This is a genomic window from Collimonas humicola (assembly GCF_018304945.1).
GTDB lineage: Bacteria > Pseudomonadota > Gammaproteobacteria > Burkholderiales > Burkholderiaceae_D > Collimonas > Collimonas humicola.
Map to the genome: position 1 here is coordinate 1 of NZ_JAGQEE010000008.1, position 57,671 is coordinate 57,671.

Annotated in this window: 44 protein-coding genes (1 of these 44 running past the window's edge); 16 read left to right on the forward strand and 28 right to left on the reverse strand. The window is 61.0% G+C overall.

Annotated features, from left to right (window positions below; genetic code table 11):
- Nucleotides 1-308 precede the first annotated feature (308 nt).
- Both KHU30_RS20735 and KHU30_RS20740 read right to left on the reverse strand, forming a co-directional pair.
- Nucleotides 309-1,658: an ATP-binding protein gene (locus KHU30_RS20735; RefSeq protein WP_211444514.1), complete on the reverse strand. Its 1,350-nt coding sequence runs from the start codon at nucleotides 1,656-1,658 to the stop codon at nucleotides 309-311.
- A gap of 55 nt (nucleotides 1,659-1,713) precedes the next feature.
- The gene (locus KHU30_RS20740) at nucleotides 1,714-2,436 is read right to left on the reverse strand and encodes a response regulator (RefSeq protein ID WP_211444515.1); all 723 of its coding nucleotides are present in this window, start codon (nucleotides 2,434-2,436) and stop codon (nucleotides 1,714-1,716) included.
- A 366-nt stretch (nucleotides 2,437-2,802) separates the two neighbouring features.
- On the opposite strand from KHU30_RS20740, the gene KHU30_RS20745 reads away from it, so the two are divergent.
- The 6 genes from KHU30_RS20745 (at nucleotide 2,803) to KHU30_RS20770 (ending at nucleotide 13,491) form a co-directional block, all read left to right on the forward strand.
- The gene (locus tag KHU30_RS20745) at nucleotides 2,803-3,309 is read left to right on the forward strand and encodes a Spy/CpxP family protein refolding chaperone (protein WP_211444516.1); all 507 of its coding nucleotides are present in this window, start codon (nucleotides 2,803-2,805) and stop codon (nucleotides 3,307-3,309) included.
- A gap of 322 nt (nucleotides 3,310-3,631) precedes the next feature.
- Nucleotides 3,632-5,047, forward strand: coding sequence for an MdtA/MuxA family multidrug efflux RND transporter periplasmic adaptor subunit (locus KHU30_RS20750; RefSeq protein WP_211444517.1), 1,416 nt, complete (start codon nucleotides 3,632-3,634; stop codon nucleotides 5,045-5,047).
- 22 nt (nucleotides 5,048-5,069) lie between these two features.
- The gene (locus KHU30_RS20755) at nucleotides 5,070-8,225 is read left to right on the forward strand and encodes an MdtB/MuxB family multidrug efflux RND transporter permease subunit (RefSeq protein WP_211444518.1); all 3,156 of its coding nucleotides are present in this window, start codon (nucleotides 5,070-5,072) and stop codon (nucleotides 8,223-8,225) included.
- Nucleotides 8,226-8,232: 7 nt separating this feature from the next.
- Nucleotides 8,233-11,454, forward strand: coding sequence for an efflux RND transporter permease subunit (locus tag KHU30_RS20760; RefSeq protein WP_211444519.1), 3,222 nt, complete (start codon nucleotides 8,233-8,235; stop codon nucleotides 11,452-11,454).
- Between the two features lie 47 nt (nucleotides 11,455-11,501).
- Nucleotides 11,502-13,001, forward strand: a complete 1,500-nt coding sequence (locus KHU30_RS20765; RefSeq protein ID WP_211444520.1) for an efflux transporter outer membrane subunit — start codon at nucleotides 11,502-11,504, stop codon at nucleotides 12,999-13,001.
- A 58-nt stretch (nucleotides 13,002-13,059) separates the two neighbouring features.
- Nucleotides 13,060-13,491 carry an EamA family transporter gene (locus KHU30_RS20770; RefSeq protein ID WP_098493508.1) on the forward strand — a complete coding sequence of 144 codons (432 nt, stop codon included), beginning with the start codon at nucleotides 13,060-13,062 and terminating at the stop codon, nucleotides 13,489-13,491.
- Nucleotides 13,492-13,499: 8 nt separating this feature from the next.
- On the opposite strand, the gene pabB is transcribed toward KHU30_RS20770, so the two are convergent.
- On the reverse strand, nucleotides 13,500-15,380 hold the full coding sequence (pabB, locus tag KHU30_RS20775) for an aminodeoxychorismate synthase component I (protein ID WP_211444521.1): 1,881 nt from the start codon (nucleotides 15,378-15,380) through the stop codon (nucleotides 13,500-13,502).
- A 179-nt stretch (nucleotides 15,381-15,559) separates the two neighbouring features.
- Between pabB and KHU30_RS20780 the strand changes: the two genes are divergently transcribed.
- Nucleotides 15,560-16,954, forward strand: coding sequence for an MFS transporter (locus KHU30_RS20780; protein WP_211444522.1), 1,395 nt, complete (start codon nucleotides 15,560-15,562; stop codon nucleotides 16,952-16,954).
- A gap of 15 nt (nucleotides 16,955-16,969) precedes the next feature.
- Here KHU30_RS20780 and KHU30_RS20785 read toward each other — a convergent pair whose 3' ends face one another.
- From KHU30_RS20785 to rpsP, 11 genes are all read right to left on the reverse strand, one after another.
- On the reverse strand, nucleotides 16,970-20,992 hold the full coding sequence (locus tag KHU30_RS20785; protein WP_230427507.1) for a translocation/assembly module TamB domain-containing protein: 4,023 nt from the start codon (nucleotides 20,990-20,992) through the stop codon (nucleotides 16,970-16,972).
- 25 nt (nucleotides 20,993-21,017) lie between these two features.
- Complete coding sequence (locus KHU30_RS20790; RefSeq protein ID WP_211444745.1) at nucleotides 21,018-22,745, reverse strand: autotransporter assembly complex protein TamA; 1,728 nt, start codon at nucleotides 22,743-22,745, stop codon at nucleotides 21,018-21,020.
- A 307-nt stretch (nucleotides 22,746-23,052) separates the two neighbouring features.
- Complete coding sequence (gene fumC / locus KHU30_RS20795; RefSeq protein ID WP_211444523.1) at nucleotides 23,053-24,444, reverse strand: class II fumarate hydratase; 1,392 nt, start codon at nucleotides 24,442-24,444, stop codon at nucleotides 23,053-23,055.
- A 61-nt stretch (nucleotides 24,445-24,505) separates the two neighbouring features.
- Complete coding sequence (locus KHU30_RS20800) at nucleotides 24,506-27,289, reverse strand: bifunctional diguanylate cyclase/phosphodiesterase (RefSeq protein WP_329956499.1); 2,784 nt, start codon at nucleotides 27,287-27,289, stop codon at nucleotides 24,506-24,508.
- A gap of 205 nt (nucleotides 27,290-27,494) precedes the next feature.
- On the reverse strand, nucleotides 27,495-27,842 hold the full coding sequence (locus KHU30_RS20805; RefSeq protein ID WP_211444525.1) for a DUF3579 domain-containing protein: 348 nt from the start codon (nucleotides 27,840-27,842) through the stop codon (nucleotides 27,495-27,497).
- A gap of 197 nt (nucleotides 27,843-28,039) precedes the next feature.
- Nucleotides 28,040-28,996, reverse strand: a complete 957-nt coding sequence (locus KHU30_RS20810) for a CobD/CbiB family protein (protein WP_211444526.1) — start codon at nucleotides 28,994-28,996, stop codon at nucleotides 28,040-28,042.
- A 219-nt stretch (nucleotides 28,997-29,215) separates the two neighbouring features.
- Nucleotides 29,216-29,890 carry a CoA pyrophosphatase gene (locus tag KHU30_RS20815; RefSeq protein ID WP_211444527.1) on the reverse strand — a complete coding sequence of 225 codons (675 nt, stop codon included), beginning with the start codon at nucleotides 29,888-29,890 and terminating at the stop codon, nucleotides 29,216-29,218.
- 207 nt (nucleotides 29,891-30,097) lie between these two features.
- Nucleotides 30,098-30,490: a 50S ribosomal protein L19 gene (gene rplS / locus KHU30_RS20820; RefSeq protein ID WP_211444528.1), complete on the reverse strand. Its 393-nt coding sequence runs from the start codon at nucleotides 30,488-30,490 to the stop codon at nucleotides 30,098-30,100.
- 162 nt (nucleotides 30,491-30,652) lie between these two features.
- Nucleotides 30,653-31,402 carry a tRNA (guanosine(37)-N1)-methyltransferase TrmD gene (trmD, locus tag KHU30_RS20825; RefSeq protein ID WP_211444529.1) on the reverse strand — a complete coding sequence of 250 codons (750 nt, stop codon included), beginning with the start codon at nucleotides 31,400-31,402 and terminating at the stop codon, nucleotides 30,653-30,655.
- Between the two features lie 68 nt (nucleotides 31,403-31,470).
- Nucleotides 31,471-32,034, reverse strand: a complete 564-nt coding sequence (gene rimM / locus KHU30_RS20830; RefSeq protein WP_211444530.1) for a ribosome maturation factor RimM — start codon at nucleotides 32,032-32,034, stop codon at nucleotides 31,471-31,473.
- 47 nt (nucleotides 32,035-32,081) lie between these two features.
- Nucleotides 32,082-32,336: a 30S ribosomal protein S16 gene (gene rpsP, locus KHU30_RS20835; protein ID WP_038491540.1), complete on the reverse strand. Its 255-nt coding sequence runs from the start codon at nucleotides 32,334-32,336 to the stop codon at nucleotides 32,082-32,084.
- 369 nt (nucleotides 32,337-32,705) lie between these two features.
- On the opposite strand from rpsP, the gene KHU30_RS20840 reads away from it, so the two are divergent.
- Nucleotides 32,706-33,125: a TM2 domain-containing protein gene (locus tag KHU30_RS20840; protein WP_211444531.1), complete on the forward strand. Its 420-nt coding sequence runs from the start codon at nucleotides 32,706-32,708 to the stop codon at nucleotides 33,123-33,125.
- A gap of 45 nt (nucleotides 33,126-33,170) precedes the next feature.
- Here KHU30_RS20840 and KHU30_RS20845 read toward each other — a convergent pair whose 3' ends face one another.
- The 5 genes from KHU30_RS20845 to KHU30_RS20865 all read right to left on the reverse strand — a co-directional run bounded on the left by KHU30_RS20845 (nucleotide 33,171) and on the right by KHU30_RS20865 (nucleotide 38,939).
- Nucleotides 33,171-34,496: an IS4 family transposase gene (locus KHU30_RS20845; protein ID WP_211444532.1), complete on the reverse strand. Its 1,326-nt coding sequence runs from the start codon at nucleotides 34,494-34,496 to the stop codon at nucleotides 33,171-33,173.
- Nucleotides 34,497-34,611: 115 nt separating this feature from the next.
- On the reverse strand, nucleotides 34,612-36,402 hold the full coding sequence (locus tag KHU30_RS20850) for an acyl-CoA dehydrogenase (protein WP_211444533.1): 1,791 nt from the start codon (nucleotides 36,400-36,402) through the stop codon (nucleotides 34,612-34,614).
- Nucleotides 36,403-36,538: 136 nt separating this feature from the next.
- Nucleotides 36,539-37,468, reverse strand: a complete 930-nt coding sequence (locus KHU30_RS20855) for an electron transfer flavoprotein subunit alpha/FixB family protein (protein WP_211444534.1) — start codon at nucleotides 37,466-37,468, stop codon at nucleotides 36,539-36,541.
- Between the two features lie 90 nt (nucleotides 37,469-37,558).
- Nucleotides 37,559-38,311: an electron transfer flavoprotein subunit beta/FixA family protein gene (locus tag KHU30_RS20860; protein ID WP_014005149.1), complete on the reverse strand. Its 753-nt coding sequence runs from the start codon at nucleotides 38,309-38,311 to the stop codon at nucleotides 37,559-37,561.
- 400 nt (nucleotides 38,312-38,711) lie between these two features.
- A complete protein-coding gene (locus tag KHU30_RS20865) occupies nucleotides 38,712-38,939 on the reverse strand; it encodes a sulfurtransferase TusA family protein (RefSeq protein ID WP_038491550.1) in 228 nt (75 codons plus the stop codon).
- Between the two features lie 266 nt (nucleotides 38,940-39,205).
- Between KHU30_RS20865 and KHU30_RS20870 the strand changes: the two genes are divergently transcribed.
- The gene (locus tag KHU30_RS20870; protein ID WP_211444535.1) at nucleotides 39,206-40,555 is read left to right on the forward strand and encodes a DUF4013 domain-containing protein; all 1,350 of its coding nucleotides are present in this window, start codon (nucleotides 39,206-39,208) and stop codon (nucleotides 40,553-40,555) included.
- A 7-nt stretch (nucleotides 40,556-40,562) separates the two neighbouring features.
- On the opposite strand, the gene KHU30_RS20875 is transcribed toward KHU30_RS20870, so the two are convergent.
- From KHU30_RS20875 to ugpQ, 6 genes are all read right to left on the reverse strand, one after another.
- Nucleotides 40,563-42,152: a rhomboid family intramembrane serine protease gene (locus KHU30_RS20875; protein WP_211444536.1), complete on the reverse strand. Its 1,590-nt coding sequence runs from the start codon at nucleotides 42,150-42,152 to the stop codon at nucleotides 40,563-40,565.
- Nucleotides 42,153-42,267: 115 nt separating this feature from the next.
- Entirely contained in the window at nucleotides 42,268-42,822 is a 555-nt protein-coding gene (locus KHU30_RS20880) for an NUDIX domain-containing protein (RefSeq protein ID WP_211444537.1), read from the reverse strand.
- 122 nt (nucleotides 42,823-42,944) lie between these two features.
- Nucleotides 42,945-45,569 (reverse strand): alanine--tRNA ligase, encoded by a 2,625-nt coding sequence (alaS, locus tag KHU30_RS20885; protein WP_211444538.1) that lies wholly within the window; start codon nucleotides 45,567-45,569, stop codon nucleotides 42,945-42,947.
- 274 nt (nucleotides 45,570-45,843) lie between these two features.
- A complete protein-coding gene (locus KHU30_RS20890; RefSeq protein ID WP_211444762.1) occupies nucleotides 45,844-46,074 on the reverse strand; it encodes a hypothetical protein in 231 nt (76 codons plus the stop codon).
- 62 nt (nucleotides 46,075-46,136) lie between these two features.
- Nucleotides 46,137-46,724, reverse strand: coding sequence for a hypothetical protein (locus KHU30_RS20895; RefSeq protein WP_211444539.1), 588 nt, complete (start codon nucleotides 46,722-46,724; stop codon nucleotides 46,137-46,139).
- Between the two features lie 137 nt (nucleotides 46,725-46,861).
- On the reverse strand, nucleotides 46,862-47,638 hold the full coding sequence (ugpQ, locus tag KHU30_RS20900) for a glycerophosphodiester phosphodiesterase (RefSeq protein WP_211444540.1): 777 nt from the start codon (nucleotides 47,636-47,638) through the stop codon (nucleotides 46,862-46,864).
- A 229-nt stretch (nucleotides 47,639-47,867) separates the two neighbouring features.
- Here ugpQ and KHU30_RS20905 point away from each other — a divergent pair, with 229 nt between their 5' ends.
- The 6 genes from KHU30_RS20905 to KHU30_RS20930 all read left to right on the forward strand — a co-directional run bounded on the left by KHU30_RS20905 (nucleotide 47,868) and on the right by KHU30_RS20930 (nucleotide 53,407).
- Nucleotides 47,868-48,152, forward strand: coding sequence for a 2TM domain-containing protein (locus tag KHU30_RS20905; RefSeq protein ID WP_230427508.1), 285 nt, complete (start codon nucleotides 47,868-47,870; stop codon nucleotides 48,150-48,152).
- Nucleotides 48,149-49,261: a sensor histidine kinase gene (locus KHU30_RS20910; RefSeq protein ID WP_211444542.1), complete on the forward strand. Its 1,113-nt coding sequence runs from the start codon at nucleotides 48,149-48,151 to the stop codon at nucleotides 49,259-49,261. The genes KHU30_RS20905 and KHU30_RS20910 overlap by 4 nt, the downstream gene beginning before the upstream one ends.
- The gene (locus tag KHU30_RS20915) at nucleotides 49,258-50,052 is read left to right on the forward strand and encodes a LytR/AlgR family response regulator transcription factor (protein WP_211444543.1); all 795 of its coding nucleotides are present in this window, start codon (nucleotides 49,258-49,260) and stop codon (nucleotides 50,050-50,052) included. Before KHU30_RS20910 ends, KHU30_RS20915 begins: the two co-directional genes overlap by 4 nt.
- A 192-nt stretch (nucleotides 50,053-50,244) precedes the next feature.
- Nucleotides 50,245-52,020, forward strand: a complete 1,776-nt coding sequence (locus tag KHU30_RS20920; RefSeq protein WP_211444544.1) for a glutamine--tRNA ligase/YqeY domain fusion protein — start codon at nucleotides 50,245-50,247, stop codon at nucleotides 52,018-52,020.
- Between the two features lie 199 nt (nucleotides 52,021-52,219).
- Entirely contained in the window at nucleotides 52,220-52,804 is a 585-nt protein-coding gene (locus KHU30_RS20925) for a DUF4429 domain-containing protein (protein ID WP_211444545.1), read from the forward strand.
- A gap of 93 nt (nucleotides 52,805-52,897) precedes the next feature.
- The gene (locus KHU30_RS20930) at nucleotides 52,898-53,407 is read left to right on the forward strand and encodes a DUF1993 domain-containing protein (RefSeq protein ID WP_211444546.1); all 510 of its coding nucleotides are present in this window, start codon (nucleotides 52,898-52,900) and stop codon (nucleotides 53,405-53,407) included.
- An 84-nt stretch (nucleotides 53,408-53,491) separates the two neighbouring features.
- Here the strand turns inward: KHU30_RS20930 and KHU30_RS20935 are convergent, their stop codons facing one another.
- Nucleotides 53,492-54,406 (reverse strand): LysR family transcriptional regulator, encoded by a 915-nt coding sequence (locus KHU30_RS20935; protein ID WP_211444547.1) that lies wholly within the window; start codon nucleotides 54,404-54,406, stop codon nucleotides 53,492-53,494.
- Between the two features lie 137 nt (nucleotides 54,407-54,543).
- On the opposite strand from KHU30_RS20935, the gene KHU30_RS20940 reads away from it, so the two are divergent.
- Nucleotides 54,544-55,803 carry an MFS transporter gene (locus KHU30_RS20940; RefSeq protein WP_211444548.1) on the forward strand — a complete coding sequence of 420 codons (1,260 nt, stop codon included), beginning with the start codon at nucleotides 54,544-54,546 and terminating at the stop codon, nucleotides 55,801-55,803.
- Nucleotides 55,804-55,846: 43 nt separating this feature from the next.
- On the opposite strand, the gene betA is transcribed toward KHU30_RS20940, so the two are convergent.
- Nucleotides 55,847-57,517, reverse strand: a complete 1,671-nt coding sequence (gene betA / locus KHU30_RS20945) for a choline dehydrogenase (protein ID WP_211444549.1) — start codon at nucleotides 57,515-57,517, stop codon at nucleotides 55,847-55,849.
- A 59-nt stretch (nucleotides 57,518-57,576) separates the two neighbouring features.
- Nucleotides 57,577-57,671: the 3' portion of a betaine-aldehyde dehydrogenase gene (gene betB, locus KHU30_RS20950; protein ID WP_211444550.1), read on the reverse strand. It continues 1,378 nt past the right edge of the window; 95 of the gene's 1,473 nt are visible here — the last part of the coding sequence; the start codon falls outside the window, past its right edge; its stop codon occupies nucleotides 57,577-57,579.

The window sequence follows — 57,671 nt, forward strand, 5'->3', positions numbered from 1 at the left end:
CCGAAGGCGAGTTTTGCCCCTCACCCGGCTGGCGCGCGCCGGATTTGGGGACCCGACCGAAGGGAGGGCAACGGCTTTGCGGTCGCCTTTTCTTTGCTTACTTTCTTTTGGCGAAGCAAAAGAAAGTGAGCGGCTGCCGGGCCGCCCCCGGCTTGCATCCACGGAGCAGCAACCGTTTTAGCAACCCTCAGACCGTTCTTAGCTTGCCAAGACCTGCACTCCGTAGAACGTCAAATGGGGTCAGAGTAATTTTCGCAAAAACCGCGAAAAAAAAACTCTGACCCCATTTGACTGCGTCGCGGGTGAATTTAGCTTAAGGCAGGCAAACGCAAGGTCACTTCCAGGCCGCCCGCAGGGTGGTTTCGCAACTGCAAAGTAGCGCGGTGATTCTCCGCGATATTGCGCGCAATCGTCAGCCCAAGCCCGGTGCCGCCAGTATCCCGCGACCGCGAAGTCTCCAGCCGGAAGAACGGATCAAACACCGTCTCCAGCAATTCCGCAGGAATCCCCGCCCCGCCATCCCGAATCCGGATCACGATATCCGCCCCCTCCCGCCCCAGCTGCAAACGCGCATAACGCCCGTACTTGGTCGCGTTATCCACCAGGTTAGTCAGGCAACGCCGCAAAGCATTAGGCTGCGCCACGATCGAAGCCCGGGTGCGCCCCTCCAGCGTGACATCCTGCCGCGCATCCACCGCATCGGCACAGACGCTGTCAAGCAGGGAATCGATATCCAGCTTCTGCATCGCCTCCGCCGAATCCATGCTGCGCGCCAGATCCAGCCCCTCGCGCACCATGCTCTGCATGACCGCCAGGTCCTCCAGCAATTTCTGGCGCAACTCGCCGTCGCCCACTTTTTCCAGGCGCAGGCGCAAACGCGTCAAAGGCGTCTGCAAATCATGCGTGATCGCTGCCAGCATGTGAGTGCGATGCTGGATCTGCCGCTTGATGCGCGCCTGCATGGCATTGAAAGCGGTCGCAGCCTGCCGCACTTCGGTAGGCCCGCTTTCATCCAGCGGCGGCCGGTCGATATCGCTGCCCAGTTCGCCGGCGGCATTCGCCAGCAGCTGGATCGGCCGCGCCGTCATCTTGGCGACGATAAACGCCAGCACCGCGATCAGCACCATGAACAAGGCAAAATACAGCGAAGGAAAGGGCATGCCGGGTGGACGGCCGCCGGGCGCGCCGGGCTCGCGCATCACGCGCAGCTTGACCTTCAGCACGGCGCCGTCCTTGAGGGCGACATACACCGCCTGGCATTCATCGAAATGCCGTGGATCCTGGCCCCTGCGTTCACGCAGCTTGCAATCCTTCTGCTTGACGACGGTCACGCGGCGTTCGCTGCCCAGCTTGGATTTTATCGCGCTCGTCAGCGAAGGGTTGTCGTTGACCGTCGGTTCGGTTTCGTTGACCAGGCTCGATTCGAGGCCGAATTTTTCACTGGTCTGCAGCACGATGCTGCGCGTATCGGGACCGACATTGTCGATTGAAATGACGATCTGTTCGATGCGGTCGGCAATCCGCGATTCGTACCATTCCTTGAAGTTCTTGCGCCGCTCGCTATCCGCCAGCCAGCCGGTGCTGCCGACCGCAACCAGGATCCCAGCCAGCAGAATCAGGAATACCCGGTTCGCCACCGAGCCAAAGAAATTTCTCACTGACAGTAGTCCTTTTTCTACCACGCGGCCGTCGCGATTGGATCATGCAGCCGCATCACGACTCTACTGTCACGGCGGTGGCCAGCACATAGCCTTCGTTGCGCACGGTCTTGATGATCACCGGCGTGCGGGCATCGTCGCCCAGCTTCTGGCGCAGGCGGCTGATCTGGATGTCGACCGAACGGTCGAAAGGATCGGATTCGCGGCCCTGGGTCAGCTCCAGCAGCTGGTCGCGGTTCAGCACCCGGTTCGGATGATCGAGGAACACCTTGAGAATGCGATATTCCGCGCCCGACAGAGCCACCACCAGGCCGTCATGGTTGACCAGATGACGCGCGATCAGGTCCAGCGTCCAGTGGCCGAACTGGATCTGCTGGGCTTCCGGCGACACCATATTCGGCGGCAAGGCTTGAGTGCGGCGCAACACGCTGCGGATGCGGGCAAACAGTTCGCGCGGCTCGAACGGCTTCGACAGATAGTCGTCGGCGCCCATTTCCAGGCCCAGGATGCGGTCCAGCGGCTCGCCGCGCGCGGTCAGCATGATCACCGGGATATTCGAATCGGCGCGCAGGTTGCGGCACAGCGTCAGGCCGTCTTCGCCGGGCAAGGTGAGATCCAGCACCACCAGGTCGACCCGTGTTTCCGCCAGCACTTTGCGCATGTCGCTGCCGTTGGTCGCCATCAGGGTGCGGAAGCCGTTGGCATCCAGGTATTCGGCCAGCAAAGTCCGGATTTCGTGGTCGTCGTCGACCACCAATATATGAGCAGCGGTTTCCATATGCTTGATTATCCTAGTAGCTGCAGTAAGACCGGAAGTACGGCCAATCCAAAATTCAGGCTATCCATGCCGGCCATCGCCGTTGATAACGATGCTGGCAAGACAAACTATAACCGATACATAACGACTGCAAATCGACAACAAGTATTTGCCGTTTTCAGGATTATGGCAAGCCGGCGCAAGAAAGACGATAGTAATTTGTATATTGGCATATCCGCCTCGCATCCCGACACTTTAGGATACAAAGCAAACTTGAGGCCATACAAGCAGATACAAAGCTTGGACTCTATGAAAAACCGGCGACACACCAGCGCGTTCCAATGCGAACTGTGCAGATTGCACTCACATTCATAGAAGGACTCCACCATGTTCAAGCTTCGCAAACAATTACTGATCGGCGTGACCGCATTGAGCATCGCCGCCATGGGCCTGAGCGCCCACGCCCAGACCGACGGCGCCAGGAAGGGCCCGCCGACACCGGAACAGCAAGCCAAATTTGCCGACCACATGGCAAAAATGCAGGCCAAATGGCATGACGACCTGAAGATCACCGCAGCGCAGGAATCCGCCTGGCAAACCTTCATCGGCAAGATCAAGCCGGTCAGGCCGGCCGAGCCGCCAAAGCGTCCAAGCAAGGAGGAGTGGGACAAACTGACAGCGCCGGAACGCCTGGACCACCGGATGGAATTCCTGAAACGTGCTGAAACCCGCCTGGCCGAGCATACCGCCGCAGTCAAGGAATTCTATGCCGTCCTGACGCCGGTGCAGCAAAAGGTCTTTGACGAGCACTTCAAGCAGCTGGAAAAACGCCGCTTCGGCCATCACGGCTCCCACCGCGGCGGCCCTGACAGCGCTCCGGAAGGCCGCCCATAACGCGTGAGCCGGACCCCGCCTGCCGGGCATATGGCGAAGCCGTAGACGTTGCGCGCATCACAAGCGCGCAACCCTGCGGCTTCATCATTTACTGCCCTGCAATTGGCGCGCGGCAGCGCCAATTGCCGTTGGCATTGCATGCCGATACACTGCCAGAAGCCGTTCATTAAATTGAAACAATTTCTAATAAATACACACGGCGGTAAAATTTACTCGCTAAACTCATGTAATTACACTTCAACAATCTGCTGATTCCTGATTTCTGGTTCCAGCGGATCCATGCATTGCATCCGACCACACTCTGACCGACCTCCTGCCTGCGATGACTACTACACCGACTCCAAAAATCGACCAACCTAGCCAGCTCCGGCCTGCCCGGCTTCCCAACCAGCGCCAGGGCGGATTTCAGCGCAGCTGGCTGTGGCTGGTTGCTGTCGCGGTGCTGGCCGTGGCAGCCTACCTGATCTGGGGCCGTACCCATCCGGCCGCAGACGCCGCCGCAGGAAAACAGGACCAGGCGGGGCAGGCCGCAAACGGCGGCGCCAAAGGCGGCGGCAAGGGCGGCAAGCGCGGCGCCTTCGCCGGCGCCGGCGGACCATTACCGGTCGGCGTTGCGGCCGCCAAGAGCGGCGATATCAATATCTATATTTCGGGACTGGGCAGCGTCACTCCCGAAGCCACGGCCGTGGTCAAGAGCCGGGTCGACGGCCAATTGATGAAATTGCATTTCCAGGAGGGCCAGGTGGTGAAAGCCGGCGCCTTGCTGGCCGAACTGGATCCGCGCCCTTACCAGGTGGCCGTGATGCAGGCCGAAGGCCAGCTGGCCAAGGACACCGCCTTGCTGAAGGCAGCGCAAATCGACCTGCAGCGCTACCGCACCTTGCTGGCCCAGGATTCTATCGCCAGCCAGCAGGTCGACACCCAGGCGGCGCTGGTCAAGCAGTATGAAGGCACGGTCAAGTCGGACCAGGGTTCACTCGAAAGCGCCCGCCTGCAGCTGACCTACTCGCGCGTCACCGCGCCGATCGGCGGCCGCCTCGGCCTGCGCCAGGTCGACCTTGGCAACGTGGTGCACTCCAGCGACGCCAACGGCATCGTCATCATCACCCAGCTGCAGCCGATCACGACCGTGTTCAGCATCCCGGAAGATAATATTCCCAGCGTCATGAAGCAGATCCAGGCCGGCAAGAAACTGCCGACCGACGTCTGGGACCGCGACCAGAAGAACAAGCTCGACAGCGGCCACCTGCTGACCATCGACAACCAGGTCGACAGCACGACCGGCACCGTCAAGCTCAAGGCGGAAACGCCGAACGCCGACTACGCCCTGTTTCCCAGCCAGTTCGTCAATGCCCGCATGCTGCTCGATACCCGCAAGGACGCCATCGTGATTCCGAACGCCGCCATCCAGCGCGGCGCCAAAGGTACTTTCGTGTATGTCGTCAAGCCCGACCATAGCGTCACCATCCGCCAGGTAACGGCCGGTCCGACCGAAGGCGAATCGACCGCCATCGAGCAAGGCATCTCCATCGGCGAAACCGTGGTCATCGACGGCATCGACAAACTCAAGGAAGGCGCCAAAGTGGAACCTGTGGTGCGCGGCGGTCCGGCCGCGGCGACAGCCTCTGCCGACGGCTCCAGCGCTGGCGCGCACAAGGGCGGCCACCGCCGTCGCCAGGACGCCGCTGGCGATGCGCCTGCCGCGCCCGCCGCAGCCAACAAGAGCAACAGCCAATAACCGGCCGTAAAGAACGGAACGCATGAATCCCTCACGCCAGTTTATTCTCCGGCCGGTCGCCACATCCCTGTTGATGCTGGCGATTTTCCTGGCCGGTATCGTCGCCTACAAGCAGCTACCGCTTTCGGCCCTGCCGGAAGTGGACTACCCGACCATCCAGGTGGTGACGCTGTATCCCGGCGCCAGCCCTGACGTCATGACATCGTCGGTGACGGCGCCGCTGGAGCGGCAGTTCGGCCAGATGCCGGGCCTTAACCAGATGTCGTCGACCAGTTCCGGCGGCGCTTCGGTCATCACGCTGCAGTTCAGCCTGGACCTGAGCCTTGATATCGCCGAACAGGAAGTGCAGGCGGCCATCAACGCCGGCGGCAACCTGCTGCCGTCCGACCTGCCGACGCCGCCGATCTACAACAAGGTCAATCCGGCCGACACCCCTATCCTGTCGCTGGCGATCACCTCTAAGACCCTGCCGCTGCCGAAGGTCCAGGATCTGATCGACACCCGCCTGGCGCAAAAGATTTCGCAAGTGCCGGGCGTGGGCCTGGTCAGCCTGTCGGGCGGCCAGCGGCCTGCCGTGCGGCTGCAGCTGAATCCGCGCGCGATAGCCGCGCTGGGCCTGAATCTTGACGATGTCCGCACCGCCATCGGCAATGCCAACGTCAACCAGGCCAAGGGCAGTTTCGACGGCCCCTCGCGCGCCTCGACCATCGACGCCAACGACCAGCTGCGCTCAGCCGACGAATACCGCAACCTGATCATTGCCTACAAGAGCGGCGCGCCGATCCGCGTCTCCGATATCGCCGATGTCGTCGACGATGCCGAAAACGTGCGGCTGGCTGCCTGGGCCAACCAGTCGCCGGCGATCATCCTGAACATCCAGCGGCAACCGGGCGCCAACGTCATCGGCGTGGTCGACAGCATCAAGAAGATCCTGCCGAAACTGCAGGACACCCTGCCCGGCGCCATCGATGTCCAGATCCTGACCGACCGCACTACCACCATCCGCGCTTCGGTGTCAGATGTGCAGTTCGAACTGCTGCTGTCGATCGCGCTGGTGGTGATGGTGATTTTCCTGTTCCTGCGCAGCGTCCCCGCCACCATCATTCCCAGCGTGGCGGTGCCGCTGTCGCTGATCGGCACCTTCGGCGTCATGTACCTGACCGGATTTTCAGTCAACAACCTGACCCTGATGGCGCTCACCATCGCCACCGGCTTCGTGGTCGACGACGCGATCGTAATGATCGAGAATATCTCGCGCTATATCGAAGAAGGCATGAAGCCGCTGCAGGCGGCCTTGAAAGGCGCCGAGCAGATCGGTTTCACTATTATTTCCCTGACGTTTTCCTTGATTGCGGTGCTGATTCCGCTGCTGTTCATGGGCGACGTGGTAGGACGCCTGTTCCGCGAATTCGCCATCACGCTGGCGGTGGCGATCCTCATCTCGGCCGTGATTTCGCTGACGCTGACGCCGATGATGTGCGCCAGGCTGCTGCATCACATTCCGGAAGAAAAGCAAAGCTGGTTCTACCGCAAGAGCGGCGATTTCCTCGACAAGATCATCGCCCGCTACGGCGTCGCCCTGGAATGGGTGCTGCGCCATCAGTTCTCCACCCTGATCGTCGCCATCGGCACGCTGGTGCTGACCGCGGTGCTGTACATTTTCATACCGAAAGGCTTTTTCCCGGTGCAGGACACCGGCGTCATCCAGGGCATTTCGGAAGCCAGCCAATCGGTTTCCTTCTCCGCCATGGCGGAACGGCAGCAGGCGCTGGCGGCAGTGGTGCTGAAGGATCCGGCAGTCGAAAGCCTGTCTTCCTTCATCGGCATCGACGGCACCAACGCCACGCTCAACAGCGGCCGCATGCTGATCAACCTGAAGCCGCGCGACCAGCGCAACATGAGCGCCAGCGACATCATCCGCCGCCTGCAGCCGGAACTGGACCGCCAGGTCGGCGGCATCACGCTGTACATGCAGCCGGTGCAAGACTTGACCATCGAGGACAGCGTCAGCCGTACCCAGTATCAGTTCAGCGTCGAGGATGCCAATCCCGACGAACTCAGCATCTGGGTGCCCAAGCTGATCGAACGCCTGCGCCAGATTCCACAGCTGGCCGATATCGCCAGCAACCAGCAGGATCTCGGCCTGCAAGCTTATATCGCCATCGATCGCGATGCCGCTTCGCGCCTCGGCATCACCACCGCCGCGATCGACAATGCCTTGTACAACGCCTTCGGCCAGCGCCTGATCTCGACTATTTATACCCAGTCGAACCAGTACCGGGTGGTGATGGAAGTGAAGCCGGAATTCCAGAAAGGTCCGGCGGCGCTGAACAGCATCTACCTGGTGTCGGGCAATGGCAACCAGGTGCCTTTGTCCAGCATCGCCACCATCGAAGAACGCACCTCGCCGCTGGTGATCAATCATATCGGCCAGTTCCCCGCCACCACGATTTCCTTCAACCTGGCGGCGGGAGCCTCGCTGGGCGACGCGGTCAAGGCGATCCATGCGGCGGAACTGGAAATCGGCTTGCCGGACAGTATCCAGACCAATTTCCAGGGCGCGGCGCTGGCGTTCCAAGCCTCGCTCAGCAATACCCTGATCCTGATCCTGGCGGCGATCATCACCATGTATATCGTGCTCGGCGTGCTGTATGAAAGCTATATCCACCCGATCACCATCCTGTCGACGCTGCCGTCGGCCGGCGTCGGCGCCTTGCTGTCGCTGATGATCGCCGGCAGCGATCTCGGCATCATCGGCATCATCGGGATTATCCTGCTGATCGGCATCGTCAAGAAAAACGCCATCATGATGATCGACTTCGCCCTGGATGCCGAGCGCAACGAAGGCAAGAGCCCGCGCGAGGCGATCTACCAGGCTTGCCTGCTGCGCTTCCGTCCTATCCTGATGACCACCATGGCGGCGCTGCTGGGCGCCCTGCCGCTGATGCTGGGCAGCGGCGTCGGCTCGGAACTGCGGCAGCCGCTGGGGATCACCATGGTCGGCGGCCTGCTGGTATCGCAGGTGCTGACCTTGTTCACCACGCCGGTCATCTACCTGGCCTTCGACAACCTGGCGCGCCGCATGCGCGAACGCTTCGGCAACAAGGACGCCGGCAGCGACGAGGACCAGCATAATGACGAGGACGACGGCACCACAGCGGAGCCGGTCAAGCCGTGATGACAGCATGAATATATCGCGTCCCTTTATCCAGCGGCCGATCGCCACCACCCTGCTGACCATCGGCGTGGCGCTGGCCGGCATGGTGGCGTTCCGGCTGTTGCCGGTGTCGCCCTTGCCGCAGGTCGATTTCCCAACCATCTCGATCTCGGCCGGCTTGCCTGGCGCCAGTCCGGAAACCATGGCAGCCACTGTAGCGACGCCGCTGGAGCGCGCGCTCGGCTCGATTGCCGGCGTCACCGAAATGACTTCCTCAAGCTCGCTCAGTTCGACCCGCATCACCATGCAGTTCGATCTCAGCCGCGACATCGACGGCGCCGCGCGCGATGTCCAGGCGGCGCTCAACGCTGCCCGCAACCTGCTGCCGACCGGCCTGCCCAGCAATCCGAGCTATCGCAAGGTGAACCCGGCCGATGCGCCGATCATGATCCTGTCGCTGACCTCGGACAGCATGACGCAAGGCCAGATGTACGACGCCGCCGACACCATCCTGGCGCAGAAACTGTCGCAGGTGAGCGGCATCGGCCAGGTCAGCGTCGGCGGCAGCTCGCAGCCGGCGGTACGGGTCGAGCTGAATCCGACCGCGCTCAACAAGTACGGCATCGGCAGCGCCGATGTGCGCACCGCGATTGCCGCCACCAACGCCAACCGCCCCAAGGGCGTGCTGGAAGACGGCGACAAGAACTGGCAGATCTACGCTAACGACCAGGCCAAGACCGCCGCCGAGTATATGCCGCTGATCGTCGCCTATCGCAACGGCGCGGCAGTACGGGTCAGCGATGTCGCCACGGTGGTCGATTCGGTCGCCAACGTGCGCAACGCCGGTTCCGCCAACGGCAAGCCTTCCGTCCTGGTCATCCTGAACCGCCAGCCGGGCGCCAACATCATCGAGACCGTCGACGAAGTACGCGCCCTGCTGCCGCAGCTGCGCGCCTCGATTCCGGCCGCCATCAACCTCGACGTCGTGCTGGACCGCACGCCGACCATCCGCGCTTCCCTGCGCGAAACAGAACGCACCCTGCTGATGTCGATCGGCCTGGTGATCATGGTGGTGTTCCTGTTCCTGCGCAACGGCCGCGCCACGCTGATTCCGGCGGTGGCGGTGCCGGTTTCGCTGATCGGCACTTTCGGCGTCATGTACCTGCTCGGCTACAGCCTCGACAACCTGTCGCTGATGGCGCTGACGATTGCCACCGGCTTCGTGGTGGATGATGCGATCGTGGTGCTGGAAAACGTCTCGCGTCATATCGAACAAGGCAAGAAGCCGTTTGCCGCGGCCATGCTGGGGGCCAAGGAAGTCGGCTTCACGGTGCTGTCGATGAGTATCTCGCTGATCGCGGTGTTTATCCCCATCCTCTTGATGGGCGGCATCGTCGGCCGCCTGTTCCGCGAATTTGCGGTCACCCTGTCGGTAGCGATCCTGGTCTCGCTGCTGGTCTCGCTGACCACCACGCCGATGATGTGCGCGCGCCTCCTGAAACACGAACCGCAGCGCAAGCAGGGACGTTTTTTCAACGCCACCGAACGCGCCTTCAACGCCATGCTGCGCGGCTATGAACGTTCGCTGGCATGGGCGCTGCGCTTTTCGCCCCTGATGATGATCATCCTGTTCGCCACCATCGTGCTGAATGTCTATCTGTACACCGTGATTCCCAAGGGCTTTTTCCCGCAGCAGGATACCGGCCTGGTGATAGGCGGCATCCAGGGCGACCAGTCGATTTCTTTCCAGTCGATGAAGAGCAAGCTCAATGAATTCGTCGGCATCGTCCGCAACGACCCCGATGTGCAGAGCGTGATCGCCTTCACCGGCGGCGGCCAGAGCAACCGCGGCAATATGTTCATTACGCTCAAGCCGCTGACCGTGCGCAAGCTCACCGCGGACCAGGTGATCGCCCGCCTGCGCGGCAAGCTCAGCCATGTGCCGGGCGCCAACCTGTTCATGCAATCGGTGCAGGATATCCGCGTCGGCGGCCGCTCCAGCGACGCCCAGTACCAGTACACCCTGCAGTCGGACGACCTGAACGAGCTGCGCACCTGGGAACCGAAGATCCGCGAAGCCTTCAGCGCCCTGCCCCAACTGGCCGACGTCAATACCGACCAGCAGGACAAGGGCTTGCAGACCACCCTGACCATCGACCGCGAGACGGCGATCCGCAATGGCGTCACGCCGCAGCTGATCGACTCCACCCTGAACGATCTGTTCGGCCAGCGCCAGGTATCGACCATCTACAGCGGCATGAACCAGTATCACGTCGTAATGGAAGCGGCGCCGCAGTACTGGCAAAGCCCGCAAGTGCTGCATGACACCTATGTCAGCATTCCCGCCAGCACCGCCAACCTGTCGCCCACCACCTCTGCCCTCGGCACGCCGCCGGCGTTGACGGCCAACGGCAAGCTGGCTTCCAACTCGTCGCTGGCGCTGACCTTGTCGACCGCGGCAGAAAAGCAGATGCCGCTGGCGGCGTTCTCCAGCTTCCAGCCGACCAATACCTCGCTCGGCGTCAATCACCAGAGCCAGTTCATCGCCTCAACCATCTCCTTCAACCTGCCGGCCGGCGTCTCGCTGTCGGAAGCGACGCTGGCGATCAACGATGCGCTGGCCCGGATCGGCGTGCCGACCTCGGTGCATGGCAGCTTCCAGGGCACCGCCAATGTGTTCCAGTCATCCCTGAACAGCCAGCCGGTGCTGATCCTGACGGCGCTGCTGGCGGTCTATATCGTGCTCGGCGTCCTGTATGAGAGCTATGTGCACCCGGTCACCATCATCTCGACCCTGCCTTCGGCCGGCGTCGGCGCCCTGCTGGCATTGCTGGCGACCGGCACCGATTTCAGCCTGATCGCCCTGATCGGCGTGATCCTGCTGATCGGCATCGTCAAGAAGAATGCGATCATGATGATCGACTTCGCCCTGCATGTGGAACGCGAACAGGGGCTGTCGCCGCGCGATTCCATCTTCGAAGCCTGCCGCCTGCGTTTCCGGCCGATCATGATGACCACCATGGCCGCCATGCTGGGCGCAGTGCCGCTGGCGCTGGGCGCCGGCGACGGCGCCGAACTGCGGCGGCCGCTGGGGATCGCGATTGTCGGCGGCCTGATCATGAGCCAGCTGCTGACCTTGTACACGACCCCGGTGGTGTATCTGTACATGGACAGGTTCCGCCTGTGGAGCAAGGATAAATGGGAACGGCGCAGCGGCAGGCCCGCGCCGGATGCAGCTGAAGCGGTGTAAGCTAGAGACGCCGCAAGCACGACCGAAAGACAATCAACGGATCTGATATGAAACACTTGCAAGCACCTATGCATAAAACCCTGCTGGCGGCGGCTGCCGCGGCGCTGTTGCTGAGCGCCTGCGCGGTCGGCCCTGATTATGTGCGGCCGGCCACCGAAGCGCCAACCGCATTCAAGGAAAACAAGGACTGGAAAACCGCCACGCCGAAAGACCAGGAACTACGCGGCAACTGGTGGGAAATCTATCAGGATCCACAGCTCAACGGTTTGATCGAACAAGTCAATATCTCCAATCAGAATCTGGTGCAGGCCGAAGCACAGTTTCGCCAGGCCGCGGCGCTGGTGCAGTCGGCGCGGGCAGCTTACCTGCCGACGGTATCGGCCAGCGTTTCCGCTACCCGCTCGGGCGGCGGACGCACCGGCAGCAACAGCAGCAACAACGGCGGCGGCTCGGTGTCGAACAGCTTCTCGCTCGGTCCAAGCGTGAGCTGGGAACCGGACCTGTGGGGCCGCATCAGCCGCACGGTGGAAGCCAACCAGGCCACGGCCCAGGCCAGCGCCGCGGATCTGCAGGCAACCAGGCTGAGCGCGCAAGCCACGCTGGCGCAAAACTACCTGCAATTGCGGGTGCTCGACGCGCAGCAAACCCTGTTCGACGATACCGTTGCCGCCTACCAGAGATCGTACCAGCTGACACAGAACCAGTATGCGGTCGGGGTGGTGTCCAAGGCCGACGTGATCCAGGCCCAGACCCAGCTCAAGGGCGCCCAGGCGCAGGCGCTGGACAACGGCGTGCTGCGCGCCCAATTGGAACATGCCATCGCCATGCTGACCGGGCAGCCGGCCTCGACTTTCTCAATTGCGCCGGCCGCCATGGTGGCGATGCTGCCGGCGATTCCGGTCGGCGTCCCGTCCACCTTGCTGGAACGGCGTCCCGACATCAGCGCCGCCGAGCGCCGCGCGGCGGCAGCCAATGCCCAGATCGGCGTCGCCAAGGCGGCTTATTTTCCGAACCTGACCCTGTCTGCTTCCGGCGGCTTCCAGAGCAACAGCTTCGCCAACTGGCTGACCGTGCCGAACCGTATCTGGTCGCTCGGCCCGGCGCTGGCGGCAACCCTGTTTGACGGCGGTGCACGGCGCGCCCAGAGCGACCAGGCGATCGCCGGCTTCGACGCCAGCGTCGCCGCCTACAAGCAGACCGTGCTGACCGGCTTCCAGGAGGTGGAAGACAACCTGGCGGCCTTGCGCATCCTGGAACAGGAAGCGGCGGTGCAGGATGAAACAGTCAAGTCGGCGCGGCTGGCGGTGGAACTGATCCTCAATCAATACAAGTCTGGCCTGGTGAATTACACTAGCGTGGCGACGGTGCAGGCAACTGCGCTCAGCGCAGAGCGCTCAGCGCTGGATATCCAGAACCGGCGCCTGTCTGCCAGCGTGTTGCTGATCAAGGCCCTGGGCGGCGGCTGGGACCAGGCTGAACTGCCGGCCAACAAGGTATTGAACGACCGCGACGCCACACTCGCCAGCGGCAAGCCGGCCGCGAAGTAGCCGTATGGCCGCAGCCGGCGGCGTAGTTCGGGACAAGAATGAGATAAACGGGGGAATCATGAAATTCAGCTCCAGCTGGCAATTGTTTGCGCTGGGCTCGGCATTTTTCGCCGGCCTGACAGCGATCTTCGGTAAATTCGGCGTGGTCGGCATGAACTCCAATTTCGCCACCTTCATCCGCACCGTGGTGATCCTGTTCGTGATCGCCGGCATCGTCACCTTGCGCGACGAATGGCAGAAGCCGGCGCTGGTCGGCGCCTCCAACTGGCTGTTCCTGGTGCTGTCGGCGATCGCCACCGGCCTGTCCTGGCTGTGCTATTACCACGCGCTGCAAATCGGTCCGATTTCAAAAGTAGCGCCTATCGACAAGCTGAGCGTCGCCTTCGCCATCGTGCTGGGCCTGCTGTTTGCCGGCGAACAGCTGACCTGGCCGGTGGCCATCGGCGGCTCACTGATCGTGGCCGGCTCGGTCGTGATTATCGCGTTCTAAGGAACATGCTAAGCGAGGTGCAGCAGCGTCGCCGGCATGGCGCCGCGCAAGGCGTTGCACACCATGATTTCTTCCGCCGCCAGTAAATCATCCATGCCGAGGCTGCGCTCGGCGGCATCCCATGCCGGATCGTTCAACACCACGCTACGCATCACGCCCGGCAGCAGTCCCGCGCCCAGCGGCGGCGTATACCAGCGGCCTTCCAGCTTGAGGAAGACGCTGCTGCGGCCGCCTTCGGTCAATTCTCCCCGCTGGTTAAAGAACAGCATGTCGAAAGCGCCCAGCTGCTGTGCCTGCTGCCAGGCCTGGTCGTAACGCTGCCGCACCGTGGTTTTATGGCGCAGGAACAAATCGTCCGATTGCGTCGGCGCCGGCGCGATCAGCAAGCTGACCGGTGTCGCCAATGCCGTCAGCTCAGCGCTCTGCAGGCTGCAACCGCCATCGGCGGACAAGCTGAGCCGCAAGCGCATGGCGCCGGCAGCCGGCAAGGCGGCGCAATGCGCCTGCACCGCGCCGCGCAGGGCCGCAGCATCGCAGGGAAAGCCGAAATAGGCGGCGGATCCCTGCAGGCGCCGCAAATGCAGGTCCAGGTGACGGCAACCGTCGGCCTTGGTCGCATACATGGTTTCAAACAAGGAAAAATCAGGCGGCAAGCCGGTCAGGAATTTCGCCTTCAAAGCGCATTCCGCATATTCTTCCGCCGCCACGCCGTCATGCACGATGCCGGCGCCGACGCCCATTTCACCGCGCCGTATAGCGGCGCCATCCTGCCCTTGCTGCGCCGCCGGCTGCAGCCACAGCGTGCGGATCGGCACCGACAGGCAGAAGTCGCCGAACTGGCGGCCGGCCGGTTCTGCATCGAACCAGCCTATCGCGCCGGTATACAGGCCGCGCGGCTCCGGTTCCAGTTCCTGGATGATCTGCATGGTGCGATGCTTGGGCGCGCCGGTGATCGAACCGCAGGGATACAGCGCCTGTATGACGGCGCTGAGGCTGACATCGTCGCGCACCTGGGCCTGCACCGTGGATGTCATCTGCAGCACGGTATTGAACTGCGTCACCTCGAACAGATGCGGCACCTGCACCGAGCCGGGCACCGCGATGCGCCCCAGGTCGTTGCGCAGCAAATCGACGATCATCAGGTTCTCCGCCAGGTTCTTGGGATCGGCCGCGAGCGCTTGCGCCGCCTGGAGATCCAATCCGGCGTCGCCGCTGGCGGCGGCGGTGCCCTTCATCGGCCGCGCCGTCAGCCAGCCATCGGCATGCCGCACAAACAGTTCCGGCGACAGCGACAGCACAGTCGCGCCGTCAGCCAGCTGGATCAAGCCGCCATAGGGCACCGGCTGCCGGCTTCTGAGCTGGCGGAACAGCGTGAGCGGACTGCCGTAGACATCGAAACGCAGGCGATAAGTGTAATTGACCTGGTAGGTGTCGCCCGCCTCGATGTAGGCGTGGATCCTGGCAATGGCCTCGGCAAACTGCGTTGCGCTGACATTCGGCTGCAGATTGGCGATGCCGGCGCTGCCGCCGGCGTCGCCTTCGGCGGCCTGGCGCTGTTCCAGCCATTGGTCGACCTCGCTGTCGCTCAAATGCCGACATTGCGAAAACAATAGAATCTGCGCCAGCATTGGCGGCGGCGATGGCGCGGCTTGGGAAATCCCCTGCAAGCCCAGCCCGAGTTCATAAGTGAACAGGCCGACCGCGTGCAACCCCTCGCGCAAAGCCTGTTGCATCTGGGCGATCAACAGCGGCAGCTGGCCGGCGGCAAAACATTGCAAGCTGCGCACATGGCCGGTGTACAGGCGCGATGAGGGAGAGTCCGGCACGGCCGCAGTGCGGTCATCCAGCAATGCGAAACATTCGGTCGGTGAGCGAGGCGTATTGATCATGATTTTTTGCGAAGGTGCCACGGGCGGCTGATGCGACAGCCTGCATGCTACCCGATCAGAAGCGAAATGGTTAAAACGTTATAATTATGCTCTTTGTAAGCGCAGCGGATCCACCCCGGCCAGATGCTTGCCGCGGCGAGATAGTTTGCGTCTTGAACAGCACTCCTCACCTATCCCCGATGGCTATATCCCGCGTCTTTCTCACGCCACTGATCGTGGCTTGCGCTCTGTTCATGGAAAACATGGACTCCACCGTGATCGCCACTTCATTGCCGATGATGGCGCAAGACATGGGAGAAAGCCCGATCGCGCTCAAGCTGGCGATGACCTCGTACCTGGTAAGCCTGGCGGTGTTCATCCCGATTAGCGGCTGGATGGCCGACCGCTTCGGCGCCCGCACCGTATTCCGCAGCGCCATCGGCGTCTTCATGCTGGGCTCCATCCTGTGCGGCATGTCGGGTACGCTGGCGCAATTCGTCGCCGCCCGCTTCCTGCAAGGGATAGGCGGCGCCATGATGGTGCCGGTGGGCCGCCTCGTGATCCTGCGCACTACCTCCAAGGCGGAGCTGGTGCGCGCCCTCAGCTACCTGACCATCCCGGCCTTGTTGGGACCGGTCATCGGCCCGCCGCTGGGCGGCTTCATCACCACCTATTTCCACTGGCGCTGGATTTTCTTCATCAACGTCCCGATCAGCATACTCGGCATCTACCTGGCCACGCGCTATATCGAAAACCTGCGCAGCGACGACACCGTGCCGCTGGACCTGCCCGGCTTCCTGCTATCTGCCGTCGGCTGTTCGACCCTGATGTTCGGGCTGGCCAGCGCCGGCCGCCACCTAGTGGCCGGCGATGTTTCGCTGATCTGCGTGGCGGTCGGCAGCCTCAGCTTGCTGGCCTATGTATGGCACGCATTGCGCACACCGCATCCGCTGATCAATCTGCGCTTGCTGAAAATCCCGACGCTTCGCATGAATGTCTACGGCGGCTCGCTGTTCCGCATCGGCGTCGGCGCCCTGCCTTTCCTGCTGCCGCTGCTGTTCCAGCTGGGCTTCGGCCTGACGCCGTTCCAGTCGGGCCTGCTGACCTGCGCTTCTGCGGCCGGCGCGATCTTCGTCAAGACCATGACCACCAAGGTGTTGAAACGGTTCGGCTTCAGGAGCGTGCTGGTGTACAACACCTTGCTCGGCGCCTTGTCGATGGCCGCTTTCGGCGTACTCAAGGCGGACACCTCGCATGTCTTCATTATTCTTTTGCTGTTGCTGGGCGGTTGCGTGCGGTCCATGCAGTTCACCAGCCTGAATGCCATTGCCTATGCGGAAATCGACCAGCGGCAAATGAGCCAGGCCACCAGCCTGACCAGCGTCGCCCAGCAACTGGCTATCGGCCTGGGCGTGACAGTTGGCGGCTTTGCGTTGCAGGTCTCGAACCAGGTCCAGGGCCATGCCGCCATCGTCAGCGCCGACTTCTGGCCCGCCTTTTTGGCGATCGCCCTGATCGCCATGGCTTCGCTGCCGTTTGCCTTGAAGCTGCAGCCGGACGCCGGCGCCGAAATGTCGGGTCGCAGGGCTGGTTGAACCCACTACCTGCGTTTAATCGAAGCGCAGGTTATACGTGACTTCAAGGCCGTTGATGGTGCCGCCGCGCATCACCATCGACCAGCGCCGTGAAAATTGCCAGGTCAGCTTCAGGATGCTGGCGGCGCTGGTCAGGCTCTGTTCATAGCCGAGATTGATCTTCTCGGTAATCGCCTTGCCCAGGTTCACCACTTGCTCGTTGTCGATGCCGGAATCGCTGGAACCGATCGAGAATTCGTCGAAGCCTATGCCCTGTGCGATCTTCTTGCCGCCGTAATTTCCCAGCAGCGCCAGCGCCTGTCCGGCCGCCTGGCGCTGGCCCAGCGCCGAACTGTCGCTGCCATGGCCGAACATCAGCCAGGAAAGTTTTTCTTCATCCGACACGTTCGGCTCGGACACCAGCTTGACCCGCAGGTTGGATGGGTTGCCGGTGATTTCGGCGCCGGCCTCGATTTCCTGGTTGCGCTTCATGGCCAGGATATTGATGTTCGGATTGTCGATCGGCCCCTGGAAATTGATCAGCCCGCGTTCGATCGCCAGCTTGCGGCCGAATACCTCATAGGTGCCGTTGGCGACACGGATGGTGCCGGTCGCGCGCAAGGGCTGGTAAGGCTCGCTGCGCACCTGCATGGCGCCGCGCAGCAGCAGATCGGCGCCGCTGCCGCGGAAACGGAAATCGTCGCCGAAATCGACTTCCACATTCATCACCGGCGTGGCGGCGCCGGCCGGCTTCTGCGCCGTCTTGGCCAGCTTTTCCTGTTCCGTGAGCGGTGTCGCCCGCGCCGTCTTCACGTCCTTGCGCACGATGACGACATCGTCGCCCAGCGTCGGCGCGCTGCTCTTCGGCAGGTCGAACAGCGCCTTGTCGATCTTGAACTTGCCATCGACATGCAGCTGCTCTTTGACGTTGGCGATCTTGGCCTGGCCGGACAGCATCAGCTGGCGATCCGGGCTGGCAAACAATTGAAGGCGATCGGCGATCACGCTGGCGGTGAGGTCGGGATTGTCGTGGCCCAGCTGCAGCCTGCCGGTGGCGCGCACATTGCCGTCGCCGCCGTGGAATTCCAGCTGCTGCAGATCGACCACGTTGTCCGCCAGGCTCAGGCGCGCAGTGCCGTCCTTTAACTTGATCCCCTGGTCAAACAAAGTGACGGCCAGCTGGTCGCCGTTGACCTTGCCCGACAGCTTAGGCTTGCCCAGCTCGCCGCCCAGGTTCAAATCCATGCCGATGCTGCCGTCAAGCGCCACTTGCGGCCCGATCAGCGCGCCTATCGATTTCAGCTGCGGCACCCGCAGAACCGCCTGTCCGGACAAGGCCGAACTGTCGCTGAAACCCCAGACGCCGTCGGTCTTCTGCAAAGCCAGTTGCACTTGCGCCGCCAGCGTGCCGATCCTGGCGGCCGCCACTTGCGTATCCAGCTTGATATGGCTGGCCTGCAGATCCGCGCGCAATTTCAGTTCCGACAAACCCAGGCTGACATCGCCGCGTCCCGGATTGACGCGCAGGTCGCCGCTGCGGCGGGCGATCTGCAGGAAACCGCTCATGCTGTCCGCCAGCGTGAAATCCCAGCTGCTATCGAGCACCAGGTCTGTCTTGACCGGCAATTCCGCGGCGCCAAACTCGTGCGCCAGGCTCAGGATGGTGGCCACGTTAAGAGCATTGATGGCGCCGGCGGACTGCAGCTTGCCGTGATCGAAACTGAAATTCTTCAGGTCGATCTGGGCGTCCGCCACATTCAGGCGCGTGGCGCCGAGCAATACGCGGCCTGCTTCGGCAGTCACCGACAACGGGCTCGCCATGCTGATGCGCGGCACGCCCTGGTTTTGCAGTTCGCTGATCTGCCCTTGCCAGCCGTAGCCTGCCTTGCTTTCGCTCAGTTTCCCCTGCGCCGCCATGGTCAGGTGCAAAGGCTTGCCGTGCAGGGTGCCGCTGCTCTCCAGTTTCAAGGTGTGCGCTGCATAGGTGCCGGCCAGGTTCAGGTTGAGCTTATCCAGCGCCACGTCGGCGCTATGCAGGCCGCGCCCGTCTATGCTCAGCGCCAGGCGGTTGCTGCTGGAATTGAGACTGGCGTTCAGGTCCGCCTGCACATCGGCCTGGCCCGACAGGCTGTCCAGACTATGCTCGCCAAAGGCCAGCTTCTCTGCATGGTAGGTGGCCTGCACATTCGGTTTCTGCATGGTGCCGCTGAGTTGCCCGTCCAGGTGCACGGCGCCCGCAATGCCGAATCCCAGCCGCTGCAATTCCGGCGCATCCACCTTCAGGTTGAGACGGTCGCCGGCAGCGCCAAAGCTGCCTTTGGCGTGCACCTCATTGCCAGCCACCGACAATGCCAGTTCGCTTGGCAGCAGGCGCATGCCCGCCAGATTGAGCAAGCCGCTGCCGCTCATCGGCAACTGGTCGTAGCTGCTGTCGCGGACTGCGAATTTCAGTTTCAGCTTGAGTTCCGGCGTCAGGTTGCCGGCGGCATCGATATCCATGTTGATATTGGCGGCAACCGCGCGCGCGGCGGGCGCCGGAACCGGGGCCGGCCGCTTGCCCGCATGCGCAGTCGCCTTGACCGGCGCGCTGCTGTTAATCCAGAGGAAGGGATTGAAGTCGCGCAAAGTCCCCTTTACCGCATATGCCATGCCGCTATCGAAGCCGAGGCTGCCGCTGGCGTCGAGGCGCGCGGCGCCGGCGGCCAGCTGAGCGGTTTTCAGGAGGACCTGCTTGGCGTCGATCACCGCTTCCAGCTTTGCCTTGTAGGTGGCATCCGCCAGATCCAGGCTGATCTGCTGGTTGTCCGGCGTCAGCTTGAGGTTGAGAGGGCCGCGCAGCTGCGTGGGCTTCAGCTTGCCATGCAAGGCTTGCAGATCCAGGCCGGCGACATTGAAGTTGAATTCGCCGCTGTGCTTGTTCTTGCCGTCGCTATGATATTCACCCTGGCCGCTGATGCTGGCGTCTTTCACCAGCTTCAGCTGCAGTTGCGAGAGTCGCTGGGTCTGGGTATCGAGCCGCAGCTCGGCGCTGGCGCTGGTCAGCGGCAAGCGGTCCTGGTCCAGGGCGCCAGCCATGGCATTGACAATGCGCACCGGACCGCTTACTGCCAGGGTAGACAAATCGACGCTGGCGCCAGCCGCCGTTGCCGGCGGCGCCACCGGCTTGAGGGTCGCCTGCAGGCTCAGGTCGGCCTGCGGCGCACCGCTGCTGAACAGTTTCGGATTGACGTGGGCGACATGCAGGTCCAGCGTCTGGAACGGGATCGCCGCGAACGGCGTGGCGGCGACCTTGGCGCTGCCGCTCAGTTTGTCGCCGCGCGCGGTGAGGTCTACTCCCAGCGCCGCCAGGCTGCCGGACAGTACCGCGTCCAGCTGATATTTTTCCTTTTCATATTCGCCGCCGAGCTCGGCGCCGCCGCTCAGCGCAAATGGCGACACGCCGTTCAGGCTGAGCTTGGCGCTGGCCTTGCCGTAGGGTGTAACTAGCCGTTCCACCACCAGATTGTGCTGCACGCCGTCCGATTCGCCATGCAATTGCAGATGGCTCAATTCAGTCGTGCTCAACCCCTGGTGCAAGGACAGCTTGTTCAGCGAGATATCGTTGAGCAGCAGCTGCAGCGGCAGCTTCAGGCTGGCCGGCATCACCGTCGGTGTCGGCGGCGTCGGCTCCAGGCGAGCGTCGACATCGCCGACATGCAGGTAAGCAACCTGCAGTTTCAAGGGCGAGAAACTAAGCTGCCACTTGGCATCGATGCGGTCGATCTTGTATTGCTGGGTAGCGTCGCGATACACCAGGTCACGCAGCCGCAAGCCGTCCGCCAACGTACCGCCGGCCAGCTGGCCCGACAGGTTGCCGTGCAGCGCCCAGGTACTCAGTTGCCACAGTGCGCGCGCGCCAGACTCCGTGCGCAGGCCATAGAACAAGCCCCCCGCCAGCAGGATCAGCACCAACGGGAAAGCCGCCAGCAAGCGCCACAGCCAGCGCAGGCGGCCGGGAGCAGCACCAGGATTTGGCGGCACTGCGGCTGGTTCGGCTGGGCTGGTGGTGGCTTCGGTCATGCGTTCAATCTTGGAAAGGGATAAATCAAAAGGCGATGCCTAGCGAAATATGCGGCCGGAACTGCTTGGCCTGGACGCCATAGGCAAGATCGAGGTTGACGGTGCCGACCGGACTGCGATAGCGCACGCCGGGGCCGACCCCGACCTTGATGCTGCGCCTGGCCCAGCTATCGGTGGCGGTGCCGGCATCGTAGAACAGGGCGCCGCCCCACTGCTCGCTGATCCAGTGCTGGTATTCGGCGCTGGCGGTCACCATGTACTTGGTCGGATACACCGTGCCGTTTTGCGAATTGCCTATGCTTTCGTAGCTGTAGCCGCGCACCGATTCGTTGCCGCCGGCGCGAAACAGCAAGGAAGCCGGCACGGCGGCGCTGGAGCCGGTGGTAAACACGCCGCCCAGCTCGGTGCGCAAGATCACAACGTCGCGCTTGGCCACCGGGAAATAATGCTTATAGCGGCCATCGGCGCGGAAAAAGGTCTGGTCGGTCAGGAGACCTTTCAGGGCGAAGCCGGTCTGGATCGAAAAAATATGGCCGCTGCGCGGGAAAATCGGGTTGTCCACTCCGCGCCTGACCCAGGCGAAACCGGGCACCAGGGCCTGGTGCTGGCCCGGCTGGATCACGGTGTTCGGCGGCAGCACGGCGCCGTCGGTCTGCTGCAGGCGGTCGCGATAATAGTCCAGGGTCAATGCGGTATCGTAGTTTTCCAGCGAACGGGCGCGCTTCAGGCCGATCTTCATGCTGCGCAAATCGACGCCTTGCAAGGTGGTCCGGTCATACGAGCCGTTGACGCCGTTGATGAAGCTGCGGCTGTCCGGCGGCATCGACAGATCCAGCGCGCCATACTGGCGCCGCTGCTCGATCTTGGTCTGGGCATCGAACACCCAGGCCTTGCCGAACACGTTGTAGTTGGTGTAACGGCCTTGCACCTGGGCGCCGGTATCCGAAGCATAGCCGACGCCGGTGCGTATGCGCTGGGTCTGGAATTCGGTAACCTGCACATTCACCGGCGTTTCCTGCGCATGCAGAGGATCGTCGTCGATGCTGACGATGACGTTGCCGAAGTAAGGCGTGTTCTGGATCTGCCTTTGCAGCAGCAGCAAGCGTTCGACGCTGTACTCCTCCCCCACCTGCAGGGGATTGACGTTCTCGATGATGCTGTTCGGATAACGCTTGGTGCCGGTGATGCGCAAGGGGCCAAGGGTAAAGCCGGGGCCGCTGTCATATTGCACGCTCAGTTGCGCATCGTTGTCTTCCGGCGTGATGCGCGCTTCCGACTGCGCCACCTTGGCCGCCGGATAGCGCTTCTTGAGCAATACCTGCAAGCCATCCTCCTTGGCCTTGGCCCAGTCGGCCTGGCGGAACGGCTGGCCGACCGGCAGCCCCCAGTTCTGCTTGATCTGGCTGACGCGCTCAGGTGCTTCGCTGGCGGCTTTGTCGACGACATCGACGGCGGCGGCGGACACCATGGTGCGCTGCTGCGGATCGACTGCCAGGTGAATCGTCTTTGTCTCGCCAGGCTCCACGGTCACCTTGGTCTTCGGCGAAAAATAACCTTCCGTCGAAGTCAGCTGCGTGACTTGCTCGTCCACCGTATCGATCAGGAATTTCAACTGGTCCTCGCTCAAATCTTCGCGATCCTTATAGCGCGACAAATCCAGATGCTGCTCCAGCAGCGCTTTCAAGTCGCCGGGGGCGTCGATCTCCACCCTGTATGCAGCGTGAGCAGCGGACGCGGCAAAGCCGCCGGCCATGACGAGCAGAGCGAAAACCGTGCGATGGACGGCTGGCGTCAAGCGCCCGCCAAAACGATGCATCATGCGCAACTGCCTGTAACGGGCAGCGGCATGGTTTTTGTCTTCGAGAGAAACGGTAGGTACATAGGCAAGAGCAACAAAGACGGAAGGTCATTCTAACAAATATTATTTTTATCTTGCGAAAACGACATTGCTCCCAAACGCTATTGTAGGGGATCCCGGCTGCGTATAGCCAGATGTAACATGATTTAACGTCATGTCGGCGCCAGACGGCAAGTGCTTTCGCTTGCCGTCGGCCGATAATTTACCCCGGATGCGTCATGTTCTGCGGCTGCACCCATTCCGCGAACTCTTGTTCGGTCACATAGCCAAGCGCCAATGCCGCCTGTTTCAGGGTGCTGCCGTCATGATGCGCATGCTTGGCGATCTGCGCCGCGCGGTCGTAACCGATGTGCGGCGCCAGCGCTGTCACCAGCATCAGCGAGCGCTCCATCAGCTCGGCGATGCGGTCGCGGTTGGCGGCGATGCCATCGGCGCAATGCTCTTCAAAGCTGCTCATGCCGTCCGCCAGCAGACGCACGCTCTGCAGGAAATTATGCGCGATCAGCGGTTTGAAAACATTCAGCTCAAAGTTGCCGGAAGCGCCGCCGAAATTGATCACCACATCGTTGCCGAAAACCTGGCAGCACAGCATGGTCAGCGCTTCGCACTGGGTCGGATTGACTTTGCCCGGCATGATCGAGCTGCCCGGCTCGTTCTCCGGGATGCTGATCTCGCCCAGGCCCGAGCGCGGCCCGGAAGCCAGCCAGCGCACATCGTTGGCGATCTTCATCAGGGCCGCCGCCAGGGTTTTCAAGGCGCCGTGGGCGGCCACCAGGCCGTCGTGCGCCGCCAGCGCGGCGAATTTATTGTCGGCGCTGCGGAATGGCAGGCCTTCGGTCTTGGCCAGCTGAGCCGCCACGCGGCTGCCGAAATCCTTGGGCGCGTTGAGGCCGGTGCCGACCGCGGTGCCGCCGGCGGCCAGGTCGCACAGCGGCTCCAGCGCGGCCTTGATGATCTTTTCCGCCAGGTCCAGCTGGGCGACGTAGCCGGAAAATTCCTGGCCCAGGGTCAGCGGCGTGGCGTCCTGCAGATGGGTGCGGCCGATCTTGACGATGTCGTCGAATTCAGTGGATTTGCGCTGCAAGGTGGCGCGCAGTTTTTGCAGCGCCGGCAGCAGCTTGCTGGCGACCGCCAGCGCAGCGGCCACGTGCATCGCGGTCGGGAAGATATCGTTGGACGACTGGCTCATGTTGACGGCATCGTTGGGATGCACCAGGCGCTCTTCCCCGCGCACGCCGCCGAGTATTTCGGAAGCGCGGTTGGCCAGCACTTCGTTCATGTTCATATTGCTCTGGGTGCCGGAGCCGGTCTGCCAGATCGACAGGGGGAATTCATCCGGATGCTTGCCAGCGATCACTTCCTGCGCCGCCTGGATGATGGCGCCGGCCTGGCCCTTCTGCAGCTTGCCGAGATCCAGGTTGACCTGCGCGCAGGCCTGCTTGACCGCCGCCAGCGCGACGATCAGTTCAGCCGGCATGCGTTCGCTGGAAATATGGAAATGATGCAGGCTGCGCTGCGTCTGCGCGCCCCATAGCTTGTCGTCCGGGACTTCGATCTTGCCAAAGGTGTCGCGTTCGGTTCTGGTGGTGGTCATTTGAGCTCCATAGAGGACGACGCTGCACGCAATGAGATCAGGCAGGCATGGCGTCAAAACCCTATGGTAATACTTTTCCCTCGCGCAGGAGGACTTCGATGTCGGCTGCTGAGACCGGTTCGCTGAAATAGAAACCTTGCATTTCATCGCAGCGATGGCGTTGCAGGTATGACAGCTGTTCCTGGGTTTCCACGCCCTCCGCGATCACCTGCAGGCGCAAGTTGTGGGCCAGAGAAATGATGGACGCCACGATCGCTGCATCGTCCTGGTCGACCGTGATATCGCGCACGAACGACTGGTCGATCTTGAGCGCGTCGATAGGGAAACTCTTGAGGTAAGCCAGGCTGGAATAACCGGTGCCGAAATCGTCGATCGACAATTGCACGCCTATCGATTTCAAGTCGTTGAGGATGCCGACCGCCAGTTCGACGTCGGTCATCACCAGGCTCTCGGTCAGCTCGATTTCGAGATAATGCGGCGCCAGTCCGGTATCTTCCAGCACCTTGGCCACCTGCTGCACCAGGTTCTGCTGGAAGAACTGGCGGGTCGACAGGTTGACCGACATGCGCAGGTAGCCCAGTCCCATGCGCTGCCAGGTCTTGTTCTGTTCGCAGGCGGTGTGCATGACCCATGCTCCCATCTGCACGATCAGGCCGGTTTCTTCCGCCAGGTTGATGAAGCGGGTCGGCGAAATCATGCCGAGCTGCGGATGCTTCCAGCGGATCAGGGCTTCCATGCCGACCATGCGGCCGGTGCGCAGGTCGACCTGCGGCTGGTAATACAGCAGCAGTTCCTTGCGCTCCAGCGCATTGCGCAGGTCGCCCTCGATGCGCAGGCGCTCCAGCGCACGCTCGTTCATCGCCGCGGTATAGAACTGGTAATTGTTGTTGCCCATTTCCTTGGCGCGGTACATGGCGATGTCAGCGTGCTTGAGCAGGCTTTCCGGATCGGCGCCGTCGTTCGGATAGACCGCAACGCCGATGCTGCAGCTCAGGAAAAAGTCGTAGCCCTCGATCTGCAGCGGCCGCGCGATGGCGTCCATCATGCCCTGGATCAGGCCGACGCTGAGTTCTTCGTCGAGACGTTCCGGCAGGATCAGGACAAATTCGTCGCTGCCGAGACGGGCGATGGTGTCGGCCTCGCGCGTGAAGGATTTAAGCCGGCTGGCGACTTCCTTCAGCAGCAGGTCGCCGGCATTGTGGCCGAGCGTATCGTTGACGAACTTGAAGCGGTCGAGGTCGACGAACAGCACCCATACCCGGTGGCCGTACAGCTCGCCGTAGACGATCGCCTGGCTCAGGCGGTCGCTCAGCACGTTGCGGTTGGCCAGGCCGGTCAAGGTGTCGTGGCGCGCCTGGTGCTCCAGCTCCGCCTCGTAACTCTTCATCTCGGTAATGTCGTACAGGGAGGTGACGAAGTGGCTGACCCGGCCGGAGCTGTCTTTCACCGGCGCCACGTACAGCTCATTCCAGAACAAGGTGCCGTCCTTGCGGTAGCTGCGGAACACCGCATTGGCGCTGCGTTTCTCGCGCAGGGCGGAACGGATTTCTTCCAGGCCGATCTGGTCGTGGTCGTCGCCCTGCAAGACTTCCAGGTTGCGGCCGATCATGTCGCTGGCGCTGTAGCCGGTGATCCGCTCGAACGCCGGATTGACGTATTCCACCAGATAGTCTGGCAGCTTGGCGCTGGAGATGATGATTGCATTGGCGCTCGATTCGATGGCGCGTTCGCGCAGCTGCAAGGCATCCTCGGCGCGCTTGCGGGCGACGATATCCTCTTTCATCATCTGCGTCGCCAGCCGCACCTGCTGGGTGCGGGCGTCGACCAGCTGTTCGATCCGCTTGGAACGCGTCGACAGGAAATACAGGTAAGTTGCGCCCATCCAGCTGAGCAGGCTGCCCAGTACCAGCACCAGGATCGAGCCGGCGTTTTTCTTGGTGAACACGCGCGGCGGCGCCGAGGCTTCGATGTACCAGGACTTGCCGGCCAGTTCGAAGGTTTGCGACATGTCTTGCGGCGCATCGTACAGCAGCCAGGCCGGCAGCCAGCGGCTGGCGCTGGACGGCCCTGCCGGGCTGCCCTGGCGATACACCAGCGTGCCCGCTTCCGGCGCGGCGCTGGCATACACGCGCAGATAGAAATCTTCGCGCGCCTGCACGCCGTCGCGCGCCAGCACGTTATTGACAAAAGCATCAGCCCGCAGCGCCGCGCTGGTAAAACCGACCAAGGCACGGCGCCGGTCGTCGACGCTCTCCAGCACCGCGCCATGCTGGTAGACCGGCATCAACACCAGCATGCCCAGCTTGCCGCCGTCCTTGCTCGCCTTCAGCTCGAACAAATCGGTGGAAGCCGCCTGGCCGGTGTCGCGCGCGCGCTCCATCGCATCCGCCTGGATCGTGCTGGGCGAGACGTCCAGGGCGAATGCCGCTTCGTTGCCCGCCATCGGCTCGATATATTCCACTACCCGGTATTGCTCATGGCCGGCTGCCGGCTCAGGCTTGCCGTCGCTAAGCTGGCGAATCGTGAAATTGGGGATGTGCTTGCGGATTTCCGCTTCATAGGCCGGCCGTTGCGCGGCTGACACGAGACGCTGGAAACCGAGTGATTTGATATAGGGAGCGCGGCGCAGCATCGGCGCCGTGAAATTGTGGAATTGTTCACGGCTGACGCCGTCCATCGTGACAAACAGGCGGTTCACCGTTTCCAGCTCATGCACCAGGCCATCGAGGCCGTCGACCACGGCCTTGAGGTGGCTGCTGCCCAGACGCCGGAATTCAGCATCCATTTTCTCGTATTCGAGATGGCGTACCGAGACAAACAAGCCGAGCGTAATGGCCAGACCCAATATCAAACTGGACAAAGAGGCAATGGGTATGAAAATTGACGAACCACGACGAAACATTTCTACTCCATTGCGAACAATAGGCGAAATATTACACGGACTTGTTACCTGATAACGCCGCGTGTCGATTTCTTTTTAGTGCACAAAATCAACTAAAAGCCGCAACGCAAGAATCGACGATCATGCTGACATAAACGCTGGCGAAAAATCAGGTGGATTTCGGCGCATCGGCATCAGGCAGCAAGCAGCCCTGCAAGATTTGCAGATCGTTGTCCTTGGCAAAATTGACCACAAAATGATAGGCCAGGGGCTCGATCTGACGCAGATCTTCGTTGACGACCACTGAGCGTACGCCATTCAGCAGCACCGGCCGGACATAGGGGGAATATTGCAGATGCGCGTTGCGTCCGCCCGCGCCTTCCGGGCGAAAACAGGACATGACGCCGCACAGGCGCTCTGCCCAGTCGCTGGGACGGAACTGCCGGCCATCGCTGGTGATGCCTTGGATGAAAAATTCTTTGGCGGGCGCGTCAGGAGATGGAATGGTATCAGCCATGCGTACAGCTCGTTTCTTCTATAACGCTTGCTACAGAGATTTGCTTGCCTCGTACCGCTGGCAAGCTACAATTTTCAAGCAACTCGATTACGTGGTCAGAACCCATGGCGACCTGCGCCAGGATTATTCTTACGTATTATATCTTATAGAAGACTAGGACACCATCCCGAATACCCAGCCTCCGTGCTGCCCGCCGATTACCCCAGCCAGACCGCAACTGACAACAATAGCAACAAGAACATCCACAGCAGCAAGGCGCGCCACACCAGGCCGACCGTGCTTTGCAGCGCGCGCGGCGTAGGCAGGTCGCCTGGCGGGCTGTCGCCGTCCATGGCGGTCGAATCGACGGTCGATGCGTCCGCCGGCAGGATCACCGCGGCGGTTTCCAGCGGCGTGCCGAGCAGCACGCCCATGGCGCCGCCGCCAGTGGAAAGGATGATGCCGTCGGTTTCGTTTTTCCAACGCCCGGCGAAATTGCGCCAGGCGTAAATTGCATCTTCGAAATTGCCAACCACGGCAAACGCCGCCGCCGTCAGGCGCGCCGGGATCCAGTCTATCCAGTAAAAAGCCTGGGCCGCAAAACGGCCGAAGGCTTCATTGCGCATATGGTCGGGCTCGTTCCAGCCGCGCGCCAGGTATTCCGCGATGCGATACATGACGGCGCAGGCGGGACCGACCGGCATCAGGAACCAGAAAAACACGCCGAACACGTGGCGGTGGGTGGTGATCAGCGCCTTCTCCACGGCGATGCGCGAGATCTCGCTGACGTCCATGTCGGTGGTGTCGATCTTGGCCCACTCCGCCAGCAAGGTGCGCGCGGTGGCTTCGTCGCCGCTGTTGAGCGCCAGCTGGATCGAGCTGAAATAATGGCTGTAGTGGCGGAAACCGAGGGTCAGATAGACCATCAGGATATTCCACAGCAGCGCCGCCCAGGCGCCGATATGCACGCATAGCCAATAGATCAGCGCGGTCGGCACGGTCAGCGCCAGGATCACGCAGAACCAGCCCAGCCGGCCCTGGCGCGCCTGGCCGGCATTGAACGAAGCTTCTATCCTGCTTGCGAAATGCTTCACCCACGCGTACACGGGATTGTCCGCACGAAGCGGCTTGAGTTGCTCGATCAGCAATGCAAACAGAATAGAGAGAAATGTCATCAACCAGCCTTATAAGTCAACCAACAGCGCAGCACGCTGCTGCAAGATATGCATAACCCGCCCGCAACGCTATAGAACACAAATGTGCAGTGCGCTGGCCTTGCCATAACGTCTAACAATTGCAATAGCCCATACGATAACGCAGCACAGACGCAGAATCAAACTTGTATCGATCTTGTTTGCTGCCATTTCATATTTTCCGCCGGCCATTTTGCTGCCCTAGGCGCGCAAAAAATGAAACAGGTTTCTCAGCATGGCAGCGGTTGCGCCCCAGATGAAGAAGCGTTCGTAAGGCATTGCATAGAAAGTCCGGCGATAACCGTCGGGCAGATCGATGCTGCGCAATTGATGATTCAAGCCATCCATCAGGAAGGCCAGCGGCACCTCGAAAATTTCCGCCACTTCATTGGGATCGGCGCGCAAGTTCACCGGCGGATTGACCAGGCACACCACCGGCGTGACGCGGTAGCCGGTGCCGGTAAAATATTCCGGCAAGCTGCCGATCACCTCGACCTGGCTGCGCGCCAGGCCGATCTCTTCTTCCGCTTCGCGCAAGGCTGTCTCTATCGGCGAGGCATCGCTCTGCTCCATCCGTCCGCCCGGAAAACTCACCTGGCCGGCGTGATCGGTCAGGTGCGCGGAGCGCTGGGTGAACAGCAGGGTCGGCTGCTCTTCATGCATGACGATGGGAATCAGCACCGAGGCGGGCGTCACCGGCTTGCCCGGCGACATGCGCAGGATGGCCTGGCTGCCCATGTTCTCGGGATGCCATTCCGGCTGGTGCGCAAAGCGCTTGCGCAACCATGCCGCACTCATCCTTTCCGGCGCCAGCGCAGACTCGCCGGCAACGGCATCGACCGGCAGCATCAAGGGATCGAAAGTCAATTTAACCAAGAAAATTCCTATAACAACTATTCTGTACTTTACCGCGACAGCGAAGAATGACCTACCACATTCACAGATAATAACAATTTACGATATTTTACTTTGAAGCAACTAGATCTGCGGCCCGATCTGCAATCGGCAAAAAATGACAGATAAAAAAAGGGGCGCCTGACGGCGCCCCTTCTCATGCAATACCTATGCCTGCTTCGGCACAACTTACTCAGCTGCTGGCGCAGCCTTTGCAGTGTTGCGACGTTGCGGCAGTTTTTCCTTGATACGCGCCGACTTACCGGAACGCTCACGCAGGTAGTACAGTTTGGCGCGACGGACATCGCCGCGACGCTTGACTTCGATCGAAGCGATCAATGGCGAGTACAGTTGGAATGTACGCTCAACGCCTTCGCCGGAAGAAATCTTGCGGACGATGAAGTTGGAGTTCAAACCACGGTTACGACGCGAAATCACGACGCCTTCGTAAGCCTGGGCGCGCTTGCGTGTGCCTTCGACTACGTTGACGCTGACCACGACTGTATCGCCTGGTGCGAATTCAGGGATATTCTTGCCGAGGCGGGCAATTTCTTCTTGCTCAAGTTGTTGGATCAAGTCCATTTTTAGCTCCATATACCATCTTGCTGACGCCGTTTTTTGCCTTGGCCGCTGGCCGAGGCTGCTCAGTAGAGGATGGGGTTAAACACAGGTGGCCGGCTGGCCTCCCCTTGGTACTGCTTTTACTGCTGCTTGCTACTTCGATATGGCCGCACGCTCGCGCGCTCAGCCCATATTCCGTAAAAACTTTTCATCTGCGGCGCTGAGCAAGCCTGCTGCGCGTATCTTTTGAATCAGATCCGGGCGCTTCCTTGCGGTTGCCGACAGCATTTGCTGACGCCGCCATTTTTCAATCTCGGCATGATGGCCGCCCATCAGCACCGGCGGCACCGGCACGCCTTCATACTGTTCCGGCCGGGTGTAATGCGGGCAATCCAGCAAGCCATTGACAAAACTGTCCTCGACCGCCGAAGCGCCATCATTCAATACGCCCGGCAGCTGCCGGATTACCGCATCCATCAAGGCCATCGCAGGCAGTTCGCCGCCGGACAGAACGAAATCGCCAAGGCTGATTTCTTCATCCACGCAACGGTCCAGCAAGCGCTGATCGACCGCTTCGTAACGACCGCACAGCAATACCAGACCCGGCTCGCTACGCAATTCCATGACGCGCTGATGCGTCAATGGCCGGCCTTGCGGCGACAGATAGATGACCCTTGGTGCAGGAAGGCTTTGCTGCAGCTGACGCGCCTTGGCGGCCTCCAGCGCAGCTTCCAGCGGCTTTGCCATCATCACCATGCCTGGCCCGCCGCCATAAGGCCGGTCGTCCACGGTACGATGATTGTCGGTAGTGAAATCACGCGGATTCCACAACGCCAGCTCACATCTTTTCTGTTCAAACGCCCGCCGGGTCACGCCCGACTGCGTCAACGCAGCAAACATTTCGGGAAACAGAGTGACGACATCAAATTGCATACCGCTCACCTTCATGTTTCGCTTGCGATCTTGTTTGCTGCTTCAGTTGCCTGGAGCGTAGTCCGGATTCAATAATCCAGGCCCCAGTCAACCGTAATTTTCTTTGCAGCCTGATCCACCGTCTTGACGAACTGCTCAACGAAGGGGATCAATAATTCCGGTGCTGCCTTGTCCTGCCCCGCGACTGCCGGCACGGTAATCCGAAGAATCGGATGCGCGCCGTTGTCCATCAGGTCAGCCACCACGCCCAGATGCTCGCCCTGCAGATTATCAACCACCGAGCCGATCAGATCGACCCAATAGAATTCATCGTCAGCAAGCGCCGGGAAATGGCTGCGCGGGATGTGCACCACGGTGCCCTTCATCGCTTCGGCTGCATCGCGCCCTGCCACGCCCATCAGGCGCGCCACAATGTCGCCACTGTGGTTTTTCGCCTGCAGCATGTCGACATCGCGCAGTTCCGGCGAACTCTGCCGGCCCAGCCACCATGTCTTGGCATGCAACAACGCGTCTGCATCCGCCGAATACGGTTTGATCCGCACCCAGCCATTGATACCGTAAGCGCCGGTGATATAACCGACCACGACCAGATCCGAAGGTATTGCTGCCCCGGTTTGTGCTGTGGTCGACATTTCTGCTAACGCGCTCAACGGTTCAGGCTGCAGACTCAGTTGCAAAATTAAGCTGCAGTTTTCTTGGCAGCGTCAGCAACCAGGCGTGCAACTGTCGGCGACATCTGCGCGCCAACACCTTGCCAATGCGTCAGGCGGTCCTGAGCAATACGGAAAGTCTCTTCAGCACCAGACGCTACCGGATTGTAAAAACCGATGCGCTCGATGAAGCGACCGTCACGGCGATTGCGCGAATCAGTAGCTACGATGTTGTAAAAAGGACGCTTCTTTGCGCCACCACGGGATAAACGAATAACGACCATAATGTTTCCAAAAAGTGTTCGAACACGGAAAAAGCCGCAAATTATAACGCAAATTATGCCTACCCCGCAACCAAAGCTGGTCATCGGTGTGGCGTCACTACGTCAAAAGGTGTGCAGGCTGTAAAAATCGCCGTACTGCTCTGTGAGCAAGTAGCAAGCGCTCTGGGTGGGTGCTATCAGTGACAGTCAATTGATACAGGCTGTACACTGAGCCCTCAATTCGCTGTCCGATGCTTACGATGCGTGTTGGCAACATCAGTAGCGATAACGGCGCTAGTATATTAGCAATTTCCGTATTTGAGGCAAATTGTGCACTTTTGCCTTGTTTTTTTGCCGCATGGACCAGATAAACCACTCAACTCCCCGCCAATGACATCGTCCCACAAGAACAAGACACTCACCACTTTCCTCGCTACTGTATTCGGCAGCATCGGCCTGCATCGGTTTTACCTAAAGGGATTCAGCGATATCTGGGGCTGGCTGCATTTTGCTTCCTTGCCAGTTTCGCTGCTGGCTTACTGGCTATGGTGCAAGGATCAGCAGGCCGCATTCCTGTTCGGACCATTGATTGTTTCCGGATTGATTGCCTTTCTGGAATCACTGGTCATTGGCCTGACCCCGGATGAAAAATGGGACGCCAAATACAATGCCAATTCCGGCCGGCAATCGGACTCCAGCTGGTTTGTGGTCCTGCTGGTTGTGCTGACCCTGGGCGTAGGCGCGATCGGCCTGATCGGTGCGATTGCCCGCACCTTCGACCTGATGTACACCGGCGGCGCCTACGGTTGACATGCCCATGAGCCGTAAAAAAAGCAGCCGAGGCTGTAATGCCGTTCAGTTAAGGTCTCTTTTCAGGACCCGAACGGAGTAACGTTGAGGTAGCGCTTTGACGACCCGGTCGCAATGTCGACCGGGTCGGTCTTCGTTCAGCAGGGCGATTAATCGTTGCCGCAAGCGTTGCAACAGAGCCGGCAACTTGCCATATGAGCGAGTTACTGCGGCCCAGTGCAGTTCGTACTGGATGACGTGAAAGGCACGCACGAAGCTAATTTCAGTCGGTTCACATTTCACGGCTAGCGCCGTTTTTGCCATTTCCAGTCTGATTAAGTTGTACGCGGTCAGTGTTCCCCATATTTCCTGGTAGACGCCTTCTACCGTTTTGCTGCGCAGCGTAAGAGTCTTGCCCAACATAGTCTGCTTCAATTCCCGATAGCTCGTTTCAATTTGCCAACGTCGTTCATAGCACGCAGTAATGTCGACGGCTTTGTAACGCTTACGATCGAACAATGATGTAAGCAGAATCTGTTTGCGCGCAGATGGATCGATTACGGTAATGGCTCGTACCTGCCAGAATTCGGGCAGTTCAGGACATTTGCGACGCGCCTGCGGCGATATGCGCATCTGGATTAATGCGTCGCCAGTGCTTTCCTCTAGCACTTCCCATTTCGTGTTGGCTTTGGCTGGAATGATGAAGTGGCGATTGTTGCCCCGGCCAGTTAAGTTGCATAAGATTTCCGCCGACAAAAAGCCTTTGTCAAAGGCCGTGAGGGAATCGTCGGGAATAGAGGACACCAGTGCTTTGGCATACTGCATTTCGTGCGTACCGTAGGGACCAAAGGCAGCACTACGAATCAGGTGCGTCGAGACATCCGTTAGCGTGACCCCGCGTATCTGAGGATAGCTCGACACGGCACAGGCGTAGCGTTGGGCGCCGAAATGCTGACGGTGTTCTGGCGTATCAACCGCTTTTAAGGTTGTGCCGTCCATGGCGAACAACCTCAAGCCCTTGAATTGGTAGTGTTTGTTGTCCTGATCGCACCACGCGCGGGCGGATAACTCAAACAGCGCTTGCAACGGCGCCGCCCCAAGTCGCTGGCGTGCTTGCGCGACCGCACTTTTGCTGACGAACGGAGCTTGGACATCTGGCAGGGCCAGATCCAAATCGTCGATGACTTCGCTGATGGATTGATGCCGATACAGCGCCAAGGCAACTACCAACCAGACCACCTGCTCGGCTGGGAGCCGACGGTGCCGGATGCTCGCCTTGCCAGTGTAATTGATTGCCTTCTCTATCCACTCATATGGTAAATGTTGCCCCAGGCGCTCCCAGTTGGGTGCCTCCTGAGTTTCAGCCATAAAATGGATCGCGTCATCAAGCATGCACGCAGGTTAACAGCCTCCAATTGCGTTTACAACACTTAAAAACAAAAATGCCGTTCAGTCTTAACTGAACGGCATTACAGCCGAGGCTGCTTTTTTTACGCTTGAAGCGATCTCAGAACTGATCTTCCGTCAGCGCCATCACGCCGCTGCTGCCTTCGATTACCGAGATGCGGTAAGCCTCAGCCTGGGACAGGATATGCTCGGCAAAGAAACGCGCCGTGCCGATCTTGGCCTGGTAGAAGCCGCTGTCGCCGGCGCCCTCGGCCAGCTTGCGCTTTGCCGCCAGCGCAGCGCGGCCGAGCTGCCAGCCGCCCAGCACGACGCCGGCCAGCTTCAGGTACGGCACGCTGCCTGCAAACACACCCTTGATATCGCTTTTCAGGTTGTCGACGACATAGCTGACCACCTGCTCCAGCGCATCGGCGCCGCTGGCCAGCTGCTTGCCGATCGCCACCAGTTCGGCGGCGCCGCTGCCCGCCAGTTCCGCCTGGGTAGCGCGCACCTGGGCGATGATCGCCTTGGCGACAGCGCCGCCGTCGCGTACGGTCTTGCGGCCGATCAGGTCGTTGGCCTGGATCGCCGTGGTGCCTTCGTAAATCGTCAGGATCCGCGCATCGCGATAGAACTGCGCGGCGCCGGTTTCTTCGATAAAGCCCATGCCGCCGTGGACCTGCACGCCGGTCGAGGCCACATCGATCGAGATCTCGGTCGACCAGCCCTTGACCACCGGCACCATGTATTCATAGAACGCCTGGTTGGCCTTGCGGACCGCTTCGTCAGCATGATGATGGGCTGCGTCGTGCGCCGCCGCGGTGACATAGGCCAGCGCCCGCGCCGCTTCGATCTGCGAGCGCATGCTCATCAGCATCCGCCGCACATCCGGCTGATGGATGATGGTCACGGCGCCTGCCGAGCCGGCCAGGTCGCGCGACTGCACCCGGTCCTTGGCATATGCCACGGCCTTTTGATAAGCACGCTCTGCCACGCTGATGCCTTGCAGGCCGACCGCAAAACGCGCCGCGTTCATCATGATGAACATGTATTCCAGGCCGCGGTTTTCCTGGCCGACCAGGGTACCGATCGCGCCGCCATGGTCGCCGAACTGCAGCACCGCGGTCGGGCTGGCCTTGATGCCCAGCTTGTGTTCCAGCGAGACGCAATGGACGTCGTTGCGCGCGCCCGGCGTACCGTCGGCGTTGACCATGAATTTCGGCACGATGAACAGCGAAATGCCTTTCACCCCTTCCGGCGCATTCGGCGTACGCGCCAGCACCAGGTGCACGATATTTTCCGCCATATCGTGTTCACCGTAGGTGATGAAAATCTTGGTGCCGGAAATCTTGTAGGTGCCATCGTCCTGCGGCACGGCGCGGGTGCGCACCAGCGCCAGGTCGGAGCCGGCCTGCGGCTCGGTCAGATTCATGGTGCCGGTCCATTTGCCGGACACCAGGTTTTCCAAGTAGATGCGTTTTTGCTCGTCGCTGCCGGCGGTCAGCAGCGCTTCGATCGCGCCATCGCTCAGCAGCGGGCACAGGGCGAAGGAAAGATTGGCGGCGTTCAGCATTTCGATGCAAGGCGTCGCCACCAGCTTCGGCAAACCCTGGCCGCCGAATTCGACCGGATGCTGCACACCTTGCCAGCCAGCTTCGGCAAACGCCTTGAAGGCCTCCTTGAAACCCTTGCTGGTGGTGACTTCGCCATCGTGCCAATAGCTTGGCTCCTGATCGCCGCTACGATTCAGCGGCGCCACCACTTCACTGCAAAACTTGGCGTTCTCTTGCAACACTGCTTCCACGGTTTCCGGGGTCGCGTCTTCGCAACCGGGCAGCGTGCTGACCTGCTCCAGGCCAGCCAGTTCGTTCAGTACGAACAGCATGTCCTTCAACGGGGCGACATAACTCATGATGTGCTACTCCTAAAAATCGGGGTGGCAAGAGAAGCCGGCGTCGCCGGCGTTCGCATTGCCACCCCTATGCATTCGATTTTCAACGGGACACCGGCTGGCGGCCCCCGTCAAACGCCCGTCGGCTGAAAGCGGCTTAGCCCAGTTCGGCCACCAGCTGCGGCACGATCTCGAACAGGTCGCCGACAATGCCATAGTCCGCCACCGAGAAAATCGGCGCTTCTTCGTCCTTGTTGATGGCGACGATGACCTTGGAATCCTTCATCCCGGCCAGATGCTGGATCGCGCCGGAAATACCGACGGCGATGTACAGCTGCGGCGCGACGATCTTGCCGGTCTGGCCGACCTGCCAGTCGTTCGGCACGAAACCGGCATCGACCGCGGCGCGCGAGGCGCCCATCGCCGCGTTGAGCTTGTCGGCCAGCGGTTCCAGGATCTTGAAATTTTCCGCCGAACCCATGCCGCGGCCGCCGGAAACGATGATCTTGGCGGCGGTCAGCTCAGGACGGTCCGACTTGGCCAGTTCACGCGAAACGAAAGCCGATTTGCCGAAGTCGGCTGCTGCGGCAATGTTTTCCACGGCAGCGGAACCGCCGCCGGCAGCGGCGTCGAAACCGGTGGTGCGGACAGTGATGACTTTCACCGCATCGCTCGATTGCACGGTGGCGATCGCATTGCCGGCATAGATTGGACGCTCGAAAGTGTCAGGGCTGTCGACCTTGGTGATTTCGGAAATCTGGCCGACATCCAGCTTGGCGGCAACCCGCGGCAGGATATTTTTGCCGTAGGCGGTAGCCGGCGCCAGAATGTGGCTGTAGGCCGCAGCCAGGGCCAATACTTGCGCGGCGACATTTTCCGCCAGGCCGTCGGCGAAATAAGCGGCATCGGCGACCAATACTTTGCTGACGCCCGCCAGTTGGGCGGCGGCTTGCGCGGCTGCGCCGCAGCTGCTGCCGGCGACCAGCACGTGGACTTCGCCGCCGCATTGGCTGGCGGCGGTAACGGTATTGAGAGTGCTGCCTTTTAACGAGGCATTATCGTGTTCAGCGATGACTAAGGCTGTCATGTGGGCTCCTGGTTTTATTGACGCGCGCCTGCAATCTTGCGGCGCTGCGCCTGGTTCTTGATGAGTGTCCGGTAAGTGCGTCTGCCGCGCTTACAGTACCTTGGCTTCGTTCTTCAGCTTGGCGACCAGCGTGGCGACGTCAGGCACCTTGATGCCGGCGCTGCGCTTGGCAGGCTCCACTACTTTCAGCGTCTTCAGGCGCGGTGCGACATCGACGCCGAGATCGGCCGGCTTGAACACGTCCAGGGTTTTCTTCTTGGCTTTCATGATGTTCGGCAGCGTCACATAGCGCGGCTCGTTCAGGCGCAAGTCGGTGGTGATGATCGCCGGCAGCGTCAGGGCGATGGTTTCCAGGCCACCGTCGACTTCACGCGTCACAGTCACCTTGCCGTCTTCCAGCACCACCTTGGAAGCGAAAGTCGCTTGCGGCCAGCCCAGCAGCGCGGCCAGCATCTGGCCAGTCTGATTGCAATCGTCGTCGATCGCCTGCTTGCCGAGGATGATCAGCTGCGGCTGTTCCTTGTCGGCCACGGCCTTCAGCAGTTTCGCCACTGCCAGCGGCTGCAGGTCGGTGTCGGCGGTATCGACCAGGATGCCGCGGTCGGCGCCGATCGCCATCGCGGTGCGCAGGGTTTCCTGGCATTGCGTAACGCCGCAGGAAATCGCGATTACTTCAGTGACCTTGCCGCCTTCTTTCAGGCGCGTGGCTTCTTCCACCGCGATTTCGTCAAACGGATTCATCGACATCTTGACGTTGGCAATATCTACACCGCTGCCGTCCGACTTGACCCGCACCTTGACGTTGTAGTCGACGACACGCTTGACTGGTACTAATACTTTCATCGTTATGCCTTTTTATGGAAATAAAAAAATCTGGAACCTGAATAGACGCGGATAGTCGCGGTGACGCAAGGTTAACGTTTACGTAAATCTCAATTGGGAATTATAAGAGAGAATTCGGTTCGACGCTGAAATTTAGCACGATCGTTCTATTAAATCTTAGAGCAAATTACCTAATCGCACCCGGATCTTGTAAAACAAGACACGTTCAAGGCAATGTTCAGCTTGGGAATATGGTTGCCGGCCTGGGATGCAGGCGATGAAAAGGGAAGGCAGAGGAGGGAAAAGCAGGCAACAGTTCAAGCAAGGTACGGCCTACAGAACGCAGGCCGTGCGGTAATCGTTCACAACAATGACGCGATGAGCAAGGAAAAGACAAGCGCCGGTTCAAGCAGCTGGCTGCTTACTTGCGCTTCATGAAGAAAATGAACTCCCGGTTTTCTTCACTCTGTTCCAGCAAATCATTGCCAGTCTGCTTTGCGAATGCCTGGAAATCGCGCACTGAACCGGAGTCGGTAGCCAGCACACGCAGTACTTCTCCACTCAGCATGTCCGCCAACGCCTTCTTCGTTTTCAAAATCGGCAGTGGGCAGTGCAAACCGCGGGCGTCGAGTTCTTTATTAAATTCCATAACCACTTCGTAATGTAAAGATTTTTAACATTTGCTGCTATTTACTGATTCTACTCCAAACGATGCTGCGTTTGACGCATCGCAACATGCCATCAATCATTTTTACAACAGCATGGCGAATAGCAAATATGTCTTTAATACAATCTTTCTGCACATCTACATGCTAATATTCAACTGACAAGTATCGCACTGTAACAAACACAATAACAAGCACAGTCGCCGGGCTTCCCAGCTCCCGTCTAGTGACAAATTCCGAGGAAACGAGCATGCGGGACAGCCATAGCGAAAAGCCCTTCAGCAACATCACACCGTTCTGGCAGCGCTTGCCTCAATTTTTCCTCTACCCTCTGCAGGGCCAGTTGATCTGGCACCCCGCAGTCTACGCCCTGATCGGCACCGGCTTGTGGCTGCTCGGCAGCGATCACGAAGAGGGCAGCTTCTCCCCCTTCATTCTTATCATTGCGATCCTGGTCGGCATCGGCTTTGCCATCGACCTGACGCGCCTAGCGTTTCGCATCCTGGAACAAACCTCACTTGGCAATTTGCGCTGCGCCGATTTTGACGAGGCTGACGACGTCCACAAGATGTCCCCGTATAAGCTGTTGCTGATCATGATGGTGCAAGGCTTTTTCATCGGCATCCTGGCTTCCGTCCATCCCATGCTGGGCCTGCTGGCAAGCGCCGTCGCCAACCTGATGCTGCCGGCCAGCCTTATGGTGCTCGGCTACACCCACAGCTTCTGCGACGCCATCAATCCGCTCAGGGTCTTCAAGATGATCAAGGCCTGCGGCTGGCCCTATCTGGCGCTGTGGGCCTTTAGTTTCATACTAGGCCAATGCGCGCCGATTGTCATCATGCTGTTTGCCGGTAAATTGCCGCTCGCCGTGCTGATCGCACTGGCTATTTTCGCGTGCGCATATTTCACTCTGGTCGGCTTCAATCTGATGGGATATACGATGTACCAATACCATCAGGAGATCGGTTATTCGCCGGACCGCAATTTTGAAATCAACGCGCTTGCCGGCAGCCGCAATAACCGTCCCTTGAGCGACGACGACATCCTCGCGCAGCAGGTCGGCGCGCTGATTCGCGACGGCAATATCGATCTGGCGATGGAAATGATCTGGGAAGAACTGCGCTACGATCAGCTCAATCCGCAACTGTCGGCCCACTACGCCAAGCTGCTGCTGTTAAAGGGCGACAAGGCCAAGCAGCTCGAATATGCGCCGCGCCACCTGTTTGCCCTGGCGCGCGCGGGAAAAGCCGGCCGCATAGGCGAAGCCTGGCAACAGGCGCGCCGGCTCGATCCTGAATTCAAGATCGAGAATCCTGACCATGTATTGGAAATCGCCGCCGCTGCCGCCGGCGTGCGCGAATATCAGATCGCGCTTGAAATTGTCTCCGGCTTCCACAAACGCGCGCCGCGCCACAAGGATGTAGCGGCGGTGCTGGTGCTGGCCGGCAAACTGCTCTCCGACCACCTGCGCCAGGATGCGCGTGCCCTGACGCTGTTCAACCACGTGATTGCACAATGGCCTGGCAGCCCGGCAGCCGCCGATGCGCAGCAATATAAAACGGTGATCGAGGGCTTGAGCCAGACTTCTGAACCTGCCTGACGCAGGTTTAATAGCGGTTGCCGGGACTGGAAACCCAGCGGCTTTCTTCACTCAAGGGGAACTGCCGCTGCAGCAACTGCTGATAGTGCTGCGCCTTGTCCCTCCTGCCCGCCGTCATGAAGCCGCGGGCGACAAACTGTATCAACTGCGGCAGTTGCTGGTGCTGGCGCGCGGTCACCAGCAGGATCTGCAGGATGGCGGCGGCGGTCTGCGGCTGGCCGTTCATGGCGAAACGCCGGGCCACCGCCAGCGACTGGTCGTTGCTGAGCAGCGGCCGCGGCTCCGCGCTGGCGACATAGTCGAGATAAACCTGATGGATTTTCTCTTCGTCGAAGCGGTCTTTCGGCAGGCTCAGCAGCATCTCGGCGCTTTTGTGGAAAGCCGCCGAGGACGGCGCCCCCTTCGATAGATTGAACAGCTGCAGCAGCCAGTCCGGCTGCGGCGTCTTGTGCTGCGCCAGCGTCTTGCTGACCAGGCTGCTGAAGTCGCGCCGGGCACGCTCGAAGTCGAGCCGGGCCAGGGCGGCATAGGCGCTCTGCTGCAAGCTCCGCAACAGCTTGTCGTCGTCCCCGTTGGAGACATAGCTGGCATGCGCCTGCGCCAGCTTGCCGCGCGCCAGCAGCCGAAAGATCAAAGCCAGCAGAGCGCCGCCCAGCAGGCCGCCGATATGGGCGTAGTAATTGGTGTTCGAGGGGCCGCCAAACAGCAGGTCGAAAGCTTCCTTGCCGACCCAGATCGGCAGCATGATCAGCGCCGGCGCCTTGAAGAAATCGAAATAAAACAGAAACCAATAAAAAAAGCGGATCTTGCGCAAGCCGTACAGCACCGTGTACATGCCCATGACGCCGGAAATGGCGCCTGAGGCGCCCAGCGAGAGCACCATGCTGTCGCCTTCGAACAGCAGGTAGAACGCCGCCGACAGCAAGCCGGAGAGCAGGTAAAACAGCAAGTACCAGCCGCCGCCCAGCAGGATTTCCACCGCGTAGCCGACCATCGCCAGGAACACCATGTTGCCCAGCACATGCTCGACGCTGGCATGCAGGAACATATGGGTGAGCAAGGTGAACGGCCGCTCGCCGGCCTGCGCAGGGATCAGCGCATAGCGCTCGGTAAAGCTGCGGCTGCGGATGGCCAGGTAGTGTTCGCGCTGCTCTTTCCACTCTGCCAGGTCGTCGGCATCGACGGTGCCCAGCAGCGGCGGCTTGGCCTGCTGCATCAAGGCGCCGAATTTGCCGTCGGCATCAAGCACATGCCAGCGCTCGATCAGCGACTGGTAGTCTTTCAGGGAAGCCTGCCTGCCGTCTCGTGCAGCGGCCAGCTCGGCCCGCGTCCGTATCTGGCGCCAGCGTTCCAGTCCTTTGCGCATGGCGGCGCCCGCCTCCGGCTTGTTCTGGTTTTCCAGGAAACGGGCATAGGCCAGGAATTCGAATTCCGGCAGGCGCGACTCGACCAGGTAATACTCGGCGGCCGGCTCCATATGGCTGCGTTCGCCCCATTGGATGCCGAAGTAGATCAGCAGGTTGAGCAGCACCAGCAGGATCGTGACCAGCGGCGGGCGCCTCCAGTCTGGCTTACGGTCTACCGGGATGATCAGCATGGCGGCTCAGGAGCAGGTCAGAATTTTCGATAGCGTGATTTTACCCAGTCATTGCCACCCGGCACCGTTATTTTTTACGCATCGGCTTTCTTCCGGCCTGGCCGGATATCCAGCCTCACGCCTTCAAGGCCGGTTCGGGCTGCGCCGGCTGCAACAGCGGCCGCTCGATGTATTCGACCGCCAGGCCCTGCGTTCGCATCCAGTCAGCCACGGCATGGCCGGTGCCGGCGCGCCATGGCCGCAATGCCGCTGGTTCCAGCAGGCGGTATTCCAGCAGTTCGGGCGACAGGCGGACAGTGCCGGTGGCCTTGACGTGATAGGCGATGATCAGCTCATTCTTGCGGATGAATTCATACACGCCGACCAGGCTGATCTGCTGGGCGTCGAGGTTGGTTTCCTCTTTCAGTTCACGCGCAACGCCCTGCTCCGGCGTTTCATCGCGCTCCATGAATCCGGTGATCAGCGCAAACATGCCCTCCTGCCATGCCGCATTGCGCGCCAGCAGGATCTTGCCGTCGATCTCGACGATCGCGGCCAGCACCGGCAGCGGATTGTCCCAGTGCGTCCAGTGCCCCTCCGGACAAGCCAGCCGCAATTTGCCGCCTTCGTCTTCATCGGCGCGCTGAATCAGCGATGCGGCGCAGACCGGACAGAATTTGAATTCGCTCATGATGGTTTTTGTTGACTGCAGACAGAATAAAAAAGCGGGAAGAACCAATCCGCGATACTACTGCGATTTGATGCTTCCCGCTTTGCCGTCCCCGCTTTCGGGACCGCTGTTTTATACCCGCTTTATGCGCGCTCGCCGACCCAGGCAGCAACCCCTTGCAAGGCTGCCGCCAGGCCGCTCGGATCGGTGCCGCCGGCCTGCGCCATGTCAGGACGGCCGCCGCCCTTGCCGCCGACCTGCTGGGCGACGAAGTTGACCAGCTCGCCGGCCTTGACCTTGGCAGTGGCGTCGGCGGTGACGCCGGCGATCAGGCTGACCTTGCCATCCTTGACCGCCGCCAGCACGATGGCCGCGGTTTTCAACTTGTCTTTCAGCTTGTCCATGGTTTCGCGCAAGGTGGCGCTGTCGGCGCCTTCCAGCGTCGCCGCCAGCACCTTGATGCCGTTGACGTCGACCGCCTGCAGCACCAGCTCGTCGCCCTGGTTCGCCGCCAGCTTCGATTTCAGGCCGGCCAGTTCTTTTTCCAGCGCCTTGACGTGATCCTGCACCTGCGCGATGCGCTGGGTCAGCTCTTCCGGCTGCGTTTTCAATGCAGCGGCAGCTTCGTTGACGCGGTTGCTCAGGCTTTGCACCAGCGCCAGGCCGGCTTCGCCGGTGACCGCTTCGATGCGGCGGATGCCGGCGGCAACGCCGCCTTCGCCGACGATCTTGAACAGGCCGATATCGCCGGTGCGGCTGACATGGGTGCCGCCGCACAATTCGCGCGAAGTGCCGATAGCCAGGACCCGCACTTCATCGCCGTATTTTTCGCCGAACAAGGCCATGGCGCCGGCGCCGACGGCATCGTCGAACGACATCAATTTAGCTTCGGTGGCGACGTTGGCGAGGATTTCGCGGTTGACGATTTCTTCGATGCGGCGGATTTCATCGGCGCTGACCGGCGCGTTGTGGCTGAAGTCGAAACGGGTCTTGTCGGCGTCGACCAGCGAACCCTTTTGCGCCACATGCGCGCCCAGCACTTCACGCAATGCCTTGTGCATCAGGTGAGTGGCCGAGTGATTGCGGATAGTGCGGCCGCGCACTGCGATATCGACCTTGGCGTTGAGCTTGTCGCCGACCGCCAGCGAACCGCTGCGCAGATTGCCGTGATGACCAAATACTTCGGCCTGGATTTTCAGCGTATCGGTCACCGCGAACAGCGCACCGGCGGCTTCCAGCACGCCGCAGTCGCCTACCTGGCCGCCTGATTCGGCATAGAACGGCGTGGTGTCAAGCACCACGATGGCGTCCTGGCCGGCCTCGATTTTCTGCACCGCGCTGCCGTCCACATACAGGGCCAGCACCTTGGCTTCATGCGCCAGCTCGTCATAGCCGACGAAACGGGTCTTGTCGCCGCTGTATTCCACAGCTGCTGTCATTTTAAATTTACCGCCCTCGCGCGCCGCCGTTTTCTGGCGTTCCATGGCTTCCGCAAACCCGGCTTCGTCCAGTTCGATTTCGCGCTCGCGGCAGATATCCGCCGTCAAATCCAGCGGGAAGCCAAACGTGTCATACAAAGTAAATGCGGTGGCGCCGCTCAGTTTCTTCGGATTCTTGAGCAGTTCGGCCTCCAGAATCTTCATGCCGTGTTCCAGGGTTTCGCCGAAGCGCTCTTCTTCCTGCTTCAGGATCTGCTCGACACGCTCGGCGGCGGCAGGCAATTCGGGATAGGCAGCGCCCATTTCCAGCACCAGGTCCTTGACCAGCTTGTAGAAGAACGGCTTGGTCTGGCCCAGCTTGTGGCCGTGGCGCAACGCGCGGCGGATGATACGGCGCAGCACGTAGCCTCGGCCTTCATTGCCGGGAATTACGCCGTCGACCACCAGGAAGGAACAGGCGCGGATGTGATCGGCGATCACTTTCAGCGAATTGTTTTCCAGGTCCGTGCTATTGGTTTCACGCGCAGCGGCCTTGATCAGGCGCTGGAACAGGTCGATCTCATAGTTGCTGTGCACGTGCTGCAGCACTGCGGCCAGGCGTTCCAGGCCCATGCCGGTGTCGACGCATTGCTTAGGCAGCGGCGTCAGGGTGGCGACGCCGGTTTTCGGATCGATCTGGCGGTCGAACTGCATGAACACGTTGTTCCAGATTTCGATGTAGCGGTCGCCGTCCTGCTCCGGGCTGCCCGGAGGACCGCCCCAGACGTCAGGACCGTGGTCGTAGAAAATCTCGGAACAAGGGCCGCACGGACCGGTGTCGGCCATCTGCCAGAAATTGTCCGACGCGTAAGGCGCACCCTTGTTGTCGCCGATGCGCACGATGCGTTCTTTCGGCAGGCCGATGACCTTGTGCCAGATATCGTAGGCTTCGTCGTCGGTTTCATACACCGTGGCCCACAGTTTATCGGCCGGCAGGCCGTACACCTTGGTCAGCAGCTCCCAGGCCCAGACCAGCGAATCGTGCTTGAAGTAGTCGCCGAACGACCAGTTGCCCAGCATTTCGAAAAAAGTGTGGTGGCGCGCGGTATAGCCGACGTTTTCCAGGTCGTTGTGCTTGCCGCCGGCGCGCAGGCAGCGCTGCACCGAGGTGGCGCGCACATAGTTGCGCTTTTCGGTGCCCAGGAACACGTCCTTGAACTGCACCATACCGGAGTTGGTAAACAGCAGTGTCGGATCGTTGCCGGGGACCAGGCTCGACGAGCGCACGATAGTGTGCCCTTTGGATTCAAAGAATTGGAGAAACTTTTCGCGGATTTCGGCTGAGTTCATGTTCTTGGGCAAAAAATGAAACGGAATAAAGGCAATCGACATTCGGCAGCGCGAAGAAACCGGGGGCCGGTCCAGCGGGCGTTGCCAAATAGGTACTTTTGCAAACCTTCGATTATACGTGATACCTGCAGGGCGATTCAGCAGGAAGCGCATGAAAAAAGCCCGGCGGGATCGCTCCCGGCGGGCTTTCAATGATATCAGGTAAGGAATTCAGATAAATCCGGCCTGAATCCGCCCCGGTATCCGCTGCACTGCGCAGCCGTACTGCGCGCTATTAAGCGCCTTTGTTCACTGGTGTCGCGGTGATCTTGTGGCTCTTGTGGTGATGCTTCTTGTGCTTTTTCATGACCTTGGCTGGAGCCGCATCCGGAGCAGCGGCAGCAGGAGCGGCCATCGGTGCGGCAGGCGCTGGAGCTGGAGCCGGGGCTGGAGCAGCGGTTTGCGCCATGACTGGCAGAGCGAAAGCAGCGACGACTACGGCAGCCAGCAATTTATTGATCTTCATTTGGACATCCTTTTCAGTTAAATAAAAACAAGTGAATTTATTGCACTAAAGATAACACAGGATCAGCCATTCGTCTTGTCACGATGAATACGGCCTGAAACTCGGTTCTGCACTCGATTAACGCGGGCCTGTTCATTTGCGTTGACATGACCGTTGCGGGCGACACGGGCCTCTGTGCGGTCGACATGCGCTTCGCCGCGCTGAAGATTGCCGACCTGGCGCTTGTCCAGGCTGCCGGACTTGATGCCGTTTTCGATCCGCTGCTCCTGATTGGCGTTGCGCTGCACATCGGCCTGCATGCGCTGGCTGGAGACCGAGTTCGGATTGCCGACCGCGCCGTTATGCTTGTCTGCATTGATATTCTGGCTGACCTTGTTCTGCATGCCCTGGATCCGGGCTTTTTCCGCCGGGCTCAGATTGCCGTTCTTGAGGGCATTGGCTTCGGTGCGGTCGATCCGGGCTTCCTGATGCTCCAGCTGGCCGGCTTCGCGCGTGGTCAGCTGGCCGGACTTGAGACCGCTTTCGATCCGGTTCTGCTGGTTGATGTCGCGCTGGGTTTCGCTGGCGGCGGTCTGGGCGAAGACCGGCGCTGCCAACAAGGTGGTCACGAGCGCGGTCAGCAGGAAGGAAATCGATTTTGTGGTTTTCATGGTGGTCCTTTCGGTGTGGCTGGTTGGGCTGATGAGCAGCTTGCTCATGTGACCTTAAACGCCAGCCATGACCGTACGCCGACCAAGAATTTGTAAGCCGTGTAACGAATCGTAAAGCTAAGTGCAGGCGCTGGTCCTCAGGCAAAGTCCGCTGCAATCAGATCGATCCGGTCGGTACAGAAACCGTCCACGCCCCAGCCCAGTATCTCGGTCGCCCGCGCCGGCGTATTCACGGTATAGCAAAACAAGCCGTAGCCGGCCTGCTTGACAGCCTGGGCCTGCATCGGCGACAGGTATTTGTGATTGGTATGCAGGGCCACCGCATCCAGTTCTTCCAGCCGCTGCTGCCAGTCGTCCTCGATAGCGTCGCTCAGGAAACCGCGCGGGATGTCCGGCGCCGCGACCTGGGCGGCGCGCAGCGCATCAAAGGAAAATGAAGAAAACAAGGGCAAGGCCGGATCCGGCCAAGTGCCCTGGCCCGCTGCGGTGTGGGCCGCCAGTTCGGCTTCGAAGACTTCCTCGGTCAGCTGCGCCACCACGCGTCCGGTCTCGATTTCAAACCCCTCGGCCGGCTTGATTTCGACGTTCATCCAGATCGCGTTCTGGCGGCAGAAGTCCAGCACCTGGCGATAAGTGCAGATGCGCTCGCCGGCAAATTGCGGCCCCAGCCAGCTGCCGGCGTCCATGGACGTCAGCTGGTCGGCGTTGAAATCGGCGACTTTGCCGACGCCGCGCACGGTGCGGCCGAACACCGGATCATGCATCAGGATCGGCACGCCGTCGCGCGACAGCATGACGTCGAACTCGACCGCGTGGAAACCGTGCTCCAGGCCGCAGCGCATGGCCGCAATGGTATTTTCCGGAGCCAGCGTACCGCCGCCGCGATGCGCGACTATTTTGGGATAAGGCCACATGAATCTTCTCTTTCTATCGAAATTGCAAGAATGACAGGCGTGTATTGCGGGCAGTGTCTGCTGCCGGCAGGCCGTCGCTAACCTCATTCTTAATGGATTTAGGTATTTTGGCAATCTGCGACTGCCGGCGGCGATTCGCGCCATGCAATCCCGCTTTCGTCGCATTCCGCTTTTTGGCGATAGCGAGCCGGCCCAGAATAGCCTCATTCCCACTACTTCAAGGACTGCCATGAACGACGCCAACCAGAATTTGCAGGACGCTCGCCGCCAAGTCGAACGGAAAATAGGCTTTTATCTGCACCTGGCGGTCTATTTGATTATAAACAGCGGCCTGTTGCTGTTGAATTTCTTGCATAATCCCGGTCAGCCTTGGGTGCTGGGACCGGTCCTTGGCTGGGGCATCGGCCTGCTGTTCCACGGCCTGGCGGTGTTCCTCAGAGACCCGGGCGCGCAGTGGAAGCAGCGCATGATAGAACGAGAATTACAAAAACATCACCGTACTCCGCCAACATGAAGCCAAGCACTACATTGCCGCCAGACGCATTGCCGCCCACCGCCGAACCGCTGGCGCGGCGTCTGCTGCGCACCCTGTACATCAATCTCGGCATCGACGTCATGTGCGCTGTGATTGTGACTTACGTAATGCGCCTCAGCGACCAGTTCCTGCCTAACCTGGTGTTTTCGCTGTGCATCGGCCTGACGGCGATGGTGCTGATCGAAGCCGGCCGCTCTCTGGTCTGGCGCAACGCTACGCCGCCCAAAGTGCATTTCCTCGCTTACATACTGGTGGCGGCAGGCATCGCCCAATTTATCGGCATCCGCCTGGCCGACCTGCTGCTCGGACTGCCCACAGACAATTTTTCTTCCATGTATATGAATGTTAGCGGCCTCGGCCTGATTATCCTGACAGTCTCGGTCTGCGTCGGCGCCACCTTGTTTTTCTGGAACCTCAGCACGCTGGCTGAATTGCGCAACCAGGCCGCCACCGAAAGGGCGCGCGCCGCCGCCGTCGAGAAACAAGCCTTGCAGGCGCAGCTGCAGATGCTGCAGGCGCAGATCGAACCGCATATGCTGTTCAATACGCTGGCCACCTTGCAAAGCCTGATTGCGCTGGATGCGCCGCGGGCGCAGCAGATGCTGGACCAGCTGATCCAGTTCCTGCGCGCTTCGCTATCCTCCTCGCGCATAGAGCAAACCACGCTGGCGCAGGAATTCAGCCTGATGGAAGCCTACCTGGAACTGATGTCGCTGCGCATGGGCAGCCGCCTCAGCTTCGAGCTGCAGTTGCCGGCGGCGCTGCGCGATACCGTGATTGCGCCGATGCTGCTGCAGCCGCTGGTGGAAAACGCCATCAAGCATGGCCTGGAACCCAAGATCGAAGGCGGCCGCATCGAGGTCAGCGCCAGCCGCCAGGGCCAGCTGCTGCTGCTCGACGTCAGCGATACCGGCCTCGGGCTTGCGGCCGAACCGCTGCAGACGCCTGCCAGCCACGGCAGCCACATCGGCCTCAGCAATATCCACGAACGCCTGCAGGCGCTGTACGGCGCTCAGGCCAGCCTGAGCGTCAAGCCTAATCTGCCGCATGGCGTCATCGCCCAACTCCAACTACCTGTCCTGTCATGACTACCTCATCCAATCTGCGCGCCCTGATAGCCGAAGACGAACCGATTTTGGCGGCGGCGCTGCTGCAGGCCTTGCAGCGCCTGTGGCCGGAACTGCAGATCGTCGCAAGCGTCGACAACGGCCAGGCGGTGGTAGAGCAAACCTTGAAACAACGTCCCGACATCCTCTTCCTGGATATCAAGATGCCCGGCAAAAGCGGCCTGGAAGCGGCCCAGGAACTGGCTGAGGAATGGCCGGAGAATGAAGCGTTTCCGCTGATCGTGTTTGTCACCGCCTACGACGAATATGCGATCTCCGCCTTCGAACATGCCGCCGCCGATTACGTGCTGAAGCCGATCAGCGATGCCCGCCTGGGCAAGACCATCGCCCGCCTGCAGCAGCGCCTGCAGCAAAACGGCGACGGCAATGCCGCGCTCGACCGCCTGATCGACCAGTTGCACAATATGCAACCCCGCACCAGCATCGAGCCGCTGACCGTGATACGTGCCGCGGTCGGCAACCAGATCCGCATGATCCCGATCAACGAGGTGATCTATTTCGAAGCCAGCGACAAATACATCAACGTCGTCACCGCCGACAGCGAATCGCTGATACGCACCAGCCTCAAGGAATTGCTGCCGCAGATCGACAGCCGCCAGTTCTGGCAGGTGCACCGCGGCACCATCGTCAACCACCAGTGCATCCAGATGGCGATACGCGACGAAAACGGCAAGCTCTCCCTGAAGCTGCGCGGCCGCGGCGAAAGCCTGGCGGTCAGCCGGGTATTTGCGCATCTTTTCAAGCAAATGTAGGGGCCGGCGCCTTGCACGGGATGGATGGCAGCCGGGATATTGTTTTTGACAACAAATCCGCGTCCCCCATGACCCTTTTGGCGATTGCTGAATCGCAGTGCAACAAAATCCCTGGCAGGCTGCCTGCAAAGCGTCACGCTACGGTAAAATGAGCCATCACCTCATTCTGCAAAGCGTATAAATAAATCCTCCATGAGCACAGATCACACCAACGGCCACACCCCACCTGCCCCTGCCACGTCCAATTTCCTGCGCGGCATCATCGAAACCGATTTGACGGCTGGCGCCTATGCCGGCCGCCAGGACAGCCAGGGTCAGCCATTGCCGCAAGTGGTCACGCGCTTTCCGCCGGAGCCTAACGGCTACCTGCATATCGGTCACGCCAAGTCGATCTGCGTCAACTTCGGCCTGGCGCGCGATTACGCCGGCCGTTGCCATTTGCGCTTCGACGACACCAATCCGGAAAAAGAGGAACAGGAATACGTCGACACCATCATCGACAGCGTGCGCTGGCTCGGCTTCGACTGGAAGGACAGCACAGGCGAGCATCTTTATTTCGCCAGCAACTACTTCGACAAGCTGTATGAAATGGCGGAATACCTGATCACTGCCGGCCTGGCCTATGTCGACAGCCAGAGCGCTGAGGAAATGGCCGCCAGCCGCGGCAATTTCGGCGAGGCGGGCAAGGATTCGCCGTTCCGCAACCGTCCCGCGGCCGAATCGCTGGACTTGTTCCGCCGCATGAAAGCGGGGGAATTCAAGGACGGCGAACACATCGTGCGCGCCAAGATCGACATGGCCTCGCCCAATATGAACCTGCGCGATCCGGCCATCTACCGCATCCGCCACGCTCACCATCACCGTACCGGCGACAAGTGGTGCATCTACCCGATGTACGACTACACGCATCCGATTTCCGATGCGCTGGAAAACATTTCGCACTCGGTCTGCACCCTGGAATTCCAGGATCACCGGCCGTTCTACGACTGGATCCTGGAACACCTGAGCAGCGCCGGTTTCCTGCAAAAGCCGGTGCCGCACCAGTACGAATTCTCGCGCCTCAACGTCACCTATGTGATCACCAGCAAGCGCAAGCTGCGCCAGCTGGTCGACGAAGGCATCGTCGACGGCTGGGACGATCCGCGCATGCCCACCCTGGTCGGCATCCGCCGCCGCGGCTTCACGCCCGAATCGTTGCAACTGTTTTGCGACCGCACCGGCGTCACCAAGTCGGACGGCTGGATCGACATGAGTTCGCTGGAAGGCGCGCTGCGCGAAGACCTCGACCCGAAGGCGCCGCGCGCGTCGGCGGTGCTGCGGCCGCTGAAACTGATTATCGATAATTTCCCGGAAGGCGAAACCGTGGCCTGCCACGCACCGGTCTATCCGCCGGCGCATCCGGAACACGCTACCGCACTGCGTCATTTTCCGATCAGCAACACGCTGTGGATCGAGCAGGAAGACTTCATGGAAACGCCTGTCAAAGGCTATTTCCGCCTGTTCCCGCCGACTGCCGACAAGCCGGGCAGCCGGGTCCGCCTGCGTCACGGTTTCGTGGTCGAGTGCACCGGTTTCGACAAGGATGCCGATGGCAAGGTTACTGCCGTGCACTGCACGTACTTTCCTGACAGCAAGAGCGGCACGGAAGGCAGCGCCAACTACAAGGTCAAGGGCAATATTCACTGGATCAGCGTGGCCCATGCGCTGGAAGCCGAAGTGCGGCTGTACGACCGCCTGTTCACCGATCCGCATCCGGATGCCGGCGGCAAGGACTTCAAGGCAGCCTTGAATCCGAACGCCAAGGAAGTAATCACCGCCTATCTCGAACCGGGCCTCAAGGATGCCAAGCCGGAAGAGCGCTATCAGTTCGAACGGCATGGCTATTTCATCGCCGATCGCGTTGACTCAGTGCCTGGCAAGCCGGTGTTCAACCGGACTGTCACCTTGAAGGATAGCTGGAGCAAGTAACAGCCTGCCTCATTTTTCCCATGCAGCAATAAAAAAGACGCCACACCGCAAATTCGGTCCGGCGTCTTTATTCATTTTGCAGCCGGTGTTACATTAACTGACTATAAGCATCAGCGTTATGCGCTGATATGACGCCAAATAGGCAGTAAAAGTAAATACAGGGTAAGCGGACGTGGGGCTAGCGGTTATACAGGTAGAGATGCAAGTACGGGGCGTTAACGGCCAGGTAACGCTGCTCAGTGACCGGATTCAGATCAAGCGCGCGGGCGCCATGGCCCGCCTGACGCAGGCCCGCAATAGCGACAAGGATATCCTGCTCACTGAGCTGAGCGGGGTCCGCATCCAGTTGCCCAACCTCCTCAGCAACGGCTACATCCGCTTTTTCCTGGTCAACGGCGAAGCAGCGGACGCCAGCCTGATCCGCGCCGCCAGCGATGGCAACACCGTCTTATTCAGCGGCCGCCAACTGTCCCGCTTCACGCTGCTGAAAACCGCTGTTGAAAAAAAGATCGCGGCCAACCAGCCTGCGCCGATGCTGCTGTTGCCAGCGCCAGAGATCACAGCAACCGAAGCAACTGCACCTGAAATAACTGCATCCGAGACAACCACGCCCGAGATGGCTGCTCCTGCAATCATTGCACCTGCAATTGCTGCCCCGATAATTCCTGCAGAACGCCCGCCGGTCGATTTCGATGCGCTAGACCGGGTGGCGGAACAGTACAAGCAAGGATTGATTTCACGTGCCGAATGGGTCGCCGCCAAGCGCAAACTGCTGGGTCTTTAGCCGTTTGCGCCGCGCTCAGCGGACTGGCCACGCAAGCACTATAATCATGCACCTTTCCTCCCGCATCGCGCGACCACCAACCAAGGAATACTCATGACCATCTCCATGTACAGCACTTCCATTCCCGTCTTCAAGCAAATGCTGAACGCCCTTAGCGACGTCCTGGCAAAAGCCGAAGCGCACGTCGCTGAAAAGAAGATCGATCCGAACGCGCTGCTGCAGGCACGCCTGTTCCCTGACATGTTCCCGCTGGTGCGCCAGGTGCAGATCGCCGCCGACTTCGCCAAGAGCGTGCCGGCACGCCTGGCCGGCGCCGAAGTTCCTTCCTATGAAGATAGCGAACAAAGCTTTGCCGACCTGCATGCCCGCATCAAGAAGACGCTGGCATTCATCGACGGCTTGCCGGCGGAAAAGATCGATGGCAGCGAAGCGCTGGAAATCGTCTTGCGTCCTGGCACGCCGAAAGAGAAAAAACTGAACGGCCAGACTTACCTGCTGGGCTACGGCCTGCCGCAATTCTTTTTCCACGTCACCACTGCCTACGACATCCTGCGCCACAACGGCGTGGAAATCGGCAAGCGCGACTTCATGGGCGCTTACTAAGTCTGACGGGATTTTCCTGTTGATTTGAAAAGCGGCCTAGGGCCGCTTTTTTCATGGCCGTCTGCCGTCACGGCATTTCACAACTCAAGACAGCAGGTGCAGCTCTTCCTCCAGCATCGCACTCATGTCCAGCCGCAAGCGCTCGATCGGCGCCGCCAGCCGGCCGGGAGTCCTGGCATGCACCAGCCAGGTGTTCACGCCGCCCTTGAACTCAGGCACGTCCAGCACCTGCAGCTGATCGCGGAAAGCGCTGCGCGCCCACGCCCCAGGCATGATCATGCCGATGCCGATGCCGCGCGCCACCAGCGACAGCTGCAACTCGGTGCCGAAGGTTTCGACCGCCACATCGACCGGCAAACGCGCCGCATCCAGCGTGTGCCGGATGGAACGACGTATGCCGCAGCCATCCTGGTTCAGCACCCAGGCATGGCTTGCCAGTTGCGCCAAAGAGACGCTGCCATTGCTGCACAAAGAGGAAGCCTGGCTGGCGACGATCAAGGGTATTTGATGCCCGAGCAAATGGGCCGTGAGAGTATTGGGCGGCATGACATCGTCCGGCAAGACTACTGCCGCCGCATCGATCGCATTGCTTTCCAGCAGAGTCAGCAAGGCTGGCGACCAGCCGGTGGTAATGCGCAAAGTCAGCTTGGTGAACTCGCTGCGCAGGCAATCAATCGGATGGGTCAGCGCCAGCTCCGCCAGGAATGGCGCCACCCCCAGACGGAATTCGCCGCTCGCCTGCGAACCCGGTTCCACCCCGGCCAGCAGATCGGCGACCGAACCCAGCACGCGGCGCCCGCGCTCATAGACTTCCCTGCCTGCCGCGGTAGGCTTGAGCGGCTTCGACTGCCGCTCCAGCAGCGCCACCCCCAGCCTGTCCTCCAGGCTTTGGACGCGCCGGCTGATGCCAGGCTGGGTCAGATGCAGGCGGGCGGCGGCGGCAATGATCGAACCGGTCTCGACCACGGCGACAAAGGCTTCGATGTCATGGGTATTCATAACAAACTCGCATAATAGTTATGATAATAATTCACTTGTAGCATAAAGATCGCGGATGCACAATCGCTGCATTGAAAAATGCTTGCCAGGGAACGGACTCCGCCGCCCCCGCTGCCAGCTTGCCACGTGAAAATGCCATGAATGCCCCCTTGCCTCCCAATGCCGCCTGTCCCGCCACACACTCCGTCGCCCTGCCCGCCGCCAGCGGCGGCATCTCCTCCGCGCTGCAGATGCTGTTTGCCACCGCGGTCGGCGTCACCGTGATCAACCTGTTCGCCACCCAGACCCTGATCGCGACTATCGCAGCGGCGCTGGGCCTGGATCCCCGCCTGAGCGGCATGGTCGCCATGCTGCCCCAGCTGGGCTACGCTGCCGGCCTGATCCTGCTGGTGCCACTGGCCGACCTGCTGGAAAACCGCCGCCTGATCGTGCGCCTGCTGGCCTGCTGCACACTGGCCCTGGCGACGGCTACGGTGTCGACTTCCGGCTGGCTGTTCCTGCTAGCGATCTTTCTGGCCGGCAGCGCTTCCAGCGCGATCCAGATCATGGTGCCTCTGGCCGCCCTGATGGCGCCGGAAGCGCACCGCGGTCGTGTGGTCGGCAATGTGATGAGCGGCCTGATGCTCGGGATCCTGCTGTCGCGGCCGCTGGCCAGCCTGCTGGTCGACCTCGGCGGCTGGCGCTTGCTGTATCTGGTGCTGACGATGTCGGTGGCGTTGGTGGCAGCCACTCTGAGCCGCACGCTGCCGAGGCGGCAGCCGCTGGCAGGACTGTCGTACCTGACCCTGATCAAATCCCTGTGGCATCTGCTGCTGAGCCAGCCGGTGCTGCGCCGACGCGCCCTGACCGCGGCATTGGCAATGGCCACCTTCAGCCTGTTCTGGACCGCCGTCGCGCTGCTGCTGACGCAAGCGCCGTTCCATCTGGACCAGCGCCATATCGCCCTGTTCGCGCTGGCCGGCGCCGCCGGCGCTATCGCCGCGCCGCTCGCCGGCCGCATCGGCGACCGCGGCTGGAGCCGCCCTGCCAGTCATGCGGCGCACCTGACGATGATCGCAGCTTTGGTGCTGGCCGGGGTCGCCGGCTCCGGCTGGGGCGGCTTTACAGCGGCCGCGCATCCGCTGGCGGCGATTGCCATGCTGGTGCTGGCAGCGATCGGCCTGGATGCCGGCGTCACCACCGACCAGACGCTGGGCCGGCGCGCCATCAACCTGCTGCAGCCGGAAGCGCGCGGCAGGTTGAATGGCTTGTTTGTCGGGATTTTTTTCGTCGGCGGCGCCCTCGGCGCAGCCAGCGCCGCGCTGGCCTGGGTCAATGGCGGCTGGACCGCGGTCTGCCTGCTGGGCATTGCTTACGCGACGACGACCTTGGTGATTGGCGCGCTGCAAAAACATTAAGGCGCAATCCGGCCGGCATCGCGCTGTTGCTTGCGCCGAGCGCTTACTTCCTGGCCGGATCGCTGCCGGCGACGTAATACGGCACTTCCACCCGCGGCAAGGGATTGCGGCCTCGGATCTGGTCAGCGATTTTTTCGGCGATCATGATGGTCGGCGCATTCAGGTTGCCGGTCGTGATCAGCGGCATGATGGAAGCATCCACCACGCGCAAGCCATCCAGGCCGTGCACCCGCCCCTGGTTATCCACCACGGCCATCTCGTCGTAGCCCATGGCGTTGGAACAGGATGGATGGAAAGCGGTTTCCGCATGCTGGCGCACAAAGGCGTCCAGCTCGGCATCGCTCTGCACTTGCACGCCCGGGGAAATTTCGCGGCCGGCATAGGCCGACAAGGCCTGCTGGCCGATGATCTCGCGCGTGATGCGGATGCCGTTGCGGAATTCCTGCCAGTCCTGTTCGGTCGACATGTAGTTGAACAGGATGCTCGGATGCTGGCGCGGATCCTTCGAACGCAGATGGATGCGGCCGCGGCTGGGCGAGCGCATCGAGCCCATGTGCGCCTGGAAGCTATGCACCTTGATCGGATTGCTGCCGTTGTAATTGATCGCCACCGGCAGGAAGTGATACTGGATGTTCGGCCACTCGAAGCTGTCGTCGCTGCGGATGAAGCCGCCGGCTTCGAACTGGTTGCTGGCGCCGATGCCGCTTCCCATCAGCAGCCACTCAGCGCCGATCTGCGGCTGGTTCCACGGCTTGAGCGCTGGCGCCAGCGATACCGGCTGCTTGCATTCGTATTGCTGATAGATTTCCAGATGGTCCTGCAGGTTGGCGCCGACGCCAGGCAAATCCAGCACCACCGGAATGTCGTGCTGGCGCAGCAGCGCCGCCGGACCGACGCCGGAACGCTGCAGGATCTGCGGCGAGGCAATCGCGCCGGAGCACAGCAGCACTTCGCGCCTTGCCTGCGCCGTTTGCGGCTGTTCGTTGTGCAGCCAGGCGACGCCGACTGCGCGCTTGCCGGAGAAGAGGATGCGGTCGGTCAAGGCGTGGGTGACGATGGTCAGGTTGGGCCGCGCACGCGCCTGGTCCAGATAGCCGCGCGCGGTGCTGGCGCGCCGTCCATGCGGCGTGGTGGTGCGGTCCATCGGCCCGAAGCCTTCCTGCTGGTAGCCGTTGAGGTCGTCGGTGCGCGGATAGCCCGCCTGGACGCCGGCTTCCACCATCGCATGGTAGAGCACATTGTTGCCGCTCTTCGGCGTGGTGACGCTGACCGGACCGTCGCCGCCGTGATAATCGTTGCCGCCGATATCGCGCGTTTCAGCCTTCTTGAAGTAAGGCAGGCAATCCAGGTAAGACCAGTTTTCCAGGCCCTCGCGCCTGGCCCAGTGATCGTAGTCGAGCGCATTGCCGCGGATATAGCACATGCCGTTGATCAGCGACGAACCGCCCAGGCCCTTGCCGCGGCCGCACTCCATGCGGCGGCCGTTCATGTGCGGTTCCGGATCGGTTTCGTAGGCCCAGTTATAGCGCCGCCCTTGCAGCGGAAAGGCCAGCGCCGCCGGCATCTGGGTGCGGAAATCGAAGCGGTAATCGGGACCGCCGGCTTCCAGCAGCAGGACGGTGGTGCCGGCATCTTCCGTCAGGCGGGTCGCCAGCACATTGCCGGCCGAACCGGCGCCGATGATGATGTAGTCGTATTCTTTTGCGTGTTGCATGATGCTCCTTGCTTGCCGCTGCCGCTCGCGCGGCAGGGTGATGAAACGCGACGTTTTTTTTAAAACACCGAGGTATAGGCGCCCAGCTCCACCTGAATCGATTTGATGCGCGTGTAGTGTTCCAGCGTGGTGAGCCCGTTTTCGCGGCCGACGC

Bases quoted from the DNA above. Each gene is read 5' to 3' on its own strand.
- KHU30_RS20740 (WP_211444515.1), bottom strand. From the start codon at position 2,436: ATGGAAACCGCTGCTCATATATTGGTGGTCGACGACGACCACGAAATC.
- KHU30_RS20745 (WP_211444516.1), top strand. From the start codon at position 2,803: ATGTTCAAGCTTCGCAAACAATTACTGATCGGCGTGACCGCATTGAGC.
- KHU30_RS20750 (WP_211444517.1), top strand. From the start codon at position 3,632: ATGACTACTACACCGACTCCAAAAATCGACCAACCTAGCCAGCTCCGG.
- KHU30_RS20755 (WP_211444518.1), top strand. From the start codon at position 5,070: ATGAATCCCTCACGCCAGTTTATTCTCCGGCCGGTCGCCACATCCCTG.
- KHU30_RS20760 (WP_211444519.1), top strand. From the start codon at position 8,233: ATGAATATATCGCGTCCCTTTATCCAGCGGCCGATCGCCACCACCCTG.
- KHU30_RS20765 (WP_211444520.1), top strand. From the start codon at position 11,502: ATGAAACACTTGCAAGCACCTATGCATAAAACCCTGCTGGCGGCGGCT.
- KHU30_RS20770 (WP_098493508.1), top strand. From the start codon at position 13,060: ATGAAATTCAGCTCCAGCTGGCAATTGTTTGCGCTGGGCTCGGCATTT.
- pabB (WP_211444521.1), bottom strand. From the start codon at position 15,380: ATGATCAATACGCCTCGCTCACCGACCGAATGTTTCGCATTGCTGGAT.
- KHU30_RS20780 (WP_211444522.1), top strand. From the start codon at position 15,560: ATGGCTATATCCCGCGTCTTTCTCACGCCACTGATCGTGGCTTGCGCT.
- KHU30_RS20785 (WP_230427507.1), bottom strand. From the start codon at position 20,992: ATGACCGAAGCCACCACCAGCCCAGCCGAACCAGCCGCAGTGCCGCCA.
- KHU30_RS20790 (WP_211444745.1), bottom strand. From the start codon at position 22,745: ATGGCCGGCGGCTTTGCCGCGTCCGCTGCTCACGCTGCATACAGGGTG.
- fumC (WP_211444523.1), bottom strand. From the start codon at position 24,444: ATGACCACCACCAGAACCGAACGCGACACCTTTGGCAAGATCGAAGTC.
- KHU30_RS20805 (WP_211444525.1), bottom strand. From the start codon at position 27,842: ATGGCTGATACCATTCCATCTCCTGACGCGCCCGCCAAAGAATTTTTC.
- KHU30_RS20810 (WP_211444526.1), bottom strand. From the start codon at position 28,996: ATGACATTTCTCTCTATTCTGTTTGCATTGCTGATCGAGCAACTCAAG.
- rplS (WP_211444528.1), bottom strand. From the start codon at position 30,490: ATGGACTTGATCCAACAACTTGAGCAAGAAGAAATTGCCCGCCTCGGC.
- trmD (WP_211444529.1), bottom strand. From the start codon at position 31,402: ATGCAATTTGATGTCGTCACTCTGTTTCCCGAAATGTTTGCTGCGTTG.
- rimM (WP_211444530.1), bottom strand. From the start codon at position 32,034: ATGTCGACCACAGCACAAACCGGGGCAGCAATACCTTCGGATCTGGTC.
- rpsP (WP_038491540.1), bottom strand. From the start codon at position 32,336: ATGGTCGTTATTCGTTTATCCCGTGGTGGCGCAAAGAAGCGTCCTTTT.
- KHU30_RS20840 (WP_211444531.1), top strand. From the start codon at position 32,706: ATGACATCGTCCCACAAGAACAAGACACTCACCACTTTCCTCGCTACT.
- KHU30_RS20845 (WP_211444532.1), bottom strand. From the start codon at position 34,496: ATGCTTGATGACGCGATCCATTTTATGGCTGAAACTCAGGAGGCACCC.
- KHU30_RS20850 (WP_211444533.1), bottom strand. From the start codon at position 36,402: ATGAGTTATGTCGCCCCGTTGAAGGACATGCTGTTCGTACTGAACGAA.
- KHU30_RS20855 (WP_211444534.1), bottom strand. From the start codon at position 37,468: ATGACAGCCTTAGTCATCGCTGAACACGATAATGCCTCGTTAAAAGGC.
- KHU30_RS20860 (WP_014005149.1), bottom strand. From the start codon at position 38,311: ATGAAAGTATTAGTACCAGTCAAGCGTGTCGTCGACTACAACGTCAAG.
- KHU30_RS20865 (WP_038491550.1), bottom strand. From the start codon at position 38,939: ATGGAATTTAATAAAGAACTCGACGCCCGCGGTTTGCACTGCCCACTG.
- KHU30_RS20870 (WP_211444535.1), top strand. From the start codon at position 39,206: ATGCGGGACAGCCATAGCGAAAAGCCCTTCAGCAACATCACACCGTTC.
- KHU30_RS20875 (WP_211444536.1), bottom strand. From the start codon at position 42,152: ATGCTGATCATCCCGGTAGACCGTAAGCCAGACTGGAGGCGCCCGCCG.
- KHU30_RS20880 (WP_211444537.1), bottom strand. From the start codon at position 42,822: ATGAGCGAATTCAAATTCTGTCCGGTCTGCGCCGCATCGCTGATTCAG.
- alaS (WP_211444538.1), bottom strand. From the start codon at position 45,569: ATGAACTCAGCCGAAATCCGCGAAAAGTTTCTCCAATTCTTTGAATCC.
- KHU30_RS20890 (WP_211444762.1), bottom strand. From the start codon at position 46,074: ATGAAGATCAATAAATTGCTGGCTGCCGTAGTCGTCGCTGCTTTCGCT.
- KHU30_RS20895 (WP_211444539.1), bottom strand. From the start codon at position 46,724: ATGAAAACCACAAAATCGATTTCCTTCCTGCTGACCGCGCTCGTGACC.
- ugpQ (WP_211444540.1), bottom strand. From the start codon at position 47,638: ATGTGGCCTTATCCCAAAATAGTCGCGCATCGCGGCGGCGGTACGCTG.
- KHU30_RS20905 (WP_230427508.1), top strand. From the start codon at position 47,868: ATGAACGACGCCAACCAGAATTTGCAGGACGCTCGCCGCCAAGTCGAA.
- KHU30_RS20910 (WP_211444542.1), top strand. From the start codon at position 48,149: ATGAAGCCAAGCACTACATTGCCGCCAGACGCATTGCCGCCCACCGCC.
- KHU30_RS20915 (WP_211444543.1), top strand. From the start codon at position 49,258: ATGACTACCTCATCCAATCTGCGCGCCCTGATAGCCGAAGACGAACCG.
- KHU30_RS20920 (WP_211444544.1), top strand. From the start codon at position 50,245: ATGAGCACAGATCACACCAACGGCCACACCCCACCTGCCCCTGCCACG.
- KHU30_RS20925 (WP_211444545.1), top strand. From the start codon at position 52,220: ATGCAAGTACGGGGCGTTAACGGCCAGGTAACGCTGCTCAGTGACCGG.
- KHU30_RS20930 (WP_211444546.1), top strand. From the start codon at position 52,898: ATGACCATCTCCATGTACAGCACTTCCATTCCCGTCTTCAAGCAAATG.
- KHU30_RS20935 (WP_211444547.1), bottom strand. From the start codon at position 54,406: ATGAATACCCATGACATCGAAGCCTTTGTCGCCGTGGTCGAGACCGGT.
- KHU30_RS20940 (WP_211444548.1), top strand. From the start codon at position 54,544: ATGAATGCCCCCTTGCCTCCCAATGCCGCCTGTCCCGCCACACACTCC.
- betA (WP_211444549.1), bottom strand. From the start codon at position 57,517: ATGCAACACGCAAAAGAATACGACTACATCATCATCGGCGCCGGTTCG.